54 protein-coding genes and 1 pseudogene (1 of these 55 only partly in view) are annotated in these 56,605 nt (G+C 60.7%); 24 read left to right on the top strand and 31 right to left on the bottom strand.

The window, feature by feature from the left end:
* Positions 1-309 precede the first annotated feature (309 nt).
* From J2X66_RS30360 to J2X66_RS25620, 3 genes and pseudogenes are all read left to right on the top strand, one after another.
* Positions 310-438, top strand: a pseudogene (locus J2X66_RS30360) (ESPR domain-containing protein); the annotation flags it as partial.
* 222 nt (positions 439-660) lie between these two features.
* The gene (locus J2X66_RS25625; RefSeq protein ID WP_310270263.1) at positions 661-3,642 is read left to right on the top strand and encodes a YadA-like family protein; all 2,982 of its coding nucleotides are present in this window, start codon (positions 661-663) and stop codon (positions 3,640-3,642) included.
* Positions 3,643-3,711: 69 nt separating this feature from the next.
* Positions 3,712-4,131, top strand: a complete 420-nt coding sequence (locus tag J2X66_RS25620; RefSeq protein WP_310270260.1) for an outer membrane protein assembly factor BamE — start codon at positions 3,712-3,714, stop codon at positions 4,129-4,131.
* A 92-nt stretch (positions 4,132-4,223) separates the two neighbouring features.
* On the opposite strand, the gene J2X66_RS25615 is transcribed toward J2X66_RS25620, so the two are convergent.
* The 3 genes from J2X66_RS25615 to J2X66_RS25605 all read right to left on the bottom strand — a co-directional run bounded on the left by J2X66_RS25615 (position 4,224) and on the right by J2X66_RS25605 (position 7,856).
* Positions 4,224-5,519: an EAL domain-containing response regulator gene (locus J2X66_RS25615; protein WP_310270257.1), complete on the bottom strand. Its 1,296-nt coding sequence runs from the start codon at positions 5,517-5,519 to the stop codon at positions 4,224-4,226.
* Positions 5,520-5,895: 376 nt separating this feature from the next.
* Positions 5,896-7,077, bottom strand: a complete 1,182-nt coding sequence (locus J2X66_RS25610) for an acetyl-CoA C-acyltransferase family protein (RefSeq protein WP_310270255.1) — start codon at positions 7,075-7,077, stop codon at positions 5,896-5,898.
* The gene (locus tag J2X66_RS25605) at positions 7,077-7,856 is read right to left on the bottom strand and encodes an enoyl-CoA hydratase (RefSeq protein WP_310270252.1); all 780 of its coding nucleotides are present in this window, start codon (positions 7,854-7,856) and stop codon (positions 7,077-7,079) included. The genes J2X66_RS25610 and J2X66_RS25605 overlap by 1 nt, the downstream gene beginning before the upstream one ends.
* Positions 7,857-8,086: 230 nt before the next feature.
* On the opposite strand from J2X66_RS25605, the gene J2X66_RS25600 reads away from it, so the two are divergent.
* The 3 genes from J2X66_RS25600 to J2X66_RS25590 are packed head-to-tail and all read left to right on the top strand — an operon-like array spanning position 8,087 to position 11,526.
* Positions 8,087-9,193 (top strand): polyamine ABC transporter substrate-binding protein, encoded by a 1,107-nt coding sequence (locus J2X66_RS25600; protein WP_123432481.1) that lies wholly within the window; start codon positions 8,087-8,089, stop codon positions 9,191-9,193.
* Between the two features lie 30 nt (positions 9,194-9,223).
* A complete protein-coding gene (locus J2X66_RS25595; protein ID WP_310270248.1) occupies positions 9,224-10,642 on the top strand; it encodes an aminotransferase in 1,419 nt (472 codons plus the stop codon).
* Entirely contained in the window at positions 10,639-11,526 is an 888-nt protein-coding gene (locus J2X66_RS25590; RefSeq protein ID WP_310270246.1) for a helix-turn-helix transcriptional regulator, read from the top strand. The genes J2X66_RS25595 and J2X66_RS25590 overlap by 4 nt, the downstream gene beginning before the upstream one ends.
* Before the next feature lie 125 nt (positions 11,527-11,651).
* On the opposite strand, the gene paaZ is transcribed toward J2X66_RS25590, so the two are convergent.
* The 6 genes from paaZ to paaA are packed head-to-tail and all read right to left on the bottom strand — an operon-like array spanning position 11,652 to position 17,463.
* The gene (paaZ, locus tag J2X66_RS25585; RefSeq protein ID WP_310270244.1) at positions 11,652-13,706 is read right to left on the bottom strand and encodes a phenylacetic acid degradation bifunctional protein PaaZ; all 2,055 of its coding nucleotides are present in this window, start codon (positions 13,704-13,706) and stop codon (positions 11,652-11,654) included.
* A gap of 58 nt (positions 13,707-13,764) precedes the next feature.
* Complete coding sequence (gene paaE / locus J2X66_RS25580) at positions 13,765-14,841, bottom strand: 1,2-phenylacetyl-CoA epoxidase subunit PaaE (RefSeq protein ID WP_310270240.1); 1,077 nt, start codon at positions 14,839-14,841, stop codon at positions 13,765-13,767.
* A gap of 33 nt (positions 14,842-14,874) precedes the next feature.
* Positions 14,875-15,408 carry a 1,2-phenylacetyl-CoA epoxidase subunit PaaD gene (gene paaD / locus J2X66_RS25575; protein WP_310270237.1) on the bottom strand — a complete coding sequence of 178 codons (534 nt, stop codon included), beginning with the start codon at positions 15,406-15,408 and terminating at the stop codon, positions 14,875-14,877.
* Positions 15,395-16,156, bottom strand: coding sequence for a 1,2-phenylacetyl-CoA epoxidase subunit PaaC (gene paaC / locus J2X66_RS25570; RefSeq protein ID WP_310270234.1), 762 nt, complete (start codon positions 16,154-16,156; stop codon positions 15,395-15,397). Before paaC ends, paaD begins: the two co-directional genes overlap by 14 nt.
* 8 nt (positions 16,157-16,164) lie before the next feature.
* On the bottom strand, positions 16,165-16,446 hold the full coding sequence (gene paaB / locus J2X66_RS25565; RefSeq protein WP_310270231.1) for a 1,2-phenylacetyl-CoA epoxidase subunit PaaB: 282 nt from the start codon (positions 16,444-16,446) through the stop codon (positions 16,165-16,167).
* A gap of 27 nt (positions 16,447-16,473) precedes the next feature.
* Positions 16,474-17,463 carry a 1,2-phenylacetyl-CoA epoxidase subunit PaaA gene (gene paaA / locus J2X66_RS25560; protein ID WP_310270228.1) on the bottom strand — a complete coding sequence of 330 codons (990 nt, stop codon included), beginning with the start codon at positions 17,461-17,463 and terminating at the stop codon, positions 16,474-16,476.
* A gap of 15 nt (positions 17,464-17,478) precedes the next feature.
* Between paaA and J2X66_RS25555 the strand changes: the two genes are divergently transcribed.
* Complete coding sequence (locus J2X66_RS25555; protein WP_310270226.1) at positions 17,479-17,733, top strand: hypothetical protein; 255 nt, start codon at positions 17,479-17,481, stop codon at positions 17,731-17,733.
* A 76-nt stretch (positions 17,734-17,809) separates the two neighbouring features.
* Positions 17,810-18,580: a hypothetical protein gene (locus J2X66_RS25550; protein ID WP_310270223.1), complete on the top strand. Its 771-nt coding sequence runs from the start codon at positions 17,810-17,812 to the stop codon at positions 18,578-18,580.
* A 264-nt stretch (positions 18,581-18,844) separates the two neighbouring features.
* Here the strand turns inward: J2X66_RS25550 and paaK are convergent, their stop codons facing one another.
* From paaK to paaF, 6 genes are all read right to left on the bottom strand, one after another.
* Positions 18,845-20,170, bottom strand: coding sequence for a phenylacetate--CoA ligase PaaK (paaK, locus tag J2X66_RS25545; protein ID WP_310270220.1), 1,326 nt, complete (start codon positions 20,168-20,170; stop codon positions 18,845-18,847).
* Positions 20,171-20,269: 99 nt separating this feature from the next.
* Positions 20,270-21,481: a 3-oxoadipyl-CoA thiolase gene (gene pcaF / locus J2X66_RS25540; protein ID WP_310270216.1), complete on the bottom strand. Its 1,212-nt coding sequence runs from the start codon at positions 21,479-21,481 to the stop codon at positions 20,270-20,272.
* Positions 21,474-21,923: a hydroxyphenylacetyl-CoA thioesterase PaaI gene (paaI, locus tag J2X66_RS25535; protein ID WP_310270214.1), complete on the bottom strand. Its 450-nt coding sequence runs from the start codon at positions 21,921-21,923 to the stop codon at positions 21,474-21,476. Before paaI ends, pcaF begins: the two co-directional genes overlap by 8 nt.
* Positions 21,916-23,433: a 3-hydroxyacyl-CoA dehydrogenase PaaH gene (gene paaH, locus J2X66_RS25530; RefSeq protein WP_310270211.1), complete on the bottom strand. Its 1,518-nt coding sequence runs from the start codon at positions 23,431-23,433 to the stop codon at positions 21,916-21,918. Before paaH ends, paaI begins: the two co-directional genes overlap by 8 nt.
* 3 nt (positions 23,434-23,436) lie before the next feature.
* The gene (gene paaG, locus J2X66_RS25525; RefSeq protein WP_310270279.1) at positions 23,437-24,228 is read right to left on the bottom strand and encodes a 2-(1,2-epoxy-1,2-dihydrophenyl)acetyl-CoA isomerase PaaG; all 792 of its coding nucleotides are present in this window, start codon (positions 24,226-24,228) and stop codon (positions 23,437-23,439) included.
* A 48-nt stretch (positions 24,229-24,276) separates the two neighbouring features.
* The gene (gene paaF / locus J2X66_RS25520; RefSeq protein WP_310270208.1) at positions 24,277-25,050 is read right to left on the bottom strand and encodes a 2,3-dehydroadipyl-CoA hydratase PaaF; all 774 of its coding nucleotides are present in this window, start codon (positions 25,048-25,050) and stop codon (positions 24,277-24,279) included.
* Positions 25,051-25,409: 359 nt separating this feature from the next.
* Between paaF and paaY the strand changes: the two genes are divergently transcribed.
* The 3 genes from paaY to feaR (J2X66_RS25505) all read left to right on the top strand — a co-directional run bounded on the left by paaY (position 25,410) and on the right by feaR (J2X66_RS25505) (position 28,018).
* Positions 25,410-26,006 carry a phenylacetic acid degradation protein PaaY gene (paaY, locus tag J2X66_RS25515; RefSeq protein WP_310270206.1) on the top strand — a complete coding sequence of 199 codons (597 nt, stop codon included), beginning with the start codon at positions 25,410-25,412 and terminating at the stop codon, positions 26,004-26,006.
* 88 nt (positions 26,007-26,094) lie between these two features.
* A complete protein-coding gene (paaX, locus tag J2X66_RS25510) occupies positions 26,095-27,018 on the top strand; it encodes a phenylacetic acid degradation operon negative regulatory protein PaaX (protein ID WP_310270203.1) in 924 nt (307 codons plus the stop codon).
* A gap of 85 nt (positions 27,019-27,103) precedes the next feature.
* Entirely contained in the window at positions 27,104-28,018 is a 915-nt protein-coding gene (gene feaR / locus J2X66_RS25505) for a transcriptional regulator FeaR (RefSeq protein WP_310270200.1), read from the top strand.
* Between the two features lie 7 nt (positions 28,019-28,025).
* Here feaR (J2X66_RS25505) and J2X66_RS25500 read toward each other — a convergent pair whose 3' ends face one another.
* A complete protein-coding gene (locus tag J2X66_RS25500; protein WP_310270197.1) occupies positions 28,026-28,763 on the bottom strand; it encodes an anti-sigma factor in 738 nt (245 codons plus the stop codon).
* Positions 28,756-29,268 (bottom strand): sigma-70 family RNA polymerase sigma factor, encoded by a 513-nt coding sequence (locus tag J2X66_RS25495; RefSeq protein WP_310270194.1) that lies wholly within the window; start codon positions 29,266-29,268, stop codon positions 28,756-28,758. The genes J2X66_RS25500 and J2X66_RS25495 overlap by 8 nt, the downstream gene beginning before the upstream one ends.
* Before the next feature lie 154 nt (positions 29,269-29,422).
* Between J2X66_RS25495 and J2X66_RS25490 the strand changes: the two genes are divergently transcribed.
* Both J2X66_RS25490 and J2X66_RS25485 read left to right on the top strand, forming a co-directional pair.
* Positions 29,423-30,391: a metallophosphoesterase gene (locus J2X66_RS25490; protein ID WP_310270191.1), complete on the top strand. Its 969-nt coding sequence runs from the start codon at positions 29,423-29,425 to the stop codon at positions 30,389-30,391.
* 14 nt (positions 30,392-30,405) lie between these two features.
* On the top strand, positions 30,406-30,714 hold the full coding sequence (locus J2X66_RS25485; RefSeq protein ID WP_310270188.1) for a cupredoxin family copper-binding protein: 309 nt from the start codon (positions 30,406-30,408) through the stop codon (positions 30,712-30,714).
* 68 nt (positions 30,715-30,782) lie between these two features.
* Here the strand turns inward: J2X66_RS25485 and tynA are convergent, their stop codons facing one another.
* Positions 30,783-33,071, bottom strand: coding sequence for a primary-amine oxidase (gene tynA, locus J2X66_RS25480; RefSeq protein ID WP_310270185.1), 2,289 nt, complete (start codon positions 33,069-33,071; stop codon positions 30,783-30,785).
* Positions 33,072-33,290: 219 nt separating this feature from the next.
* On the opposite strand from tynA, the gene J2X66_RS25475 reads away from it, so the two are divergent.
* Positions 33,291-34,304: a GlxA family transcriptional regulator gene (locus J2X66_RS25475; RefSeq protein ID WP_310270182.1), complete on the top strand. Its 1,014-nt coding sequence runs from the start codon at positions 33,291-33,293 to the stop codon at positions 34,302-34,304.
* Positions 34,305-34,347: 43 nt separating this feature from the next.
* On the opposite strand, the gene J2X66_RS25470 is transcribed toward J2X66_RS25475, so the two are convergent.
* From J2X66_RS25470 to J2X66_RS25425, 10 genes are all read right to left on the bottom strand, one after another.
* Positions 34,348-36,024: an MFS transporter gene (locus J2X66_RS25470; RefSeq protein ID WP_310270179.1), complete on the bottom strand. Its 1,677-nt coding sequence runs from the start codon at positions 36,022-36,024 to the stop codon at positions 34,348-34,350.
* A 271-nt stretch (positions 36,025-36,295) separates the two neighbouring features.
* Positions 36,296-37,621, bottom strand: a complete 1,326-nt coding sequence (locus tag J2X66_RS25465; RefSeq protein WP_310270176.1) for an OprD family porin — start codon at positions 37,619-37,621, stop codon at positions 36,296-36,298.
* A gap of 139 nt (positions 37,622-37,760) precedes the next feature.
* On the bottom strand, positions 37,761-39,110 hold the full coding sequence (locus J2X66_RS25460; RefSeq protein ID WP_310270173.1) for a gluconate:H+ symporter: 1,350 nt from the start codon (positions 39,108-39,110) through the stop codon (positions 37,761-37,763).
* A 200-nt stretch (positions 39,111-39,310) separates the two neighbouring features.
* The gene (locus J2X66_RS25455; RefSeq protein WP_310270172.1) at positions 39,311-39,895 is read right to left on the bottom strand and encodes a hypothetical protein; all 585 of its coding nucleotides are present in this window, start codon (positions 39,893-39,895) and stop codon (positions 39,311-39,313) included.
* Between the two features lie 176 nt (positions 39,896-40,071).
* Entirely contained in the window at positions 40,072-40,593 is a 522-nt protein-coding gene (locus tag J2X66_RS25450; RefSeq protein WP_310270167.1) for a cytochrome C, read from the bottom strand.
* Between the two features lie 131 nt (positions 40,594-40,724).
* On the bottom strand, positions 40,725-41,246 hold the full coding sequence (locus tag J2X66_RS25445; RefSeq protein ID WP_218436500.1) for a methylamine dehydrogenase light chain: 522 nt from the start codon (positions 41,244-41,246) through the stop codon (positions 40,725-40,727).
* Positions 41,247-41,265: 19 nt separating this feature from the next.
* Entirely contained in the window at positions 41,266-41,886 is a 621-nt protein-coding gene (gene mauD, locus J2X66_RS25440) for a methylamine dehydrogenase accessory protein MauD (protein ID WP_007945358.1), read from the bottom strand.
* Positions 41,887-41,889: 3 nt separating this feature from the next.
* Positions 41,890-42,429, bottom strand: a complete 540-nt coding sequence (locus tag J2X66_RS25435; protein WP_310270160.1) for a MauE/DoxX family redox-associated membrane protein — start codon at positions 42,427-42,429, stop codon at positions 41,890-41,892.
* Between the two features lie 13 nt (positions 42,430-42,442).
* Complete coding sequence (locus J2X66_RS25430) at positions 42,443-43,591, bottom strand: amine dehydrogenase large subunit (RefSeq protein WP_310270158.1); 1,149 nt, start codon at positions 43,589-43,591, stop codon at positions 42,443-42,445.
* Between the two features lie 225 nt (positions 43,592-43,816).
* Positions 43,817-45,298 (bottom strand): PAS domain S-box protein, encoded by a 1,482-nt coding sequence (locus J2X66_RS25425; protein ID WP_310270155.1) that lies wholly within the window; start codon positions 45,296-45,298, stop codon positions 43,817-43,819.
* Positions 45,299-45,538: 240 nt separating this feature from the next.
* Here J2X66_RS25425 and J2X66_RS25420 point away from each other — a divergent pair, with 240 nt between their 5' ends.
* The 9 genes from J2X66_RS25420 to feaR (J2X66_RS25380) all read left to right on the top strand — a co-directional run bounded on the left by J2X66_RS25420 (position 45,539) and on the right by feaR (J2X66_RS25380) (position 53,454).
* Positions 45,539-46,702, top strand: a complete 1,164-nt coding sequence (locus J2X66_RS25420) for an acyl-CoA dehydrogenase family protein (protein ID WP_310270152.1) — start codon at positions 45,539-45,541, stop codon at positions 46,700-46,702.
* A gap of 26 nt (positions 46,703-46,728) precedes the next feature.
* Positions 46,729-47,100, top strand: a complete 372-nt coding sequence (locus J2X66_RS25415; RefSeq protein ID WP_007945348.1) for a hypothetical protein — start codon at positions 46,729-46,731, stop codon at positions 47,098-47,100.
* 3 nt (positions 47,101-47,103) lie between these two features.
* Positions 47,104-47,574: a nuclear transport factor 2 family protein gene (locus tag J2X66_RS25410; RefSeq protein ID WP_310270145.1), complete on the top strand. Its 471-nt coding sequence runs from the start codon at positions 47,104-47,106 to the stop codon at positions 47,572-47,574.
* Positions 47,571-48,692 (top strand): amidase, encoded by a 1,122-nt coding sequence (locus J2X66_RS25405; RefSeq protein ID WP_310270142.1) that lies wholly within the window; start codon positions 47,571-47,573, stop codon positions 48,690-48,692. Before J2X66_RS25410 ends, J2X66_RS25405 begins: the two co-directional genes overlap by 4 nt.
* Positions 48,693-48,725: 33 nt before the next feature.
* Entirely contained in the window at positions 48,726-50,009 is a 1,284-nt protein-coding gene (locus J2X66_RS25400) for an aromatic ring-hydroxylating dioxygenase subunit alpha (RefSeq protein ID WP_310270139.1), read from the top strand.
* Positions 50,006-50,506, top strand: coding sequence for an aromatic-ring-hydroxylating dioxygenase subunit beta (locus tag J2X66_RS25395; protein WP_310270135.1), 501 nt, complete (start codon positions 50,006-50,008; stop codon positions 50,504-50,506). The genes J2X66_RS25400 and J2X66_RS25395 overlap by 4 nt, the downstream gene beginning before the upstream one ends.
* Before the next feature lie 11 nt (positions 50,507-50,517).
* Positions 50,518-51,258: an SDR family NAD(P)-dependent oxidoreductase gene (locus J2X66_RS25390; RefSeq protein ID WP_310270130.1), complete on the top strand. Its 741-nt coding sequence runs from the start codon at positions 50,518-50,520 to the stop codon at positions 51,256-51,258.
* Positions 51,259-51,436: 178 nt separating this feature from the next.
* Complete coding sequence (locus J2X66_RS25385; RefSeq protein ID WP_310270125.1) at positions 51,437-52,384, top strand: PDR/VanB family oxidoreductase; 948 nt, start codon at positions 51,437-51,439, stop codon at positions 52,382-52,384.
* A gap of 152 nt (positions 52,385-52,536) precedes the next feature.
* Positions 52,537-53,454, top strand: coding sequence for a transcriptional regulator FeaR (gene feaR / locus J2X66_RS25380; RefSeq protein WP_310270122.1), 918 nt, complete (start codon positions 52,537-52,539; stop codon positions 53,452-53,454).
* 160 nt (positions 53,455-53,614) lie between these two features.
* Here the strand turns inward: feaR (J2X66_RS25380) and J2X66_RS25375 are convergent, their stop codons facing one another.
* Positions 53,615-54,244: a response regulator transcription factor gene (locus J2X66_RS25375; RefSeq protein WP_007945336.1), complete on the bottom strand. Its 630-nt coding sequence runs from the start codon at positions 54,242-54,244 to the stop codon at positions 53,615-53,617.
* 258 nt (positions 54,245-54,502) lie between these two features.
* On the opposite strand from J2X66_RS25375, the gene hpaC reads away from it, so the two are divergent.
* Positions 54,503-55,015, top strand: coding sequence for a 4-hydroxyphenylacetate 3-monooxygenase, reductase component (gene hpaC, locus J2X66_RS25370; protein WP_310270120.1), 513 nt, complete (start codon positions 54,503-54,505; stop codon positions 55,013-55,015).
* Positions 55,016-55,153: 138 nt separating this feature from the next.
* Here hpaC and J2X66_RS25365 read toward each other — a convergent pair whose 3' ends face one another.
* Both J2X66_RS25365 and J2X66_RS25360 read right to left on the bottom strand, forming a co-directional pair.
* A complete protein-coding gene (locus J2X66_RS25365) occupies positions 55,154-56,170 on the bottom strand; it encodes a phosphotransferase (RefSeq protein ID WP_310270117.1) in 1,017 nt (338 codons plus the stop codon).
* Positions 56,171-56,179: 9 nt separating this feature from the next.
* Positions 56,180-56,605 carry the end of an aspartate aminotransferase family protein gene (locus J2X66_RS25360; RefSeq protein ID WP_310270114.1) on the bottom strand. It continues 855 nt past the right edge of the window, so the window shows 426 of its 1,281 coding nt (coding positions 856-1,281); the start codon falls outside the window, past its right edge; its stop codon occupies positions 56,180-56,182.

The raw sequence follows: 56,605 nt of genomic DNA, 5'->3' as shown, positions 1-56,605 counted from the left end.
TTAGTAGTTGTGGGTCACTTCAAATCTTGTGGTTTTGGTTGTAGCAGAGAAACTCTGCACATCGTTATCCCTTTGCGCGGGTGTCTGAATGCTTCACCAAATAGAGTGGTGGAAATGTAGGGCTAAGCCCCTGCTTTTGTAGGAAATTTCCCACCGAAAGGCCGGAGCTCAAAAGCGTGTCGAAATGTGTTTGTTAGGAAGCAACGCTGGGAATTTTCCTACATTAAATACAAGTCAACCTATCTAAAGTCGCCACACGGCCTCGGGTAGTTCATCTGGGGGCACTCGACACGCTCAGCAGGTAATGCAATGAACAAAATATTCAAGTTGGTTTGGAATGCGACACTTAGCACGTGGGTTGTTGCTTCCGAACTTGCAATTTCTAAAACCAAGTCTTCCACGTTGGACAGCGGCAACAAGAAGATGAGTTCGGCAACCAAACTTGCCACGGTGGCACTGTTGTTTGGCGCTGGTTCAATCAACGTTGCTTCTGCTGCGACAGGTAATACCTGTCTGGTTAACGGGACGTGGGTGACTGCTCCCTCGGCGCCAGGGGATAAGGCGCTCGCATGCGGCGAGGGAGCAAGCGCAGCGCAGGTAAATGACCTGGCGCTTGGCACTACTGCGAAAGCAGATGGCGCAGTAGATGCTGATGGGCACGTGGGCGGTGCGATTGCCATCGGTACGAACTCGTCGGCGCAATTGTTTAACGCCATCGCGCTCGGTACTGGCGCAACGGCCTATGGGTCGCAAACCATGGCACTTGGACAAGGCGCCGTTTCGGGAGTGAGTGGCAGCACGAGTATCGTGAAGTCTTTAGCGTTAGGTTTCTCGGCTCAGGCCACAGAAGGCTACACAGTGGCCATTGGTTCAGGTACCAAAGCCACCGGCTACAGCGCTATTGGTATCGGTAATGCTCCGGTTGCTTCGGGTACGAACGGAATCGCGTTAGGTACCTGGACCATCGCGTCGGGCAACAACAGCACGGGTATCGGTAACCTGGCGGTGGCTAGCGACTCGAGTGCCACGGCGATAGGCGACAGGGCCAGAGCGTCCGGGGTTAGCGCCATCGCATTGGGTACTGCTGCTCGTGCAGAGGGCAGGGCGAGCATCGGCATCGGCGCCGAAAATGTGGTGACAGGCACTAACTCCGGTGCCATCGGTAACGGACTTATCTTCAATTTCAAAGGCGTCTCCGGCGACAACAGCTATAGCCTGGGTAACGCCAACACTATCGCGAATGACAACACATTCGTGATGGGCAATAACGTCACTACCACTCAGGACAACAGCGTGGTGCTGGGCAATAACAGCACCGACAGAGCGGCATTGGGCACGCCCACAGGCGTCATCAATGGCACGACCTACAATTACGCGGGCGGCGCGCCGTCAGGTGTGGTGAGCGTGGGTACTGTCAACGGGGAACGCCAGATCATCAACGTAGCGGCCGGACAGGTCAATTCCAGCAGCACCGACGCCATCAACGGCAGCCAGCTGAACGCGACCAATGAGGCCCTCTCTGCGGTCGACGCCGGTGCCGTCAAGTACGACGACAGCACCCACAACACCATCACCCTGGGTGGCAATACCTACGACAACAGCACCCACACCGGCGGCACCAAAATCACCAACGTAGCCGATGGCAAGGCGCCAAGTGATGCGGTGAATTATTCGCAATTGACCGAAACCAACAGCAGCATCACCAACCTCGGCAACTCTCTGACCAATCTCTATGAGACGGGCACCAAGTACTTCCACGCCAACTCCACCGGCACGGATTCGGTTGCTTCGGGTCAGGATGCAGTCGCGATCGGTATGGGCGCAGTGGCTAGCCACGACGGCAGTGTTGCACTGGGCGCAGGCTCGGTCGCGGATGGCAGCACTCTGGGTCAACAGGCTTACCTGGTGAGGGGCACCTCGACAGGCGAAGTTAACATCGGTGATCGTCGTATGACCGGGCTGTCGGCCGGTGCCGCTGATGCGGATGCGGTCAACGTCAAGCAATTGAAAGCCGTCGAAGCAGGCGCCGCGGCCTCTGTGGCCGATGCGGTCAAGTACGATGACAGCACCCACAACACCATCACCCTGGGTGGCAATACCTACGACAACAGCACCCACACCGGCGGCACCAAAATCACCAACGTGGCCAATGGTGTCGCTGACAGCGATGCGGTGAACATGTCACAGCTCAACCAGACCAACACTCAGGTGGCCACCAACACCACCGACATCAACAACCTGGCGAATGACGCGTTACAGTGGGATTCCAGCCTGGGTGCTTTCAGTGCGAGCCATGGCGGTAACACCGTCAACAAAATTACCAACGTGGGGGCGGGTGATCTCAGCGCCAACTCCAAGGATGCAGTCAACGGTTCGCAGCTTTTTGCCTTGGGCCAGCAGGTTACCGGTATCGATAATCGAGTGACGAATATCGAGGGCAATATCAGCAACATCACCAACGGTGGGGGCATCAAGTATTTCCATGCCAACTCATCGGGTGCTGACTCCGTGGCCAGTGGGGCCGAGTCGGTTGCCGTCGGACCGAATGCCGTAGCGTCGGGCGCTGGTTCGGTGGCTTCGGGTAACGGTGCAAATGCAACGGGCAGCAATTCTGTTGCCGTGGGCAATGGGGCCAAGGCATCTGCCGATGGCAGCGTTGCATTGGGCAGCGGGTCCAGCGATGGCGGTCGTGGTGCTGAAACCTATACCGGCAAGTACTCTGGCGCCGATAACGCTACATCAGGAACAGTGTCCGTTGGCAACGCGGCAACGGGCGAAACCCGCACACTCAGCAATGTCGCGGACGGTAAGGACGCCACCGATGCGGTTAACCTGCGTCAGCTGGACGGTGCTGTGGCCGAGTCGAAGAAGTACACCGATGACTCGATCAGCACGATCAACACCTCCGTTGTGAATCAGGACAAGCGGATTTCCAGTGTCGACAACCGTGTGACCCAGGCGGTGACGAATGTCACTCATCTGCAAAACGGCACCGATGGCATGTTCCAGGTCAACAACACCAGCAACCTGCCAAAACCGTCAGCGACTGGCGAGGACTCGATGGCGGGCGGTGCGGGCGCCAAGGCCTCTGGCAAGAACGGTTCGGCCGTCGGCACTAACGCCATCGCCGCGGGCAACAACTCGACGGCAACGGGTAACGGTTCCAACGCCAAGGCGGATAACTCGGTAGCGCTGGGTGCCAACTCGATTGCCGATCGTGCCAACAGCGTTTCGGTAGGCTCAGCAGGCAGCGAGCGCCAGATCACCAACGTGGCGGCCGGTACAGCGCCGACAGACGCAGTCAACCTGAGCCAGTTGAACAAGGGCGTGACTGACGCGACCAACAATGCCAATGCCTACACCAACTCGGTCTACAGCGCGTTGAACAAAGACATCAAGCAGTTGGATGACGACTTGAGCGCTGGTGTCGCCGGTGCAATGGCCATGGCTGCGCTGCCTCAGCCGTACGCCGCGGGTGCAAGCATGACCTCCGGCTCCATGGGTACCTATCGCGGTGAATCGGCGATGGCCTTGGGCGTGTCGCGGATCTCGGATAACGGCCGATGGGTCACCAAACTGCAAGCCACGACCAACACCCAGCGCGAATTCGGCGCATCGGTGGGTGTGGGTTATCAATGGTAAGCCTTTCACGTTGATCCAGAGCCCGGCGTATGCCGGGCTCTTCTCCCTTTTTATCGTGTCGAGAATGTTATGCAAAAGCTCAATAAATTAATGGTGCGTCTGCTGCTGAGCGGCGGCCTGGCCGCAACACTGGCGGCTTGTGGTACCAACCCAAGCCATGTCAATGCGAGTGGAAAGTCCAGCAACCCGGTGTTTCCGGCGCTCAAGGATGCCAGCCGTACCGAAGGCAGTTATGTGAACGTGGAGAATTTGCGCAAGGTCGTGCCAGGTCTGACCAAGCCACAAATCTACGAGCTGATTGGCTTGCCGCATTTCTCCGAAGCCATGTTCAACGTCCGTGAGTGGGACTACATCTTCAAGTTCCAACAGCCCGGCACCCATGAGCCGCGGGTCTGCCAGTACAAGGTGATGTTCGACGACAACAAAGTCGCGCAGTCGTATGTGTTCTTGCCACAGACCTGTGCCCAGGTGCTCGACACCAACTTATAGTAGTGAGCTACCCGATCGCTGAAACGCGGCTGCAAAGAAGAAGGCCCCTATGGGGCCTTCGTCATTTCAAGACCTGGAAGTGTCTACGAAACTCAGCCCAAAGACGCAGGAGTCAGCCACGACAATAAATCGGCGCCGCTCATGGGGCGGGCATAGAAATAGCCTTGTCCTCTCGAGCAGCCCAGCTCCAGCAGTTTGTCACGTTGCTCAAGCGTTTCGATCCCTTCAATAACCACTGACATGCCCAACGAGTCACCCAGTGCGAGGATGCTGCTGATCACCGTCTGGCAGCGTTGTTCCTGCAAGGTACGCACGAACTCGGTGTCCAGTTTGATTTCATTGAACGGCAGCTGACATAAACGCTGGATCGAAGAAAACCCCGCGCCAAAGTCATCAATGGACAATTGGCAGCCCATCATGCGTAAGCGTACCAATGTCTCAAGGCTGTCCGCTGTTGCTTCAAGTAACCCGCTCTCGGTCAACTCAAACGTCAGGCCAGCGCCTGGGAGGTCGAAGTGATCGAGTATCGATTTGATTCGCTGCGTGAGATGACCACCGGCCAATTGAGACGTTTGCAGGTTGAATGCAAAATTCAGGTCGATGTTCTTTTCGTTCACTTGCTTTTGCAGCGCCAAGGCCTGGCTCATCTGATCGAACAACAGTTCGTCCATCAGCCCACAATGTTCAAGTGTCGGAATGAAGAACGCCGGTGATAAAATTCCCTTGATGGGGTGTAGCCACCGGGCCAGCACCTCGACGCCATAAACCTGGCCTGTGTGCAGATTGATTTTAGGTTGGTAGTACGCCTTCACCTGCCGGTCATGCAGGGCATGGGCGACTTCCTGGCTGTCCGGCAGTTCAAGGTTCAGGTTCGGGGCGCGATGCGAGGGTTTGTGCGTGCTTGCCGAATACTTCGCGAGTAACGGCGCCAATGCTTCCGGTCGCAAGGGTTTGCCGGCGTCACCCAATAGCTGCATCCCCAGCAAAGAAACAATTTTCTGTACCGAGCACCGCAGATCAGAAGACATCGAGCTGCTGATGATGATCGCGCCCACCAAATTGGAGTGGCTCGCCTGCTGCAAGAACTCCAGGCCATCCATGCCATTCATGCGCAGATCGCACAGCGTGATATCCACGCCGCCAACCTGCTGTAATAACGCCAGCGCCTGCTCTCCGTCTTCGGCTTCGAAGATCTCGGTACACCCCAAATGTTGCAGCACCTTCACTGCAAACGCCCGCTGAAATGGATGGTCCTCAAGAACCAGTGCACGGAGCGGAAAGCTATTCATCGCCAATGATCTTCTATCCAGAAATTTCGTAAAAGAACCATTGCCCTTTGATAGCCCAATGGCCTGAAAAAGTTGAATAGTGCCGCACCAATGACCCATGGTTTGTAGGCATGAAGCCACTGAAATGTAGGAAAAATCCTAGTGATAGCCGGCTCAAAATTTTGCGCGGCATAACGGCAACCCACATCGCTTCCCGTCAAGTACGCGCAGCGCGTCTCTCTACATTGCCAGCAGGGTGAAAACTTCTTCCAGGTCCTGATGATCCCGGCTCTCGACGGGGTTTTGCTGTTTGCGGGTTTGGAGGTTTTGCAGGGGCGGTCTCCACAGGAGCTGGCCGCACGGCACGGCAACTGGCTCTGGGAGTTAATCCAGGGCGCAAGGAAGGGGCGGGATGAATGGATTGCGACCCGTTGTCGAAGGAAATCATCAAACGGCTGCGATGCCCGGCGTTGCACCGGGCATCGCGTTGACACTATTAAACCCGTTCGAAAATCGCCGCAATCCCTTGGCCACCGCCGATGCACATGGTCACCAGCGCATAACGGCCGTTGGTGCGGTGCAGTTCGTGGATGGCTTTGGTGGCGATGATCGCGCCGGTGGCGCCGACCGGGTGACCCAGGGAAATACCCGAACCGTTCGGGTTGACCTTGGCCGGGTCGAGGTCCAGTTCCTGGCTGACGGCACAGGCCTGGGCGGCGAAGGCGATGTTGGCTTCGATCACGTCCATGTCGGCGACGGTCAGGCCGGCACGCTTGAGCGCCAGGCGGGTGGCCGGCACCGGGCCGAGGCCCATCAGTTCCGGTTCGACACCGGCGTGGGCGTAGCTGACCAGACGGGCCAGCGGGCGCAGGTTGTTGTTCTGCACAGCGGCACCGGTGGCCATGACCAGCGCAGCGGCGCCGTCGTTCAGGCCGGAAGCGTTGCCGGCCGTGACCGAGCCGTCTTTCTTGAACGCTGGCTTCATGCCCGCCAGTTGTTCCAGCGAGGTGGCGCGAGGGTGTTCGTCGACGCTGAACAGCTTGGTTTCCTTGCGATCACGGATTTCCACGCCAACGATTTGCTCGCTGAAGTAGCCATTGGCGATGGCGAAGGCCGCGCGTTTCTGGTCTTCCAGGGCCAGGGCGTCTTGCATCTCACGGGTGATGCCGTTGCGCTCGGCGACGTTCTCGGCGGTGATGCCCATGTGGATGCCGTGGAACGGGTCATGCAGGATGCCCAGCATGTAGTCGATGGCCTGGATGTTGCCCATGCGCGCACCCCAACGGGCGGCCGGCATGATGTAAGGACCGCGGCTCATGGATTCGGCACCGGCACCGACGACGATCTCGGCATCGCCCAGCATCAGGGTTTGCGCGGCATTGATGATCGCTTGCAGGCCGGAACCGCACAGGCGGTTGACGTTGTAGGCCGGAGTTTCTTTCGGGATGCCGGCGTTCATCGCGGCAACGCGGGAGATGTAGGCGTCGCGGGTTTCGGTCGGGATCACGCTGCCCATCACCAGATGGCCAACTTGCGCCGGGTCTACGCCGGAGCGTTGCAGGGCGGCCTTGACCGCCGTGGTCGCGAGGTCGGCCAGCGGAACGTCTTTGAGCGAACCACCAAAGGTGCCGATGGCGGTACGTGCGGCGCTGACAACAAAAATATCCGGGGTGTTCATTACGGCTTTCCTCTTGGTGAATGCTTTTCTGTACTGCGATTGAGTAGGGCGGTCAACGCTGTTTGCGCTTCAGGTGACTTGAGGCGCTCGATGAACAACAGGTTTTCCTGACGAATAGTGGCTTGCAGTTCTGGCAGCGCCGGCTGTTTGAGCAGTTGCCGGGTCTGGCGCAGGGATTCCTGCGGCAAGGCCAGCAGGCGTCGGGCCAGGTTTTGCGCGGCGTCCAGGCATTGTTGGCCGTCGTCGAACAGCTCGTTGGCCAGGCCGCAGGCGACCGCCGCAGCACCGTCGAGGCTGTCGCCCCACAGCAGCAGACGCGCGGCGCGGGCGTGACCGATCAGGCGCGGCAACAACAGGCTGGCACCGAACTCGGGGCACAGGCCCAGGTTGACGAATGGCACGCGCAGCTTGGCGTTTCGCGTCACCAGCACCTGATCGCAATGCAGCAACAAGGTGGTGCCAATGCCGATGGCCGCGCCACACACGGCGGCGACCAATGGGGTTTTCAGGTGAATGACGACGTTCATCAGGCGAAACGCAGGACTGTCCAGATGCGTCGGCGGGTGCTCGAGAAAATCCGCCAGATCGTTGCCACTGGTAAAGCACGTGGTGCCGCCGGTGATCACGATCACGCCGACGTCTACGTCTTCATCCGCCGCCAGCAACTGGTCGGCCAACTGCGTGTACAGGCTGTTGTTCAGCGCGTTGAGCTTGTCGGGGCGGTCGAGCGTGAGCGTCAAAACGCCTTCGTTGCGTTGTTGTTTGATCAGCTCAGTCATGGAATGCCCCGCCCGTTTTGTCCGGCAGCCACTCTAAGCGCCCGACGGGCGCGGGAGCTATGACAAAACGAGTCAACGAAACTGCTGCTTTTTGCCATGTTTTCGCCGCAGCGCTGGCCGGCAAAAAGGTTCACACACCCATTCGGGGTATGGTGCCGTTGGCCCGATCGCTCAATAGTGGCATCAACCGGTCGTCCAGAACCGACTTCGCTTGATAAGGTGAATTTGCTATGCGCAAGGCCCTCATGGTGATTTCCAGTCTGTTGCTAGTTCCGCTGACACTCAATGTGCACGCCGCCACTGACGTGAACGAAAACAATACGCTCCGGTTGTATAACTGGGCGGACTACATCGGCGAAAAGACCATTGCCGACTTTGAGAAAGCCTCCGGGATCAAGGTGATCTACGACACGTTCGATGCCTACGAAACCGTCCAGGCGAAGTTGCTGACCGGGCACTCCGGTTACGATCTGGTGGTATTGAATGCCTCCCTTGCGCCGCCCTTGATCAAGGCAAAAGTGTTCCAGCCGCTGGACAAGAAGTTGCTGCCGGGCTGGACCAACCTTGACCCGAAAGTCTTGCAGGACTTGCAGGGCTTCGATGCCGGCACCGTGTACTCTGCGCCGTACACCTGGGGCAGCAACGGCATCACCTACAACGTCGACAAGATCAAGGAACGCATGCCGGACGCGCCGATTGGTTCGCTGGCGATGATCTTCGATCCCAAAATCGTCTCGCGCTTCGCCGACTGCGGCGTCACCCTGGTCGATGCACCCACTGAAGTGATTCCGCTGGCCTTGAAGTACCTGGGTCGAGACCCGCGAAGTGCGTCGCCGGAAGACTTGAAAGCTGCGCAGGACTTGTTGCTGTCCGTGCGGCCGTACATCAAGAAGTTCGACTCGGTGAACTACCTGACCAGCCTGCCCAACGGCGATGTCTGCATGGCCATGACCTGGTCCGGCGACTACGCCACCGCCATGGCCCGCGCCGAAGAAGCCAAGCTGAAGATCAAACTGGCCTACTTCATACCCAAGGAAGGTTCGCTGATCTGGTTCGACAATATGTACATCCCCGCCGACGCGCCGCACGTGGCCAACGCACACAAGTTCCTTGAGTACCTGATGCAGCCACAAGTGATGGCGGACGTCACCGACTACATCCACTACGCCAACAGCAACGCGGCGGCCACGCCGTTGCTCAATGCCGATGTGCGCAGCAATCCGGCGATCTACCCCGATGAAGAAACCCGCCAGCGCCTGTTTCCGCAAAAGACTCAGGACGCCAAGGAAATGCGCGCCATCACCCGCGTCTGGAGCACGGTGAAGAGCGGGATCTGATCGTTTAACCCTTCGGTTCGAGGTTTTTGTATGGCTACTCCAACGTTGAAAGCACTGCCGGCCGTTGATGACGCCCAGTTGATCAAGGCTGACAAAGCCCACTACATGCACGGCTACCATGTGTTCGACGAGCACGCCGAACAGGGCGCGCTGAACATCGTGGCCGGTGACGGCGCCTATATTTACGACGCTCAAGGCAACCGGTTTCTCGATGCGGTCGGCGGCATGTGGTGCACCAATATCGGCTTGGGCCGCGAGGAAATGGCCCTGGCGATTGCCGATCAGGTGCGGCAACTGGCGTATTCGAATCCGTTTTCCGACATGTCCAACAACGTTGCCATCCAGTTGTGCGAAAAACTCGCCAGCCTGGCGCCGGGCGACCTCGATCATGTGTTCCTGACCACCGGCGGCTCCACCGCCGTGGACACTGCGTACCGACTGATTCAGTACTACCAGAATTGCCGTGGCAAACCGCAGAAGAAGCACGTCATCGCCCGGTTTAACGCGTATCACGGCTCCACCACGCTGACGATGTCGATTGGCAACAAAGCCGCCGACCGCGTGCCGGAATTCGATTACGCCAACGACAAGATCCACCACGTCTCCAACCCGAATCCTTACCGCGCACCGGACGGTATGGACGAGGCGCAGTTTCTCGAGTTCCTGATCAAGGAGTTCGAGGACAAGATCCTGGCCATCGGCGCGGACAAGGTTGCGGGCTTCTTTGCCGAGCCGATCATGGGCTCGGGCGGGGTGATCATCCCGCCCAAGGGTTACCTGAAACGCATGTGGGAAGTCTGCCAGCGCTACGATATTCTGTTTGTCGCCGATGAAGTGGTGACCTCGTTCGGGCGCCTGGGCAAATTCTTCGCCTCCTATGATCTGTTCGATGTGCAGCCGGACATCATCACCACGGCCAAAGGCCTGACTTCGGCTTATTTGCCGCTGGGTGCGTGCATCTTTTCCGACCGTATCTGGAAAGTCATCGCCGAGCCCGGCAAGGGTCGCTGCTTTACCCACGGCTTCACCTACAGCGGCCACCCGGTGTGCTGCACGGCGGCGCTGAAAAACATCGAGATCATCGAGCGCGAACACCTGCTGGAGCATGTCGAGGTGGTCGGCGCGTACCTCGAAGAACGCCTGGCAACCCTCAGCGACTTGCCGCTGGTGGGCGATGTTCGCTGTCAGAAGTTCATGGCCTGCGTGGAGTTCGTGGCCGACAAACGCACCAAGGCGTTATTCGCCGATGAGATCAATATTGGCGAGATGATTCACTCCCGGGCCCAGGCCCGAGGGCTGCTGGTGCGGCCGATCATGCACCTCAACGTGATGTCGCCGCCGTTGATTCTGACCTGCGCCCAGGTCGATGAAATCGTCGAGATCCTGCGGGTGTGCATTCTTGAAGTGGCGGCCGAGCTTGAGAAAAGCGGCCAGTACGTCGGGCAATGAGTTCGATCAATCGGCGGTTACCCGGCGTCGGTTCTCCCGCTAGACTGCGGGGCATGAGCAAACCCAACGACGATACGCTGATCGCATTGCCCTTCGGGGCCTTGCACAAATGGCACGGCGACATGCGCGAGGCATTCGCCCATGTCGACGCGCCTGATGCGTTGCACTACCTGGCGTCGGCGTTCGGGCATCTGGTGTCCATCGAATCGGTGATGATCAGCCTCGAACACAAGGACCGCGCGCCGCAGTTGCTGTACCAGCGTGGTATCCCGGAGCAGTATCGGGACTCGATCATCGACCGCTATTTTTCCGGTGGCTACTTGCTCGACCCGTTTTGCCTCGCGGTGGAGCAGGGGCTGGCCGAAGGGTTTTATCACCTGGAGGAAATCGCCCCGGACAACTTCTTCGACAGCGAGTACTACAAGACTTATTACTTGAAGACCGGGTGTTCGGAGGACAGTTTTTACCTGATCGATACGGGGCATGACAGCCAGGTCTCGGTCAGCCTGTTTCAGGGATTTGGCGGGGAAAGCCTGCGGGCGGAGCAGTTGAACCTGTTGCGCGCGGTGGAGCCTTTGGTTCGGGAATTTGTCAGTGAGTTTGGCCGTCGTGGCCTGGTGCAAAGCGCAGTCACTGAAAGTGACGATCTGAAGCATCGCGTGCAGTCCGCCTTCGAAAACTTTGGTTGCGATTTGTTGACCGAGCGCGAGCGGGAAGTGGCGCACATGGTACTTCGGGGGCATTCGGTGAAATCCACGGCCAGCCAGATGAGCATCTCGCCGGAGACGGTGCGGATGCACCGCAAGAATCTGTATTTGAAGCTGGAAGTCGGGTCGCAGTCAGAGTTGTTTGCGCTGTTTATCGAGTGGTTGCGCCAGCACTGATCACAAATCTACAACCCACCCCAAACCCCCTGTAGGAGTGAGCCTGCTCGCGATAGCATCACCTCGGTCTTCCAGTTACACCGAGTTGTCTGCATCGCGAGCAGGCTCACTCCTACAGTGATCGCTTAGTCTTCGCGTTTAACGACCAGGGTCAGAATGTCGTAACTGGCCACCAGCTCACCCAACTGGTTGGTGACTTCCACATCCCAAGCCACCACCCCTTGCGGGATCCCCTGTGGGCTCTTCTTGCCCTGGTCGATCTTGCGCTTGCAGGTCAGACGCGCCTGAATCGTGTCGCCAATCCCCACCGGATTGATAAAGCGCAGCGTGTCCAGGCCGTAGTTGGCCAACACCGGCCCCGGCGCCGGCGACACGAACAACCCGGCCGCCGCCGACAGCACGAAGTAACCGTGGGCAATACGTTTGCCGAACTGCGATTCCTTGGCGGCGATGTCGTCGAAGTGCATGTAGAAGTGGTCGCCGGACAGGCAACCGAAGTTCACCAGATCGGCCTCGGTCACGGTACGACGGTGTGTCAGCAACGATTCGCCAATCTGCAGATCCTGGAAGAACCGGCGGAACGGATGCACTTGGGTTTCGATGACCTTGGCGCCGCGCACGTATTCACCGGTCACCGCTGCCAACATCGTCGGCGAACCTTGTACCGCCGCGCGTTGCAGGTAATGTTTCACCGCGCGCAGACCGCCAAGTTCTTCACCACCACCGGCACGCCCCGGGCCACCGTGCTTGAGTTGCGGCAGGGGCGATCCGTGGCCGGTGGATTCGGCGGCGGACTCGCGATCCAGCACCAGCAAACGACCGTGCCAGGCGGCGGCCACCGGAATGGCTTTGGCGGCGATCTGTGGATCCTTGGTGATCAAACTCGCCACCAGGCTGCCTTTGCCGCGAGCGGCCAGCGCCAGGGCTTCGTCCAGATCGTCGTAGGCCATCAGGGTGCTGACCGGGCCGAACGCTTCGATATCGTGTGCGCCACCCTCGGCGTGCGGGTCGCGGGCTTGCAGCAGGGTCGGGGCAAAGAACGCGCCCTGGCTGACGTTTGCGCCGCGCGGTTCGAAACCATCGCGGGCACCGAACAGCAGGTCGCTGCTCTGCAACAGACTTTCCAGACGCTCGGCGACGTCTTTTTGCTGGTCGTGGGAGGCCAGTGCGCCCATGCGCACGCCTTCCACCGACGGGTCGCCGACCACGACTTTTTTCAGTCGATCACGCAGGCGCATCGCGACCGCGTCGATGTGTTTGGCCGGCACGATGGCGCGGCGGATGGCGGTGCATTTCTGCCCGGCCTTGGTGGTCATCTCGCGAGCGACTTCCTTGATGAACAGCTCGAACTCTTCGTCGTCCGGGGCGACGTCCGGGGCGAGAATCGCGCAGTTCAGTGAGTCGGCTTCGGCGTTGAACGGCACCGAGTTACGGATCAGGTTCGGATTGACCCGCAGCTTGGCGGCGGTGTCGGCGGAACCGGTGAAGGTCACCACGTCCTGGCCTTGCAGACGGTCGAGCAGGTCGCCGGTGCCGCCGATGATCAGCTGCAAGCTGCCCGCAGGCAGCAAACCGGATTCGTCCATCAGGCGCACCACAGCTTCAGTCAGGTAGCTGGTGGCGCTGGCCGGTTTGACGATGCACGGCATGCCGGCGAGAAAGCTCGGTGCGAACTTTTCCAACATGCCCCAGATCGGGAAGTTGAAGGCGTTGATGTGGACCGCCAGGCCGCCACGTGGCACCAGAATATGGGTGCCGGCGAAGGTGCCGAGTTTGCTCAGTTGCATCGCCGGGCCTTCGTGGACGATGTTGCCCGACGGCAATTCGCGCGAGCCGAGGCTGGCGTAGGTGAAGAGGGTGCTGTTGCCGCCTTCGATGTCGATCCAGCTGTCGGCACGGGTCGCGCCGCTGTGGTGGGAGATCGCGTAGAGCTGTTCCTTGCGTTCGCTCAGGTACAAGGCCAGGGCCTTGAGGCGTTGGGCGCGTTGCTGGAAGTCCAGCGCCATCAAGCCACTGATGCCTTGGCGGCGACCATGTTCGACGGCTTCGGCGAAGTCCGGACGCTCTTCGTGGGTGCGCGCAATTTCATGGCCGTCGATGGCGCTGCGCAGGATTTGTGCGCCGTGTTGGCCGATCCAGCGACCGGCGATGAAGCTTTGCAGGGTAGGGGCGTGAGGCATCACGATTCCTCCGGATTATGAAATGGTTGGTCGCGCGCGGTGCTGCATGCGCTAGTGTTCAGAGCTGATCGAAGTCCAGCACCACTTTGTCGCTGATCGGGAACGCCTGGCACGACAGCACATAGCCGGCGGCGACTTCGTAGTCTTCCAGGGCGTGGTTGCTGTCCATTTCCACTTCGCCTTCGATGACCTTGCACTTGCAGGTCGAGCACACGCCGGCCTTGCACGAGTAGGGCAATTCGGCGCCCTGGGCGTTGCCGGCGTCGAGGATGCTCTGACTGTTGCGCGGCAGGTCGAACGCCAGGGCGCGGCCGTCGCTGATCACGGTGATCTGGCTGACCGCCGCATCCACTTGACGGGCCGCCTCGCGGGCTTCGCGTTTTTGCTGGCTGCCAGCGGCGGCGAACAGTTCGAAATGGATGCGCTCTGGCGCCATGCCCTTTGCCTTGAGGCTGTCGCGCACGGTCTCGGTCATTTCCTGCGGGCCGCAGATGAACGCCGCATCGAGGGCCTTGACGTCGAGCCAGCGGCTGAACAGTTGCTCGCACTTCTCGGCGTTGATCCGGCCGTTGTACAGGTCGACGTCCTGCTGTTCGCGGCTGAACACGAAGATCAGGTTCAGGCGCTGCAAATAACGGTTTTTCAGGTCTTCCAGCTGTTCGCGGAACAATGCGCCGGAGCTGGAACGGTTGCCGTACAGCAGAGTGACGCGGCTGTTCGGTTCGGTTTCCAGAGTGGTCTTGATGATCGAAAAAATCGGCGTGATACCGCTGCCGGCCGCGACCGCCAGGTAGCTGCCGTGGCGCGCCGGATCGAGTTCAACGCAGAAATGCCCGGCGGGCGGCATGACTTCCAGGCTATGGCCAGCCTTGAGTTGCTCGTTGGCGAATGCGGAAAAACGTCCACCCGCCACACGCTTGACCGCGATGCGCAGTTCACCGTCGTTGACCCCGGTGCAGATCGAGTACGAGCGGCGGACTTCTTCGCCATCCAACTGAGTGCGCATCACCAGGTGCTGGCCCTGGGTGAAGTGAAAACTGTCTTGCAGGTGCTGCGGAATCTCGAAGGCGATGGACACCGCATCACGGGTCTCGGTGCGCACATCCTTGATGGTCAGGCTGTGAAATTTGCTCATTATTGTTCTCCAGCTGGGACGGCCGATTGCCGCTCAGATGCACTTGAAATAGTCGAACGGCTCGCGGCAATCGACGCAGCGATACAACGCCTTGCAGGCAGTGGAACCGAACTCGCTGAGCACTTCGGTGTGCGTGCTGCCGCACTGCGGGCAGACGATCACCGGGCTTTCACCAAGCAGGCTGCGCTTGCTGGTGCTGCCTTCGGGCGGGGCGATGCCATAGGCGCGCAAGCGTTCACGGCCGCTGTCGCTGATCCAGTCGGTGGTCCACGCCGGCGTCAATTTGCGCTCCAGTTGCGGCGCCTTGAACCCCGCCAGTTCCAGGGCCTCGCGGATATCGCTTTCGATCACTTCGGTGGCGGGGCAGCCGGAATAGGTCGGCGTGACCACCACGTGCAAGTGCCCGGCCTGCCAGTCGAGATCGCGCACGATGCCGAGGTCGACCACGCTGACCACCGGCACTTCCGGGTCCATGACCTGCGCCAGGGTCGCCCACGCGGCGGCCAGGTCGGTCGGTTGTGCCGGCCGGGCGCCGAGGTCGCTGGCGATCAACTCACCAGGTCGCATCGGGGTACGCTCGTGGCAGGAACTGCATTTCGGCCAGCAGAATGCCGAGGTGTTCGGTGTGCAGGCCCTTGCGTGCATTCAGGTAGAAGTAGTTGGCCGCGTCCGGCACGGGCAGGGTGGCGCTGGCGAAAATCTCGCAGACCTTGGCTTGCCAGGCTGCGGCGACTTGCGCGGTGTCCGGGGTAATGCCGGCATCGCACAGGCGTTGCTCACTGTCATCCGCACTGGTCAGTTCGACGGTGAAGCGCCAAACCTCAGGGATCGCGGCCAGCATGCGGCGATGGCTTTCTTCCGTGCCGTCACCCAGGCGCTCGACCCACTCGCCGGAGCGGCGCAGGTGATAGGTGACTTCCTTGACGGCTTTGGCGGCGATCCCGGCGACCCGTTCGTCGCTGGACTGGCTCAGGCCGCTGAGCACGGGCAAGTGCCAGGCGTCATAGAGGAACTGCTTGAGGATGGTCACCGCGTAATCGCCGTTCGGTTGTTCCACCAGTAACAGGTTGCGGTAGGCGCGCTCGTCACGGCGGAACGCCAGGTCATCGGCGCTGCGGCCATCGTTGAGCAGTTCGGCGGCGTATTCCAGCCAGTTGCGCGCCTGGCCCACCAGGTCGAGGCCGACGTTCATCAGCGCCAGTTCTTCTTCCAGCGCCGGGGCCTTGCCGCACCATTGGCACAGGCGCTGGCCCTGGATCAGGGCGCTGTCGCCGAGGCGCAGCAGGTATTCGATCAGATCAGTCTGGTTGTTCATGGTCGACCTCACATGTGCCCGACTTCGGCCGGCAGCTCGTAGAAGCTGGCGTGGCGGTAGACCTTGTCGTCCGACGGATCGAACAGTGGGTCTTTTTCATCCGGCGACGAGGCGGTAATCAGCGCCGACGGCACGACCCACAGGCTCACGCCTTCACTGCGTCGGGTGTACAACTCGCGCGCATTCTCGATGGCCATCGGGGTGTCGGCGGCATGCACGCTGCCGACGTGCTTGTGGTTGAGGCCGTGCTTGCTGCGCACGAAGACTTCAAAAAGGGTCCATTCAGACATTTCAATGACTCCACATCAGGTGGCCGATCAGGCGGCGTTCTTGTTCTGTTTTTTGCGAGCGTGGGCGACGGCGGCTTCGCGAACCCAGGCGCCGTCTTCAATCGCCTTGCGGCGGGTGGCGACGCGTTCCTGGTTGCACGGGCCGTTGCCCCTGAGCACTTCGTAGAATTCGCTCCACTGGATCTCGCCGAAGTCGTAGTGGCCGGTTTCGGCGTTCCACTTCAGGTCCGGGTCAGGGCAGGTGCAGCCCAGCAGTTCGAGTTGCGGGATGGTCTGGTCGATGAAGCGCTGGCGTAGTTCGTCGTTGCTCTGGCGCTTGATTTTCCAGGCCATGGATTGCGCGCTGTTCGGCGAGTGTTCGTCGCTCGGTCCGAACATCATCAGCGACGGCCACCACAGGCGATTGATCGCGTCCTGGACCATGTCTTTTTGCGCCTGATTACCGTGGCGCATCATGGTCAGCAGGATTTCGTAGCCTTGGCGCTGGTGGAAACTTTCTTCCTTGCAGATGCGCACCATGGCCCGGGAGTAGGGGCCGTACGAAGTGCGTTGCAATACCACCTGGTTGACGATGGCGGCGCCGTCGACCAGCCAGCCCACTGCGCCCATGTCGGCCCAGTTCAGCGTCGGGTAATTGAAGATGCTTGAGTACTTGGCTTTGCCACTGTGCAGTTTGGCGATTTCTTCATCGCGGTCGGCACCGAGGGTTTCCATGGCGCTGTAGAGGTACAGGCCATGGCCGGCTTCGTCCTGGATCTTGGCCATTAATTGCAGTTTGCGTTTGAGCGACGGGGCGCGGGTGACCCAGTTGCCTTCGGGCAGCATGCCGACGATTTCGGAGTGGGCGTGTTGGGAGATCTGCCGGATCAGGGTCTGGCGATAGGCATCTGGCATCCAGTTTTTGGCTTCGATTTTGATTTCTGAATCGATTTTTTCCTGGAAGGCGCGTTCCTGGTCGGACATCTCCGAGAGGTCTTTGATGCGCTTTACGCCTGTTTCTACGAGCTGTGCGTACATGTTGGGTCTCCCGCCGTGAATCTGTTTGATGGCATGGAGAACTTTATAAGCGATACAGAATTTAATATCAAACAGAAAATGGTGTGTCGTATGTGTTTTTGTATCGCTTTGGCATGGGTGGTTGCTTTTGGTCGGGGGCATATCCGTTTTTTGGGTGATGGCCTCTATTTGGAGCTTGCTCGCGATGCTTTTGCTCGTTCCTGCGCTCTGCGTGGAGATGCATCCTTTGACGCTCCGTGTCACCCGCGGCGCGATTTCTGGACAGCCTGATGGCTACTTAGTAGCATCCGCCGCATACGGATTTTCTCCTGCACGTCGACTGGCGTGGGTCTATCAAGGAATCGAAATGCACACGTTCACCCATGGCGATAAATCGGTTGTTTTCACTGTCCTGAGCGGTGAAGTGGTGGGCAGCGAAAAACTCAGCGAAACCCGTGTGACGTCCACTGGCGGCGTTCATGTGAACGGCAAGGACAGTGAAGTGACGCCGGTGCGCGTCAGTTCGGTTTCGATCATTAATCATGAGTTCTGGGTCAAAACCCCGGATGGCGTCGAGCACGATGTGAAGTTGCGCGGCGTGGATATTCCGTTGCGCACCGGCCAGGACATCTCATTGATCAGTGCCTTGAAAAAGGACGGTTCGCCGCTACACATCCTTCTGCAGAACCACACGGCGGCCAAGCGTTGGGTACTGCGTGACGCCAACGCGCTGCATACCGAGTTGGAGCTGGCGCCTTTCAACTGGAAGACCGTGATGATTGTGTCCGGGTTGTGCGTCGCCGGCCTTGCTACAGTCGGGTTGGGCATCCTGGCGGGGGCAGGCTATTTTTGCTACGCGTGGTACCAGGGCTCCCAGCGCAAGAAACTGCTGATCAGCGATTTGAATGCCTACATCGACAAACTGGACGCTGAGGTCGGTAGTCGCGGTCGTGCGCCAAGTCCTGCCCAAGTGGTGCAACCTGCCCAGGTAGAGCTGTTTGTCGAGGCTGACATTGTGATTGAGGAAGAAAGCCCTGTTCAGGAAGAGAAAACGGTCCAGGCCAGCGTTGATGCTCCGGCACAAAGCCAGCCGCTGAACAGCGAAAGCGTACGTCGGGCGTTATCGCGCAATCTTTGAAGAGGGGACGCGGAGCGTCCCCGGCGGCATTCCCACGCAGAGCGTGGGAACGATCAATCGGCGTACGGCTTTTGCTCCCCACCACTCAACAGGCCGAGCGTTAGCTCGCCTGCAGCTTTTTGATCTTGAGGCACCGCCCCCTAACGCCCTGAGCCTCTGCGTCAACCTGTGGCTACCTCCATCGGCGCCTCTATCAACGTTGATCCGCGCGCGTTCCAGCCAAAAAAAAGCCCCGCCAAAGCGGGGCCATAAAGGGTGCAGCAGTCATGCTTTAGGGCGCTTGTCCATCACGTGACAAGCCTTGCCCTCAGAACGCTTGATCGAATGCATCGGCTGCAAAACAACCCGCGAACTGATCCCGATATACGTCTTGATATGCCGGCTCAACTCACCACAAACAGCCCTCTGCTGTTCATCGCTCAAATGCTGATGCTCCGCCTTGAGCTCCACATGCACATCAACGCTGTCCAGATTCCCATTGCGATACAGATGAATCTCATAAGACTCTGAAAGCTGTTTGATCTTCAGCACCTGCTCCTCGATCTGCGTCGGAAACACGTTGACCCCGCGAATAATCAACATGTCATCACTGCGCCCAGTTATCTTGTCGATTCGTCGCATCGGTCGCGCCGTCCCCGGCAGCAGACGCGTCAAATCGCGGGTGCGATAGCGAATCATCGGCAACGCTTCCTTGCTCAACGACGTAAACACCAGCTCACCCATCTGCCCGTCGGGCAACACTTCGCCGGTGACCGGATCAATGATTTCCGGGTAGAAGTGGTCTTCCCAAATCGTCGGCCCATCCTTGGTTTCAGCGCATTCCATGGCGACACCCGGCCCCATGATTTCCGACAGGCCATAGATATCCAGCGCCGTAATGCCCAAACGGTTCTCAATGGCACTGCGCAATTCGCCGGTCCACGGCTCGGCGCCGAAGATGCCCAGACGCAGGGCCAGTTTGTGCGGGTCGATGCCCTGGCGCTCGATTTCATCGGCAATGTTGAGCATGTAGGACGGCGTGACCATGATGATGTCCGGCTGGAAATCCTTGATCAGTTGCACCTGTTTCTCGGTCTGCCCACCGGACATCGGAATCACCGTGCAGCCCAGGCGCTCGGCGCCGTAGTGCGCGCCGAGGCCGCCGGTGAACAAGCCGTAGCCATAGGAAATATGTACCTTGTCGCCGCGACGACCACCCGCCGCACGGATCGAACGGGCGACCACGTTGGCCCAGGTGTCGATGTCGTTCTGGGTGTAGCCGACGACGGTCGGTTTGCCGGTCGTGCCGCTGGAGGCGTGCAGGCGCACCACCTCGTTCATCGGTACGGCAAACATGCCGTAGGGATAGTTATCGCGCAGGTCGGTCTTGGTGGTGAACGGAAACTTCGCCAGGTCTTCCAGGGATTTGATGTCGTCCGGGTGCACGCCCAGCGCGTCGAAGCGCTGACGGTACAGCGGCACATTGGTGTAGGCGTGGTTCAGGCTCCAGCGCAGGCGATCCAGCTGGTGTTGACGCAGTTCGTCGATGCTGGCGGTTTCCAGCGGGTCCAGCACAGGATCAAGCACGGCTTTGGCAATTGGCATGTTCATAACTTCACTCGAATTATTTTTGTGTTCCGGCCCCGTCGTGGCAGGGCTTTGAGTGCATGCCCCAAGGATACCTCTGGGCTCCCCGGGAATCGCGATTCTTTAGTCGGACAACCGCTCGAGGATCAGCGCGATGCCCTGGCCGACGCCGATGCACATGGTGCATAAGGCGTAGCGGCCCTGACGTTCTTCCAGTTCATGCAGGGCGGTGGTCACCAGTCGCGCACCACTCATGCCCAGCGGATGACCAAGGGCAATCGCCCCGCCGTTCGGGTTCACACGCGGGTCGGTATCGCCGAGGCCCAATTCGCGCAACACCGCCAGACCTTGTGCGGCGAAGGCTTCGTTGAGTTCGATCACGTCCATGTCGGCCAGGCTCAGGTTGGCCAGTTCCAGCACTTTGTGCGTGGCGGGCACCGGGCCGATGCCCATGATGCGCGGCTCGACACCGGCGGTGGCCATGGCGACCACCCGGCCACGCGCCTTCAGGCCGTGGCGTTTGGCGACTTCCGGGCTGGCCAGCAGCAGCGCACAGGCGCCGTCGTTGACCCCGGAGGCGTTGCCGGCGGTGATGCTGCCGCCTTCGCGGAATGGCGTGCCGAGTTTCTGCAATTGCTCCAGCGTGGTATCGCCGCGCGGGTGCTCATCGTGCTCGACGATTTTGGCCGGGCCTTTGCGCTGGGGAATTTCGACTGCGACGATTTCCTTGGCCAGACGCCCCCTGGCCTGGGCCGCACCGGCACGCTGCTGACTGCGCAGGGCAAAGGCGTCCTGGTCGGCGCGGGAGATATTGAACTGTTCAGCGACGTTTTCTGCCGTCTCCGGCATCGAGTCGATGCCGTAGGTTTTCTTCATCAACGGATTGACGAAACGCCAGCCGATGGTCGTGTCATACACCTGCGCATCACGGGAAAACGCCTGCTCGGCCTTGCCCATCACCAGCGGCGCCCGGGACATCGATTCGACGCCGCCGACCAGCATCAGCCCGGCCTCGCCACACCGAATCGCTCGCGCCGCGGTGCCGATTGCGTCCATCCCGGAACCGCACAAGCGATTGAGCGTGGTGCCCGGCACGCTGATCGGCAACCCGGCCAGCAGCGCCGACATGCGTGCAACATTGCGGTTGTCTTCGCCAGCCTGGTTGGCGCAGCCGTAGATCACATCATCCACGGTGTTCCAGTCGACCTGCGGGTGACGGCGCAGCAGTTCACGCAGCGGCACCGCACCGAGGTCGTCGGCGCGCACGCTGCTCAAGGCACCGGCGTAGCGACCGATCGGGGTCCGTACCGCGTCGATGATCAAGGCGTCATTCATTCGGGTTCTCCTGCGGCAATACCGCGCCGCGCACTTTGTAGGATTTGCCATGGAACAGCGCTATCAGCTGGCCCAGTTGGTTTTCGATACGCACGTCGTAATTGCCAGTACGCCCGGAGCGGCTTTGCTCGGTGCAATCGGCATTCAAGGTGTCGCCCTGGCGGGCCGGGGCGATGTAGTCGATGCTGCAACCGATGGCGACCGTGGCTTCGTTGTAGCTGTTGCAGGCCAGGGCAAACGCCGAGTCGGCGAGGGCAAACAGGTAGCCGCCGTGGCAGGTGCCGTGGCCTTGGATCATGTCGGCGCGCACGTTCATGCCGATGCGGGCGCAACCGGGGCCGGCCGACAGCAGGCGCATGCCCATCGCCTGGCTGGCGTTGTCGCGGCTGAACAGGGCTTTGGCGCAGTCGCTGGCCAGGTCCAACGCTTCGTGGTTAGTCATGAAAATGCCTCCCTTCGGCAACGCGGCGGCGCAACAGCAGCGACGGCCGATAACGTTCTTCGCCGTAGCTGGCTTGCAGGTTTTCCAGCACGTTGAGGATGTGCACGAGGCCGATGGCATCTGCCCAAGCCAGCGGGCCTTGCGGGTAATTGACCCCGGCGCGCATCGCCAGATCGATGTCGGCGGCCGATGCCACGCCTTGCAGTACGGCGTCGGCGGCTTCGTTGGCGAGCATGGCGACGGTACGCAACACGGCGAGGGCCGGGCTGTCGCTGAGCAGGCTGACGCCGAATCCGGCCCGTTGCAGCAACGCGACGCCCTGTTCGAGCGCGGACGGCTCAATCCCGGCTGCGTAGCTGATCGCGAGGCGGCTGGCCTTGCTGTAATCGAACGCGAGGTCGAGCAGGATCAGGTTGCGCAGCCCGTCTTCCCTGGCGCGCTGGCAGGCCATGCGCCCGTCGCTCGGCGCCAGGACCGCATCACCCACTCGCAGCAAGCCTTGGCCGTCGCGCTGAATGACCTCGACACCGTGTTCGCGCAGGCGCGGGATCAGCGCGTTGGCGATACCGAAATCACCTTCGACAACACAGGTTTCGACGGTCTGTTCACTGCTGATCATGGTCGGTTGCGGCCGTGCGGCACCTTCGGCGTAGCTGTAAAAGCCGTGGCCACTTTTGCGCCCCAGACGTCCGGCGTCCACCCGTTCCTTCTGAATCAAGGACGGCAGGAAACGCGTGTCGCCGTAATAGGCGTCGAACACCGAACAGGTCACGGCATAGTTGACGTCATGGCCGATCAGATCGGTCAGCTCGAACGCCCCCATCGCAAAACCACCGGCATCACGCATCAGCGCATCCAGGGTCGGGCAGTCGGCCGCGCCCTCCTGCAGCAGACGCAGGCTCTCGGCGTAAAACGGCCGGGCCACGCGGTTGACGATGAAGCCCGGCGTCGAGCGGGTGTGCACCGGTTTTTTGCCCCAGGCCTTGGCGGTGTCGTACAGGCAAGCGGCTATGGCCGGATCGCTGGCCAGGCCCGAGACGATTTCCACCAGCGCCATGACCGGTGCCGGGTTGAAGAAGTGCAGGCCGAGCACGCGTTGCGGGTGATTCAGTTGCGCGGCGATGCTGGTGATCGACAGCGACGAGGTGTTGCTGGCCAGAATGCAGCGCTCGCCGCAGACCTCTTCCAGTTGGCGGAAGAGGGCGCGTTTGACTTCAAGGTTCTCGACGATGGCTTCGATCACCAGCTCGCAATCCGCCAGCGCTTCAATGGCTTCAACAGCCAGCAAACGGGCAAGGGTGGCCGAGCGTGATTCGGCTGAGAGTTTGCCGTTGTCGACGCGTTTGCCCAGCTGTCGGGCAATGCCCTCGATGGCTTGCGTCGCCGCGCCGGGGCGATTGTCCAGCAGCAGCACGGTGTGGCCGGCCTGTGCCGCGACTTGTGCGATCCCGGCGCCCATGGCGCCGGCGCCGATCACCGCGATACGTGCATTGCTGTTCAGTGCCGTCATGAGTCAGCGCCCCTTGAAGCTTGGGCTGCGTTTTTCCATGAAGGCGCTGACGCCTTCGCGGTAATCCTCGCTGCGCCCGGCCAGGCGTTGCAGGTCTTTTTCCAGCTCCAGCTGTTCGTCAAAGGTGTTACTCAGGCTGGCGTTCAGGCTGCGCTTGATCAGTGCCAGGCCGTAGGTCGGTTGCGTGGCCAGATGTTGGGCGAGTTTCAACGCCTCATCGCGCAGTTCGGCGTCTTCCACGCAGCGGTAGATCAAACCCCATTGCTCGGCTTGTTCGGCGCTCAAACGGTTGCCGAGCAAGGCCAATGCCCTGGCGCGAGCCATGCCGACCAGGCGTGGCAAGGTCCAGGTGCCGCCGGAATCAGGGATCAGGCCAATCTTGCAGAACGCTTGAATGAAGCTTGCCGAACGCGCCGCTAACACCAGGTCGCAGGCCAGCGGGATGTTGGCGCCCGCGCCGGCGGCCACGCCGTTGACCGCGCAGATCACCGGCAGCGGCAGGTCGCGCAATTGGCGGATCAGCGGGTTGTAGAACTTCTCGATGGACTCGCCCAGATCCGGTACGTCGCTTCCCGGCGCGACATTGCGGTCGCTGAGGTCCTGCCCGGCGCAGAAGCCGCGACCTTCACCGGTCAGCAGCAACACACGCACTTCCGGGTTTTGCCGGACCTGTTTCAGCGCCTCCTTCACTTCACCGTGCATCTGCGCGTTGAAGCTATTGAGCTGATCCGGACGATTGAGGCTGAGCAGGGCGACGCCGGCCTCGATGGAAAACAGGATGTGTTCGAAGTTCATGGTCATGGCGCTCTCTGGGAGGTCGTTCGCTTTGAAAGGGAGGATTGATTACTGGCCGGTGAAGGTCGGCGCGCGCTTTTCCTGGAAGGCCTGGATGCCTTCATCACGGTCGCGGGTACCGGCCAGCACGGTGAAGGCATGGCGTTCGAAACGCAGGCCGCTGGCCAGGTCGGTGTCCATGGCCTTGAGTAGGGCTTCCTTGGCCAGGCGCACCGCCAGCGGCGCTTTGCCGGCGATGCTGCGGGCGATCTGCACGGCGCGATCAACGGTGAATTCCGGTTGCGTCACTTCACTGAGCAACCCGGCACGCTGGGCCTGGCGGGCGTCGATCGGTTCCCCTGTCAGGACCATTTGCATGGCCATGGATTTGCCGACGGCGCGCAGCAAACGTTGGGTGCCACCGGCGCCGGGCATGATCCCGAGGTTGATTTCCGGCTGGCCGAAACGGGCGTTTTCACCGGCAATGATGATGTCGGCGTGCATCGCCAGTTCGCAGCCACCGCCGAGGGCGAAGCCGTTGACGGCGGCGATCAGCGGTTTGTTGAAGCGGGTGATGGTTTGCCACGAGGCCTGGCGCGGGTCGTCGAGGATGCCGACCAGATTGCGCTCGGCCATTTCCTTGATATCGGCACCGGCCGCGAAGGCTTTGCGGCTGCCGGTCAGGACCACGGCGCGGGTGTCGGGATCGGCCTGCGCGGCGTTCAGTTCGTCGGCCAGTTCACCGAGCAATTCGGTGCTCAGGGCATTCAACGCTTGCGGGCGCTGCAGGGTAATCAGGCGAACGCCCGGCTCGATGAACTCGACAGCAAGGGTTAGAGGCATGGCGGATGCCCTCATGGTGCATGCTCGGCTGTAATGCCGGCTCATTATTGGATCGGCGCGGTGGGCCGGTTTTGCCTGAGTATACCTGCAACGTGATACGCAAAAGCAATAGTAAAGCGTATTTAATGTGTCTTATTGATGGGGTGTTGATCGGGTCAGGGTGCTGTCTATACGAGCCAGGTGATTGAATATTTGCCGGTTTTATTGGGTTTTGTGGCGAGTTTTCAGGCGTCGAGCGACCGCCCGTCAGGGGCGGGACTAAGTGATACGAATTTTTGTCTTTGTGGTGGTAAAAGCGATGTGATACAAAATGGTCCTGTATCGGCATCGCTTTACCAATGCGTTTAAAGGACCGTCCCATGACTTGCTACAGACTCGATGGCTTGACCCCGGTAATTGATCCCTCGGCTTACGTTCATCCGTCGGCGGTGCTGATCGGCGACGTGATCGTCGGCCCCCATTGCTATGTCGGGCCGCTGGCGAGCCTGCGCGGGGACTTTGGCCGCATCGTGCTGGAGGAGGGCGCCAATCTGCAGGACACCTGCGTGATGCATGGTTTCCCGGACAGCGACACGGTGGTCGAGCGCAATGGGCACATCGGCCATGGCGCCGTGTTGCACGGTTGCCGGATCGGCGCCGATGCGCTGGTGGGCATGAACGCCGTGGTGATGGACAACGCCCGCATCGGCCCGCGCTCGTTCGTCTCGGCAGCGGCCTTCGTCAAGGCCGGTTTCGACTGCCCCGAGCAGTCACTGGTGATGGGCGCACCGGCCAGCATCAAGCGCGGCCTGAGCGATGAAGAAGTGTCGTGGAAACAGGCGGGCACCCGCGAGTATCAGCATCTGGCCAAGCGTTGCCTCGAACAGATGCAGGTCTGCGAACCGTTGACCGAAGTGGAGGCGAATCGCCCGCGCATCAGCGACAGCGGCTTGCGCCCAAAAGGCAGCGCCCAATGAACGATGAGCCTCCTGTAGCTGCTACACGGGTACGTGTGAGTCTTATGAAACCGGTATATTCCTTTTCTTTTTTCAGCCCGGTACGCCCATGTCGTCCCTGACACCCTTGAACCAACTGATAACCCGCTTCCAGGAGCAGACGCCGATCCGCGCCAGCTCCTTGATCATTACGCTGTACGGCGATGCCATCGAACCCCACGGCGGGACAGTCTGGCTGGGCAGCCTGATTCAATTGCTCGAGCCCATCGGCATCAACGAGCGGCTGATCCGCACCTCGATTTTCCGCCTGACCAAAGAAGGCTGGCTGACCGCCGAAAAAGTCGGGCGTCGCAGTTATTACAGCCTGACCGGCACTGGTCGCCGGCGTTTCGACAAGGCATTCAAGCGCGTCTACAGCTCCACCGTGCCGGCGTGGGACGGTTCCTGGTGCCTGGTGATGCTCACGCAGTTGACTCAGGACAAGCGCAAACAAGTGCGCGAAGAACTGGAGTGGCAAGGTTTTGGTGCGATTTCGCCCGCGGTGCTGGCGTGTCCACGCAGTGACCGCACCGACCTTAATGCGACCTTGCTCGACCTCGGCGTCCAGGAAGAAACCATCGTCTTCGAAACCACGGCGCAGGACGTCCTGGCCTCCAAGGCCCTGCGATTGCAGGTAAAGGAAAGCTGGAACATCGAAGAACTGGCGACCCATTACAGCGAATTCATCCAGCTGTTCCGACCGCTCTGGCAAGCGCTTCGCGAGCAGGAGAACCTGCAACCGGGCGACTGCTTCCTGGCACGCGTCCTGCTTATTCATGAATACCGAAAACTGCTGTTGCGCGACCCGCAGCTGCCGGACGAATTACTGCCCGGTGATTGGGAGGGGCGGGCAGCGCGCCAGTTGTGCCGCAACATTTACCGGCTGATCTACGCCAAAGCCGAGGAATGGTTGAACAGTGCACTGGAAACCGCCGATGGTCCGCTGCCGGACGTGGGTGAGAGTTTCTATCGACGCTTTGGCGGGTTGAAGTAACCCGTCATTGCGGTGGGAGCGGGGTGGTTAGGGAGAACCGGAGGATTGGCGTAGATAATAAAAATAAGCCTGCGTGAGGCCTGACATGATTTCTGCAAATGCACAGCGCCGTGATGGATTCGACCAGTGGATCCATCAGATCAACCAGATCTGTGGCGCCTTCAATGCGCAAACCCTGGGCGATGAGTTTTCCGGGCAGATCCGCGAACACCAGAGCGGTGCGCTCAAACTCAGTTTTGTCGATGCTTGCCAGGCGCGGCTCTACCGCACGCCGGCGCAAATCGCGGCGGGCGAGGGCGGCAAATACTTTGCGGTATTCCAGCTCGATGGCACCGCGGGCATGGCCCAGGGCGACAGCAAGGTGTTGCTGTCGGCCGGCGATATCACCCTGATCGACGCCTCGCGCCCCAGCGACTTCACCTACAGCGAAAACTCCCGGCAGTTGTCGCTGATTCTGCCTTCGTCGCTGATCGAGCAATCCTTGCGCTTCAACCCGGTCAAGTGCGGTCACCGCATCGCCGCGGCGTCGCCAATGGCGATGCTCTCGCACCGGTTGATTCTCGATGCCGCGCAGCAAAACGCCCTGAGCCTCGCGGAAAGCGAGGCGACGCTGGAAGCGATTGTCAGCCTGTTGCGCCCGGCCATCAGCCAAACCGAAGACAGCAACGATCTGCATGAGCGCATCTTTCGCAAGACGCTGGAATGCATCGACGAACACATTCGCTCAGAAGACCTGTGCCCGGAATGGCTGGCACGGGAAGTCGGCATGTCGGTGCGGGGGCTGTACCGGATCTTTGCAAAGAAGGGGTTGGTGGTAGCGAAGTACATCAAGAATCGTCGGCTGGATTTGTGCGCCGAATCCCTGCGCCAATCGCGCACCGAACAGAAATTGTCGGTGCTGGGTTACTCCTGGGGATTTTCCGATTCAAGCTACTTCTCCACGGCCTTCAAATCGCGGTTTGGCATAGCGCCGGGCGAGTACCGCAAGCAACACGCCTGAGATCCGACTATGGCTTGAGCAACTGGCTGAACGCCTCCAGCTCGCTTTTCTCCAGATCGGAAACCAGCACAAAGCGCATGTGATTCGCTTGCCAGGACACCACGTTAAAGCCACGAATGGCCTGACTCTTTTGCGGCGTGTCCGCCTCCGGCGTGGGCAGGATAAACACGTTGATAATGTGCTTGGCCCGCCCATAACTCAGGGCCGCCGTGGTCTGGTGCTGCAAGTAATCCAGCCGCCCGCCCAACAGCACAAACCCTTGTGCCGAGTAATCGACGACCGGCGGCGAGAAGTCGAGTTTGCCGGTGAACCAGGGCTTCACGGTATGACGGTCGGACGACACCACATCATTCAAATGCTCGCCCATCAACGAGCGGACATGGCTGGAGACGGCCTCGTCCATCAGCGGTTGCTCGCTGGCCGGCGTTGCCACATAAAGCACCACCGCCAAGCCCAACGCCGCCGCTGAAAACGCCGGGGCGATCCATGTTCGCCAGCGCTCTAGAATGCCAGGCGGTGGGGCAACAGGGACGAACAGACTGGCTGACAACGACGCCGGGGCCGTGTAATAGGGCGCCTGGCGTTTCACGCTGAGCATCAGCAACTTCGCCTGATCGTGCAACCGCGCGCACTCGGCGCACTCGGCCAAATGCCCGGCCACCGTTGCGGTCGTCGGCGGGTCAAGTTCCTTGTCCAGATAGCCATGCATCAACGTCTGGCAAACCGTGCAGTCGAGTTCATTCATGATCGTGCAACTTCAGTAGTTCGAGCTTGAGCATGGCGCGCGCCCGGGCCAGTCTCGACATGACGGTGCCGATGGGAATATCGACCACCAGGGCGATGTCCTTGTAGGGCAGGTCTTCGAGTTCTTTCAGAACAATCACCTCACGAAACGCCGGCGGCAGAGCGCACAGGGCTTGCTGGATGAGCGCCACGTTTTCCGTGTGAATGGCCAGCAGCTCCGGAGTCTGGCTATGACTCAGCGCGGCGTTTTCTTCGGGCAGTTCATCGCCGATCGCCACCCAATGGTGCACGGCCGAGGCCTTGAGCCAGGTGTAGCTTTCGTTGCGCACGATGGTCAGGAACCAGGCCTTGGCGTTGCCATCGGCGAACCGGTGCAAGAAACGAAAGGCGCGCAGGGCACTTTCCTGGACGACATCACGCGCGGCGCTGTCGTTGCCGGTGAGCCAGCGCGCGAGGTTATAGGCCGCGTCCAGGTGGGGCGCAAACAGTTCCTCAAATCGCTTCATAGTGGTTCCCGCACTGTCCCACCCCTATAACTGTGTTGCGTGGCCTTTTATTCCCAGGAAAAAATTATTTTTTCGACCCGGAATAAAGTCCCGTCCCGTCGGGTTGTACCTCGTGTCAGCACCATCACTGTAGTTCGCCAGCGAGGGAAAACCGATGGACATTCAATCAAGACACCCGATTCGCACCGACGGCCCGCTCAACCCTGACCGCCGAACACTGCTCAAATGCTCGGCCTGGGCCGGGGCGGGGGTCATCTGGGCCCTGAGCGGCGGCATCCCCCGAGCCTTTGCCCTGGATGCGGCGGGCAACGTTTCCGACCCCAAGGCACTGGCCAGCACCTTCCACTTCGTGCAGATCAGCGACTCGCACATCGGCTTCAACAAGGAGGCCAACCCGGAACCGGTGAAGACCTTGCAGGTGGCCATCGACAAGGTCATCGCGCTGCCAAAACCACCGGCTCTGATCCTGCACACCGGCGACATCACCCACCTGTCCAAACCCGAGGAATTTGACACGGCCGCGCAACTGCTCAAGGGCCTGCCGTCCACGGTGCACTATGTTCCGGGGGAGCACGACACCCTCGACGAGGGCGGCGGCACGCTCTATCTGGAACGTTACGGCAAAGGCACCAAAGGCAATGGCTGGTACAGCTTCGATGACCACGGCGTGCATTTTATTGCGCTGGTGAATGTCTTCAATTTCCAGGCGGGCCGTGAAGCAACCCTGGGCGCCGACCAACTGGCCTGGCTGGCCGACGACTTGCGCGCCGTGACCAGCAGCACACCCATCGTGGTGTTTACCCATATTCCGTTGTGGACGGTTTATCAGCCATGGGGCTGGGGCACCGAGGATGGCGATCAGGCGATTGCCATGCTGCGCAAGTACGGTTCGGTGACGGTGTTGAACGGGCATATCCACCAGGTCATCCAGAAGGTCGAAGGCAATATCACCTTCCACACCGCCCGAGGCACCGCTTATCCACAACCGGCACCGGGTGCGGCGCCCACGCCTGGGCCGATGACGGTGGCGGCTGATCAGCTGCGCAATTATCTGGGGATCACCGATGTGCGAGCAACGCAGGGCGATCATCCATTGGCGCTGATTGATTCGACATTGGTATAGGGGAGGGCGATCAGATGAAAAAGCGATTGTTGGCCGTGGCGTGCCTGATGCTGTCAATGCCGGTGTGGGCTCAGGAGGTGAAAATCGATATCAAGGCGTTCATGTTCGGACCCAAGGATTTGAACGTGGCCGTGGGCACCAAAGTGACGTGGGTGAACGACGACCAGATTCCGCACACGGTGGCGGAAACCCACAAGGTTTTTCGTTCAGGGGCGCTGGACACCAATGACAGCTTTTCCTGGGTGTTCAACACGCCGGGGGAGTTTGAGTATTTTTGTGCGCTGCATCCGCAGATGATCGGGAAGATTGTGGTCAGTCAGTGAACAACCCCGGCCCCCCCTTGTAGGAGTGAGCCTGCTCGCGATGGCTCACTCCTACAGGGGGGGTGTGGTTACTTGGGGACGCTAAGGTTCAACGTCGGCGTCTCATCAAAGAAATTCCACGGTTTCAACAGCACATGCACCCATTCGGTCGGCATGATCGGCCATTCCTCGGCCCGTGCGATGTGCGTGGTGCCGGTGGTCAGCCAGACCACGTCGTCGGTGTTCTCGATCGACTGGTTATCCGCAGTGAACTGCCCCAGCCCCGAGTCTTTGTCCGAACGGTTCGGGTATTTGCCTTCCGGGTACTTCTCTTGCGGGTCGTAGCGTGTCACCCACAGTTGCTTGTCCATGAAACTGAGGCGGTGATAGAGCCATTCGTCCTTGCCGAAGTTCGCGCCCTTGGCCACCGGATGGGTGCCGCCGGCATACGGAACCAACTGATAGGAAACCGGGTTGCCGACTTTGTTTTCCTTGCTGAAGTTGGTCATCAGGCGAACGGTCGACGGGTCGAATTTCTGCGCGGCCTGCTGCTCGGTGCTGACTACGTTGTGCTCGGTCTGCATGGTGCTGGTGCGCGGGCCGCCACGGTCGTTTGGCAACACCACCGGGTTTACCTCGACCAGCGAGTTGCTTTCGCCGTCCACGTCCATGTCCAGGCGGAAGTTGTAGATGTGCTGGTGCGTGGTACCGACGATGTTGTGGTCCAGCAAGGTACCGTAGCGCGTGTCTTCCTTGGCGGTGGTGTCGTGCATGGTTTTGGACTCGACGCCTTTGACCGCTTCGATACCCGTAGCGCCGGCATCGATGCCGATGGTGCCGTTTTGCTGGAAGACCCAATCGAAGATGTAGTCGTAGTTGCCGACGGTGCTGATCCAGCGCACCACCAGCTCACGGCGCTCGGTGCTGAGGTTGGGCTGGCCCATTTCCTGGTGTTTGTATTCCGGGCCGGCGTAGCGCTCGAACACCGCCATGGCGTGAGGAATCGCCGTCGGCGCGCCGGTGTAGTCGGCGATCGTGGCGTCGAGCAGCACGGCGTTTTCCGGGGCGTCTTTGCCGCGGGCAATCGGCGAGGTCAAGGTGCCCATACCGTAATCGCCGGAATCCAGGTAGGCCTTGAAGTACCAGCCGACATCGGGGTCGCCATAAGGCACGATCATCCCGCCCAGCGACCCTTCGTACATGATTTTGCGTTTCTTGCCCTTGTCGTCGTAGGTCACGGTGGACAGGATCGGGCCGACGCGGGAATCGAGGCGAACGTGGAAATCCCAGTTCTGCCAGTGAATGCTGTTGCCGGTGATGGTGTAGTTTTTCCCTTCGGGCTCGATGATTTCCAGCGGTTTGACCTCGGCACCCTTGCGACCGCGGCCGTCATACGGCGTCGGTTTCATCGGCACCGGGATCAGGGCTTCGTCTTCGATCTTGATCAGCTTCTTTTGCTCGAGGTCGACAATCGCCACGAGGCCTTCGATCGGGTGGGCCCAGTAGTTGCCGTCACCGGTATTGAGGTAGCTGACGATTTTCAGCAGCCGCTTGTCCTGCGCGAGGCCGTCCTTGCCGTCGAAATAACCGACGGTCAGCGGCGTGGCCACGACTTTTTTCACGTCGGTGATGCCGCGCTTGGCCAGGGCCTGTGCGTACTCGGGGCTGGTTTCCACGGCCGATTGCACGGTGGCGAAATCGTCCAGCAGGACCATGCCGTGGGCGCCTTCGATCGGTTTCCAGGACTTCAGCGCCTTGGCGTCGAGGTCGACCAGAGCTTCGATCACATGCTTGCCATCGAGCACCACGATGTTGGCCTGGCGCGGCTGAGTAACGTTCTGGCCGGTGAAGACGAAGTTCCAGACCTGATCCTTCGGCGGCTCATTGACCGAGACTTCGGTGAAACGGAAACCGGGTTGGTAGTGCTCGGACTGCTTGACGATGTCCACCGCAGCCTTGATTTCGTCAGCGGTCAACGGATTGAGCGGGTTGGGGCGGGTTTCGACGACAAAGGTCTTGTCCAGGCCGGACTGGAACACCTGATTGATGAAGTCCTTCGGCATGTAGGCGGTGTTGTGTTTGAACACCACCGGGACGGCCAGCTTCATCGGCTTGCCGTTGAGCATGGCGACTTTGCTGTCCGGTTTGACCTTGAGGTAAACCCCGTCCTTGGCAATCACGAACAGGTTGGCGTAGTTGTCCCATTTGACCGTGGCCCCGAATTCCTCAAGGGTTGACTGCAAAGGCACCATTTCGGCGGCCCCACCATGGGCCTGTGCAGTGGACATCCAGCCCGGCAAACCGACAGTGCCCAGGGTGATGGCCAGCGCGAGTCGGGCAAGCGGTTTTCTTTTTAGCGAGGCAATGGACGTGAACATTTATGAGTTCCTTGGGAATCCGGTGACAGCACAGCACACTTTGCTACAGCCAATGGAGGGCTTCTTGTGAAATCCTGCCAGATTCTTTTGGCTGCGTGCCTAAATGGTTTGTTGTCCAAGGTTAATTCACAATCAACAACCTCGCGTCTGGCTTCCAGCGGGCCTGATCTGTCGCATAATGGTTTCACCGGTTTTGACTTTAATTGAGTGGGTCGGACATTGATCGAGCGACGGCAATTCAGCGGCGGTATGAAAGGTAAAAACCTGCGCTATCTCAACGAACCTGCGGACAAGCCTGTGCCGATGACGCGCACAGGCTTTTTGCTGCTCGAACATTTTTCGCTGCCTGCGTTCACCCAGGCACTGGATACGATCGTCACCGCGAATCTGTTGCGTCCCGGCCTGTTTGCCTCGCGAACGTTTGGCTTGCATGACGGCGAGGTGGTCAGCGACCTGGGCCTGGTGATCCGGCCTGACGCGCGTTTCGATGCAGCGGCGATTCAGCAACTGGACCTGCTGGTGGTGTGTGGCGGCTACCGCACGGAGCTGAAGGCCGCCGATGACTTCGTCCACCTGCTCAGGGCGGCGGCAGAGCGCGGCATCACCCTGGCCGGGCTGTGGAATGGCGCCTGGTTCCTCGGCAGCGCTGGCCTGCTGGACGGTTATCGTTGTGCCATTCACCCCGAACATCGACCGGCACTGGCGGAGGTGTCCAAAGCGGCGCAGGTCACCAGCGAACCCTATGTGATTGACCGCGACCGACTGACGGCGTCGAGTCCTTCGGGGGCTTTCCACATGGCGCTGGACTGGATCAAAGGGCTGCACGACAAAGCCCTGGTCGAGGGCATCGAAGACATTCTGGCGTTTGAAGAGTCGCGCTACCGGCGGATCAAACCGGCGGAAAACATCTGCGTCAGCGCACCGTTGCGCGAGGTGGTCAAGCTGATGGACGCCAACCTCGAAGAGCCGCTGGAACTGGAACAGCTGGCGGTTTACGCCGGACGTTCACGTCGGCAACTGGAGCGCCTGTTCAAGGAACAACTGGGCACCACGCCGCAACGCTATTACATGGAGCTGCGCATCACCGAGGCGCGTCGGCTGCTGCAGCACACCGAGCTGTCCCAGGTGGACGTGCTGGTGGCGTGCGGGTTTGTCTCGCCGAGCCATTTCAGCAAGTGCTACAGCTCCTACTTCGGCTACCGGCCGTCCAAGGAAAAGCGGCTGGTCAAATGAACCCGGCACGCCCTCTCCCGGCAGGAGAGGGCGGTTGCGCATTTCAGGTGTGATGAAGCTCGCGGTCCTTGGTTTCCGGCAGGAAGAACGTGCCCAGAATCGCCGTCATCACCGCGATCACGATCGGATACCACAACCCGTAATAGATGTCCCCGGTGGCCGCGACCATGGCGAACGCTACAGTCGGCAGAAACCCGCCGAACCAGCCGTTGCCGATGTGGTACGGCAACGACATCGAGGTGTAGCGGATGCGCGCCGGGAACAGTTCCACCAGCCACGCGGCAATAGGCCCGTAGACCATGGTCACGTAGATCACGAGGAGGGTCAGCAGCAGCAACACCATCGGGTAGTTGGTCTTCGCCGGGTCGGCCTTTTCGGGGTAACCGGCCTCCTTCAGGGCCGTGGCGAGGGTGGCGGTGAAGGCGTCGTTGCGGGTCTTGAAGTCGGCGGCCGGCAGGCTGGTGCCCTCGAAGCTCTGGACCACTTTGTCGCCGATGCGCACCTGGGCGACGGTGCCCGGTTCAGCCTTCTCGTTTTTGTAGGGGATGGCCCGCTTCGCCAGCAGGCTCTTGGCGAGGTCGCAGGAACTGGTGAATCGGGCCTTGCCCACCGGGTCGAACTGGAACGAGCACTGGCCCGGATCGGCAATCACCGTGACCGGGTTCTTTTCCTGCGCAACGAACACGTCGGGGTTACCGTATTGGGTCAACGCGTGGAAAATCGGAAAGTAGGTCAGCGCCGCGAGGATGCAGCCGGCCATGATGATGCCCTTGCGGCCGATGCGGTCGGACAGGCTGCCGAAAATCACGAAGAACGGCGTACCGATCAGCAGCGAACCGGCGATCAACAGGTTGGCGGTTTGCGGGTCGATCTTCAGGGTTTGCAGCAGGAAAAACAGTGCATAAAACTGCCCGGTGTACCAGACCACCGCCTGGCCGGCAGTCCCGCCGAGCAACGCCATGATCACGATTTTCAGGTTGCCCCAACGGGCGAAGGATTCGGTCAGCGGCGCCTTCGACGCCTTGCCTTCTTCCTTCATTTTCTTGAACACCGGCGACTCGCTGAGTTGCAGGCGGATGTACACCGAGACAATCAGCAGCAGGATCGACAGCAGGAACGGAATCCGCCAGCCCCAGGCTTCGAACGCTTCAGTGCCGAGCAGGGTACGGCAGGCGAGAATCACCAGCAGTGACAGAAACAGGCCGAGGGTTGCGGTGGTCTGGATCCACGAGGTGAAGTAACCGCGCTTGCCGGGCGGTGCATGTTCGGCCACGTACGTCGCCGCGCCGCCGTATTCCCCGCCCAGTGCCAGGCCTTGCAACAGGCGCAGGGTGATCAGGATGACCGGCGCCGCCACGCCGATGGTGGCGTAGCCGGGCAGGAAGCCGACGATGGCGGTGGAGATGCCCATGATGACAATGGTGATGAGGAAGGTGTGCTTGCGCCCGATCATGTCGCCCAACCGGCCAAACACGATGGCGCCGAAAGGCCTGACGGCGAAGCCCGCGGCGAAGGCCAGCAGGGCGAAGATGAACGCCGTGGTCTCATTGACGCCGGCGAAGAAATGCTTGGCGATGATCGCGGCGAGAGAGCCGTAAAGGTAGAAGTCATACCATTCGAATACGGTGCCCAGGGACGACGCGAAAATGACTTTGCGCTCCTCCTTGGTGATGCCGTGTCCGGGCGTACTGCCTGTGGTTGTGCTGTCGATTACGGCCATGGCGTTCTCCGTCTTGCTCTTGTTATAGGCCGGAGTACCTCTCATCAATTGCCGCACCCAGGCCCTGGGGCTGATGTCGTCGGATTGCAAGTTGCACGAAGCAGGGCGCCGGCATTTCCGCCGGATTACTTGAAGCATAATCAGCTTCGTGCAGATATCCACTCGCCAGCCCACCGCCCGCCAATCAACGACCGAAACGCGAACCCCTGTAGCAGCTGCCGAAGGCTGCGTCCGGCTGCTAGAGGGGCGTGGATTTCTAAAAGGGCGGTGGTTACAACAGCGAGATCGTGTAGTTGACGATAAAGCGGTTTTGATCGACGTTGCGCCCGGCATCGGTGTTGGACTTGGCGTTGCGCACGGTGAAACCGAGCCCCTTGAGCGTGCCCGATTGCAGCACGTAGTCCAGGGTCATGTCGCGCTCCCACTCGGACTGGTCGCTGGCGTTGCGGGCCTTGATGTCTGTGCCCTTGAGGTACACCACCGACGCCTTCAAACCCGGCACGCCCAAGGGGGCGAAGTCATAGGTGTACTGACCGAAATTGGTCCGTTCACCGGCGCGGGCAAAGTTCTGGATCATCTTGTCCGTGGGCAGGTAAACGCTGCCGCCACCGGCGCCCTTGTCCACCAGACTGCCCTGGTTGGGCTGGACGAAGTTGCTGCCATCGCTCACCTGTTGATGCCCCAGCGACACCGAGTGGCCGCCGTTCACGTAGGTGATCATCGCCGCCCAGGTGTTGTTGTCGATCTCGCCGTTGTTGTCCTCGGTGTAACCCGACATGCCGTAGCCTCGGGCCCGCCCGGCGGCGCTGCTGTTGGCGCCGGTCGACGTAGTGTTGAAGTAGCGCAGGTCAGTGGTGAGGGAGCTTTTGCCGTCAATCGGCAGAACGTGGACCAGCCCGAGGAAGTTCTGGTTGTAGAACTCTTCCAGCTGCGCGAAGTAGTACTGAGCCTTCAAATCCTTGGTGATGTTGTAGTCACCGCCAGCGTAGTAGAACTTGTTACTGTCCTGCGTGGCGCCGGGGACCGACAGTCCGGTCCGGTCTGTCGAAGCCCGGCCGACCGCGTGTTCGAGCACTCCACTGGTCAGCGTCAGGTTTTCAATGTCGTTCGAAGTGATCTGGGCGCCGGTGAACGACTGCGGCAACAGGCGCGCATCGTTGGCGATGAGGATCGGCAATTTAGGCAGCAAGGTGCCATAGCGAAATTCTGTCTTGGAGATGCGCATCTTCGCCGTCGGGCCGAAGCTGCTCCAGGCGTCCGCAGCGCCGTCGCCATCGGTGGGGATCATGCCGCTGCCGACGTGGCGGCCAGCGCCACTGTCCAGCGTGATACCGAGCAGCGCCTGCGCATCCAGGCCGAACCCTACCGGTCCTTGGGTAAACCCCGACTCATAACGCAGCACAAAACCCTGGGCGGTCTCCTCGGTTTTCGAAGGCGCCGCGGTGCCATCGCGGTTGTCGCTGTTGAAATACAAGGTGCGCATCGACAGGGTGGCTTTGCTGTCTTCCAGAAAGCCGTGCGCGGCGGTGTCTGCGGCCTGCGCGCACATTGAACTGGCGGCCAGCAAAAGGGCGGTGGGGACGGCTCGGTTGTACATACGGTGCTCCTGATGATTTCTTATGATTTTTGGAGAGTCGCCGCCACCCCGAAACCGGCGCGCAGAAGGGCGCGCCCGATGAGCGACCTGAGCATCAGGCCGTCGGGGTGACGTATTTTTTAAGTCGATTGGCGCGCGGTTAAATCAGGTAGGAAAGGCCCACGGTCAGGCCGAAAGCGACCACGGAAATAATGGTCTCCAGCACCGTCCAGGTCTTGAAGGTCTGGGCCACGGTCATGTTGAAGTATTCCTTGATCAACCAGAAGCCACCGTCGTTGACGTGGGAAAAAATCACCGAGCCGGCGCCGGTCGCCAGCACCAGCAGTTCCGGGTGCGGATAACCCAGACCGATGGCCACTGGCGCGACAATCCCCGAGGCGGTGGTCATCGCCACCGTCGCGGAACCGGTGGCAATGCGCATCAACGCGGCGAACAGCCAGCCCATGATCAGCGGCGACAACTGAAATTCGTGGGCCAGGCTGACGATCTGGTCGGTGACGCCTGCGTCCACCAGAATCCGGTTCAGGCCGCCGCCGGCACCGACCAGCAAGGTGATGCTCGCCGTGGGCGCCAGGCATTCGTTGGTGAACTTGAGGATCGATTCACGGCTGAAGCCCTGGGCGATGCCGAGGGTCCAGAAGCTCAGCAAGGTCGCCAGCAACAGGGCGATCACCGAGTTGCCGATGAACAGCAGAAACTGGTTGAAGCCACTGCCCGGCGTGGAAATCAGGTTGGCCCAGCCGCCGATCAGCATCAACACCACCGGCAACAGAATGGTCGCCATGGTGATGCCGAACCCCGGCAGACTGTCGCGCGGTTCGCGGTCGAGGAACTGGCGCTCCAGCGGATTCTCGGCCGGCAACTGAATACGCGGCACGATGAATTTCGCATACAGCGGACCGGCAATGATCGCCGTCGGAATGCCGATCAAAATCGCATACATCAAGGTCTGCCCGACCGACGCCCCATACACCTGCACCGCCAGCATCGCCGCCGGGTGCGGCGGCACCAGGGCATGCACCACGGAGAGCCCCGCGACCATCGGCAAGCCGACCATCAAAATCGACACGCCGACACGCCGCGCCACGGTGAAGGCAATCGGCACCAGCAACACAAAACCGACTTCGAAAAACAGCGGCAACCCGACCAGGAACGCAATGCAGACCATCGCCCAGTGCGCGTTCCTCTCGCCGAAACGGTCGATCAGCGTCCGCGCCACCTGCTCGGCACCGCCGGACTCGGCCATCATCTTGCCGAGCATGGTGCCCAACGCCACCACCAGCGCGATATGCCCCAGGGTTTTGCCAACGCCCGCCTCGTAGGCGCCGACCACGCCAGACGCCGGCATCCCGGCCAGCAAGGCCAAACCGATGGACACCAGGGTGATGACGATGAAGGGATTGAGTCGGTAACGGGCGATCAGCACGATCAGCGCAATGATGGCGATGGCGGCATACACCAGCAGCCAATAGCCGAAGGACAGGGTCATGCGGTACTCCTCGAAAGGGTCACGTCGAATGGATTGTGAAACTCTTAAAACATTTCGAGAGGTGATATTCAAACGAGGCGAAAGTAATTTTCGTGGAGGGATAAGGCTTGTCGCGCAGAGGTACGGGTTGTCGTTGTTTTTGAAATTGGGAGAGGCGGATTTTCATCCTGTGGGGCGCGGATTCAGCGGGGGAGTCGAGGTCAGATAACGGCGCAGCAGCAATAAGCGAGGGCCAGCAAAACGGCGACGCCAAACGCGCCTAACGCCTTCGCCATGGCATGGTGCGCCGGCGGCACAGGCCCGAGCGGCGGTTGCCAGAAGGGATCCGATAACGCTGCACGTTGATCGTAGTGGTGGCGAATGACCTGGTAGGTGTACCGCAAGCCCATCAGCAAAAACAGGACGCCCAGGCCGAGCACCGCCCAGCTCACCAGAGGCGGTTTGGCATCGGGCTCCATTTCCTGCCGGCACGCCGCGCTGTTGACTTCCAGGACACTGATTTGCCCGGTCTCCATCAGGGGCTGCCGGGCACCCACGTGAATTGCTGACTGTTGTTCCAGGTCAACAGCCTGATATTTCCACAGGGTGGTCGAGCCTTCCCGACAATAGGTGAACGCGACGGGGTCAGGCGCCGCCACGATGCACGCGTCGTTGATGTTGAGCTTCTTCAGTGTCTGATCGGCTGACCGGGTGAAATCCAGGTCGAAGACAGGAATGATCCCGGTGGCAAAAGCGCCCACCGAAAACAGCACGCTGCCCGCGACGCAGATTGTCGATGCTCTCAAGGTATTGTTTCCTTGTTATTCATCCGCGTATGAAAATACGTGCGGAGCGTGGCTCCCCTCGATGTGATGAGTCTAGAAGGCTGTTGGCTGTCCGAAATCTGTTAGCAATTAAAGCCTGTAAAATGGCCGAAATGACACTGGTTTCCAGTCAGGCGTCATTGCGATGCCTGTTTGAATCAGTAGCTCATCCCATCTTCAATCGCGATGCCTTGTGTCCGCATGGCCTTGATCAACTCGGCCCGGGTCCCCGGCAAATTGAGCATAGCCTTGTGACGCAGCTCGGCCACTTCGTCAGCACTGTATGGCTGGTAATCCGCAGGCGTACTTTTGCCCGCCAGGCCGTCCTCGCGCATCAGCCAGTTGAGCAGGTCAGCCAGTTGCGCGTTGTTCAGCGCCGATTGCGACATGCCCGGCACACGCACCAGAAACTCACGCCCGCCCGGGACCTTGAGGAAGTTGCCGACAAACCCGGTGAGCCGAGGCGTGTCATTGGCGGCCGAGCCCATGCCGTTGCCCAAATGGCAGCCGGCACATTGCAACTGATAGTTCACGCCCACGCTGTAACCGGCCTGGGCGATGGGTTTTTGCAGTTCTTCATTGCCCGGTGCATGCCGCTGCGCCGGGTTCGGAATGGCCCGGGCATAGGCGAGCGGAGCAGCCATGACGCACACCAGACCGAGGAATAGCAACCTACGCATGACCAGCACCTCTACGGTAATAACACACGTTCATGTAGCAGTCGGACGCAGGCTTCGCCAACTGCTACAGGGATCGCGCTTGGGGCACAAAAAAAACCGCCGATTGCGTGAGCAACCGGCGGCAATGCGCGTTAAACGGCGACGCCACGGATGATCGAAACGGTGCAGTGATAGATGTGCGATTTGGCGGCCAGGCACCAGTTCACATCATTGTTGTTGAACGGGCGGTAGGCCGGTTCTTCACTGTCGTTACGGGTGCAGGCGCACTGGGCGCAGCTTTGCTTACCGCAGCAATCGTTATAGGAAATGATGTAGTCCTTGCCGTCGGCCGGGTTGCGGCAGGTACCGATCCAGGTCACTTGCGAAGCTTCGGTGCCTGGTGGGCAAGACGTCACCGACCCGCCGCAGCAGCTGCACAGAAAGCCGTCGATGGAGCAGTAACGCCAGTAGTCACAGCTGTTCGGATCACCCGGGTCACCGGCTTTCGGGTTGTCGGCAGCCAGCGCTTTGCTGGTGCGGTCCAGCGGCAACAGAAGTGGCAGCGCAGCGCCTGCGACCATCAGGGAACCCATGCGCGACAGCAGTTTGCGGCGTGAGGTGGTGTCGGCTACTCGACGGGTCGAGCGCTCGAACAACAAGTCCAGCAGTTTCATAAAAATCTCCCTGCCTTAATCAGTGGCTATGGCCGTGGCTGTGGTCATGTGCGTGCGGCTGGCTGTTGAGGTATTCCTGCAACGTGGCCTTTTTCAGATGCTCGACTTCGAACAGGCTGTCCAGGTGCTCGCGGGAATTGACCAGTCCTTTGGCGCGCAGGGTGCCGGTTTTGTCGATCAGCGCCGCATATGGCAGCTTGCCGATCTGATAGGTCATGCCGACTTCCGGGCCGACGACGTATGTGGCGTCTTCCAGTTTGTGTTCGCGGATCAGCTTTTGTTGGGCGTCCATGTCGCCGTCACTGATGAACACCACGTCGAGGCGATCGGCCTGTTCCTTGGCGATGGACTTGATCGCCGGCAACAGCGACTTGCATATCGGGCAGGTTGGCGAGAGGAAGAACAGCAGCTGATTCTTTTCGCCGGCGTAGCCGAAGTTCACCGGGCGACCGTTACGGTCGGAGGCGGTGACTTGCGGCGCGGCTTCGTTGACCGCCACGCCTTTGTCCATCATCAGCGCGCCGGCCGGGGCCAGGCGGCCGTGCAAGACACCAATCTGACGCACCAGGCCCATGACGGCAAACGCCACGGCCGCGAGCAAAATCCAGAGCAAAACGTTGGAAACAATTAAGCCTTCCATTGATCACCTACCAATCAGTTTGAGCAGAAGAGGGGAGTTCGCCAGCAAGCCATCGGCTGCGGCGTACAGAAGCAGCGCCACAGCGCTGGCGGCAACGGTGACGAAGCCATCGAAAAAACCCAGGTCGCGGGCCAGCGGCGACACACTGGCCAGCAGCGCCACAGTCACCAGCACGCTGTTACGCAGCAACAGGATCGGGCGCAGTGGTTGCGCCTGGTCCGGGCCGGCACAGCCGCAATCAATGTCGCGGCGACCGCGCCACAGGTTGATGCCGATGGCGGTGGCGTACAGCGCAATCAAACCGGCCGCTGCCAACGCTGCCCAGTACCGGCTGACCGGCACCAGCAGCGCAAATGCGATCACCAGCTCTACCGCTGGAATCACACGGGCGACCGGGCGCACCAGCGCCTGGGGCAACAGTTGGTAGTCCGCCAACTGTTTGGCAAAACGTGCCGGCGCGCGCACCTTGTGCGTCGCGGCACTGGCCAGCAACACCGCAAGGGTGAGGGCGCTGGCAATGATGAAGATCGGATCGAAATGCATGGCCGAACCTCGTCTAGTAGCTCATGACCTGAGTCGCGGTTTTTGCGACTTTCGGCATGCTGCCGGTGAGCTTGTTGGTCTTCAGATCGAAAATCTGCAAACCGCCTTCGACGTCGGCACCCAGCAACAGTGGCTTGTCGTCGCCCGTCGCTTGCATGCTCCACACCGGCACCGGCGCTTCCAGGGTCGCGACTTTCTTGTGGGTCTTGAGGTCATACGCCCAGATCAGCGGGCTCGGGTCTTCCCACTTCATCGGCTCGTGCGCGTCGTGCATCAACACGTACAAACGGTCGAGCTTCGGTGCCACCGCCATCAGTTGCCAGCCGCCCGGTGCCCAGCCGGCTTTCTTTTCTTCGTCGGTGGTCAGCGACCACGTCGGCAGGATCTTCGGCGCGTCGGCGGAGAAATCCACCGGGCGAACCGTGCCGGTCGTGGTGGTGAAGTAGTAGGTGTCGCCGACGTTCACCGCGCGCTCGTTGAGCTTCTCCGCGTTCGGGTCGAAGAACGGCGTGCGGCTGCGCGCGGTTTCCAGGCCCTGATCGTTCAGCGTGATGACCTGCAAGCTGCCATCGCCGCACAGCGAGGCGAAGCGGCGGTTGCCGACCGGGTAGTTGAGCACGCAACCCGGAATCGCCAGTTCGGCGGTGACGGATTTGGTTTGCGTGTCGACCACGGTCACCGAGGTCGACGGGGTGAAGTTGTAGACGTAGACGAAGCGGTCATCGCTGCTGGTACCGATGCCGAAACGCTGGGTCAACGATTCTGCACGCTTGGTCGGAATCAACAGTTCCCAGGCCGGCGCCAGGGTCGAACTGTCCCACGCGGTCAGCACATCGGTGCGGGTGCCGCGAGTACCGCGCGAGTAGAAAATGTCGGCGCTGTAGAGGGTTTTCTTGTCGCGGCTGAGCGTAGAAGGCGCGGCAAAACCGGTCGGCACCATGCCGAGCACGCGCTTCTTGTCGGGGTCGACCACGGTGACGCGGCCCGCCACGAAACTTTCGAATTCGACGTCGACGATAAATGCACGATGGACTTCCGGCGGAAACGCCAGGACGGTCTGGCCGATGGTGTCAGCCGGCAGGTCCGCACGGGCGCTGTTCAAGCCGAGTACAAGCAGGCTCAGACCTAGCGCTGACTGTACGTTGATCCTGTTGGTTCGCATTAGGGGAACTCCCTGAATTGTTATTCACGCAGATCGCGGGTGCTTGGGCAGATTTTTACAATTCGATTCTGCCTCGCCGGGAAAAGCCGAGAATTGCTGTGGCTGCCAAGTGTTTGTGTGTCTGTGCCAGTCGTAGAAAACACGCCACAGCGATTCAAATGACACGGGCGAACGCACCCCTGCAGCAGCCTTCGGCAGCGGCTACCACAGGTGTGCGGGTGACTTTTAGATGGGGGTGGCGAGGGGAAGGGAGAAGGCGAACACCGCGCCACAAGGTTCCAGGTTTTGCGCCCAGATATCCCCGCGATGGCGGCCGATGATGTTTTTGCACAGCGCCAGGCCAATGCCGTTGCCGCTGACTTTTGAAGAGAAAAAACCGTCAAACAGCTTGTCCTGCTCCAGTGCCTGAATCCCGCGTCCGCGATCCTCAACCCGCACCTGCGCAACCTGATCACCCTGGCTTGCCTGAATCCGCAACACGCGCCGGTCCAGCGGCAAATCGCTCATTTCTTCGATGGCATTAAAGGCCAGGTTCAGGATGACCTGCCCGATCAATACCTTCTCGCAACTGATCAGCAACGGTTCAGGACCGGTCACGATCTCGACCGTGATCCGGCTCGGATCAGCCCGCAGGCTGATGAAGTATTGGGTCTCGCGCAGCAGCTCATTGAGGTCGATCAGCTCTTCGGATTGCTCCAGCTTGACCACGTATTCGCGCACGCTCTTGATGATCACCGACGCGTGCTCGATTTGCCGCACTGCGTTCTGCAAACCCCAGGCCACGCCTTGATCAGTGCCTTGATCCTTGCCCAGACGAATCACCGCGCCTTCAATGAAATTACGCGTGGCCGCCAGTGGCTGACTCAGCTCATGGGCAATCGCCACGGCCATTTCGCCCATGGCGTTATAGCGCGCCAGGTATTCCAGTTTCTGCTCGCTGACCCGCCGGGCTTCTTCGGCGCGCACCTGTTCGGTGACATCGCGGAACAGCAGCAAATGCCCGACCAGATCGTCCTCAATCTCGATGTAGCGGCACGTCGCATGGTGCCAGCGCCATTCCCCGTCACGCCGTTGCAAGTGGTAGTGAACGCTGAACGGTGCGTGTTCCGGCTGTTCGCAGGACAATTGTTGCAGCAGGCGCTGGCGTGAAGTGTCGTCGCACCAGTCGAGGAAGTTTTCGCCGATCAGCGGCTGATCCTCATTGTTGAGCAACTGCGCGGCAGATTCGCTGATAAAACGGATATCGCCCTGCGGCCCGAGCACCGCAACGCCCTCGGCCAAATCCTGCATAAACGCCTTGAGGCGGCTTTCGAAGCGCTTGAGGTCGCGCTTGACCTTGTCCTCCTTGGAGATGTCGCGGAACTGCACCATCAACACATCACGACCGTCCAGGTGCACCAGCGTCGCCACTGCTTCCGAGAGAATCTCCACGCCTTGCTTGGAGCGATAACACCACTCGATGGCGCGCTGGCCAGTGCGTGCCGCGCCCTCCAGCCAACGCAAACCGACCGAACGCCGGTACTGCGGCGCATCGCTGGTCATGTCCGGGGCCTTGAGCGGCGTCAGTTCTTCCAGGGTAAAGCCCAGCACCGTCAGGGCGGCGGCGTTGGCCCACAGGATCTCCTTGCTGTGGGCATCGTGAAGAATGATGCACAGCGGCATGGCTTCAATCAGGGCGCAGAAGTCGTTCGGTTTTGGCAGATACATCGCGCAGCCCTTGGCGGCAGAGGGGTCGATTACAGAGGAAGTCGAAGTATGGCGTTTTATACCGGCTTGCGCCCGGCGATGCGCTCAGAGGTTACCGGGGGCGGGCTAGGGGTTTTCTTTAGCCAAGGGGTTACACGCCCCAATAGTGGCGAGCGGATGCGGTTTTTACACTGAACCCATCAACGGTCGCCCCGCCCCAGGCAGGCTCCGTCTAATAACAAGTCAACGGAGATCAAGCCCATGCTGCGTTCAGCTACTGCGCAGAAAGACCTTCTGCCAGACGTCGACGACACCAGCGTCCACCGCCAGGCATTTCAGCAGGTGCTGGATGAAGTGCGCCAGCGTCGCGATGAATTCGACGCCGGCTCCCACGTGCCACGGGACATGATCGAGCGCTTCAAGCAGATCGGTATCTACCGCGCCGCCACACCGAAATGCTTCGGCGGTGATGCACTGGCACCGGCGCTGTTCCTGCAGATGATCGAACGCATCTCCGAAGCCGACGGGTCCGCCGGCTGGGTTGCCAGCTTCGGCAGCGCCGGGGTTTATCTCGCCGCATTGCCACCGCAAACCCTGGCTGAAATTTATGCCGACAGCCCGGACCTGGTGTTCGCCGGAGGCTTGTTCCCGTTGCAACCCGCCGAAGCGGTCGATGGCGGCTGGCAGGTCAGCGGCACCTGGAAATTTGCCAGTGGCTGCAAAGGCGCGGACCTGCTCGGTGTCGGCATCGGCGCTGCCGGTGGCAAACCGCGAACTGCCGTGTTCCGTGCCGATCAGGTCGACATCGTTGAAAACTGGGACGTGGTCGGCCTCAAAGGTACGGGCAGCCATGACCTGCGCGTCACCGACAAACACATCGATGAGCGCTGGACGTTTATCAGGGGCGGGGTTGCGACCATTGATGAACCGCTGTTTCGCTACCCGTCGATTGCCTACGCCGCGCAAGTGCTGGCCGTGGTCAACCTCGGCCTGGCCCGCGCCGCCCTCGATGAAGTCAGCCGCATGGCGGCCGGCAGCGGCATCACCGGCGCGCCGAAAATGGCTGACCGCGCTTACGTGCGCATCGAGATCGCCAAGGCCGAAGCGCAACTGGCTGCCGCTCGTGGCTTCTTCTACAACGCCACCGAGCAAGTGTGGAACTCGATCCTCGCCGGCCACCCGGTCACGCCGGAGCAAACCAGCCTGTTGCGCCTGTCTGCGATTCACGTGTCCCAGGCCGGTGCGGCTGTGGTGCAAAGCGCTTACAGCCTCGCCGGCACCACCGCGATTTACCTGCGCCACCCGCTGCAGCGCTATTTGCGCGACTCGATGGTGGTCACTCAGCACGCATTCCTCAGCGAAGGCCTGTACGACGGAGCCGGTTCGGTGTTCCTCGGCGTACCGCCATTCCCTGGCTACATCTGAACCCACTCTTCCAAGGATCAAGTTCCATGACCCAGACCACTCAAGAACCACTGCGCGTCGTCTTCTGCATCGGCATCACCCAAAACTTTTTCGACCTGCCCACCGGTGAAGGCCTGAGCGTGTGGAAAGGCTTCAGCCAGATGATGGGCTCGCTCGGCGCCATGCCCGGCATCACCGTGCTCGGCGCGATGGACGATGACCGCTTGATGGTCGGCCCGTCCACCACCTCGCCATGGACCGTGTACATCATGGCCGACGTCGACTGCCACCAATCGGTGATCGACGCCTGCAACCTGTTCCGCACCACGCCAGTGAACGAATACAGCCTGTGGCGCTACGCCAAGGTTGAAGCGCGCATCGGTCGTCCGCTGACCATTCCTGATGCAGCCAAGGTTTAAGCCATGAACGAGGTCTTGCTGCAGCGACTTGCAACGCTGGAAGGGGAGAGCCAGGTGCGCCGCTTGATGGCGCGCTACATGGACCTGTGCGATGTGCCGAGGGCGCCGACTCATGTCCGCGATTTGGCGGCACTGTTCTGCGTCGATGCGATCTGGGAAGGCGTCGGCAGCCAGACCGCGCAGACCTTCGGCCAGCACCAGGGGCGCGAGGCAATCGCGGCATTCGTTGGCGGTTACTTGCCGCCCTCGGAGCACTTTCGCCTGAACCTGCATTTCCTCACCAGCGAGTCGATTGTGGTCGACGGCAGCACGGCTCGGGGGCAGTGGATCATGCAGCAGATTTCCACCTACGCCGATGGCCGCAGCGAGTTGTTCGGCACGCGCCTGAACATCGATTTCCGCTGTCGCGACGGCGTCTGGCTGATCGCGCATTTCCGTACGCAACGCTTGTTCAACACGGGGTTGGGCGCATGAGCACGTTTATCAGCGAATTTATACTCGGTGGCAGCGGCAAACGGGTCGCGATCAAAGACTCCATCGACATTGCCGGGCATGCGACCCGTTCCGGCAGCCGCGCCTTTGCCGAGGTGGCACCGGCCACCCGCAACGCCGACGTCGTCGACGCGATCCTCGACGCCGGCTGGCAAATCGTCGGCAAAACCAACATGCACGAACTGGCCTTTGGCGTCACCGGCATTAACGACTGGACCGGCACCCCGATCAACCCGCAAGCGCCGGATCGGGTGCCGGGTGGTTCCTCCAGCGGTTCGGCCGCCGCGGTCGCGGCCGGTCTGGCGGACATCGCCATCGGCACCGACACCGGCGGCTCGGTGCGCGTGCCGGCGGCGTGCTGCGGCATTGCCGGGTTGAAACCGACTTACGGTCGCGTCAGCCGGCTCGGTGCGCATCCGGCGGAGTCGAGCCTTGATTGCGTCGGGCCGTTCGCCGTCGACATGGCGGACCTGATCGCCGCGATGCAAGTGATCTGCCCCGGTTTTCAGGTTCAAGGTATGCCGTCGGGTAATGCCTCAGTGGGCTTCCTCGAAGTCGACTGCGATCCGCACCTGCAAGCGAGCCTCGGCGCTGCCGCTGACCGTGCCGGTTGGCGTCGCAGCAACCTGCGCCTGAGCGAATTCGAAGCCGCGTTCACCGCCGGTTTGACCGTGATCAATTTTGAAAACTGGGCCGCGTTCGGCCACCTCACCGGCAAAGGTTTGATCGGTGCGGACGTCGAGCAACGCCTGTTGGCCGCCAGCCGAACCAGCGGTGCCGACCTGGCGCAAGCGGAGAAAGTCCGTGCGCGTTTCAGTCAGCAAGTGGACGCCGCACTGGAGCAATTCGCCGTGCTGTTGTTGCCGACGATGCCGAGCCTGCCGCCAACGCTGGTCGAAGCGCGCAGCGCGAGTAAAGCCGTGGCCGGCATGACCCCGCTGGTTCGGCCGTTCAACCTCAGCGGCCATCCGGCGCTGACGGTGCCGGTGGAACTGGATTGCGGCGGGCTGAAAGTCGGCCTGCAGATTATCGGCCGAAAAGGTCAGGACGAAGTGGTCTGCGCCTTTGGTGCGCAACTTCAACACAGCAGGCACCCCTGAAAACAAGTCATAAAAAGCCATGAGGAGAACCGCATGAGCACTCATGAATACCGGCTGATCGCATCATCTAAAAGCCCCGACGAACTGGTCCGTCACGACCGCGTCGATGTCTCGCTGTACAACGATCCGGCACTGTTCGAAGCCGAGCTGGAAAAGATTTTCTACCGCACCTGGGTGTGGGTGGCTCACGAAAGCGAAGTGCGCAACAGCGGCGACTTCAAGACCGCGACCATTGGCCGTCGCCCGGTGATCGTGGTTCGCGACAAGAAGAACACCATCAATGTGCTGGAAAACCGCTGCCGCCACCGTGGCGCCACGGTGTGCGAAAAACACAAAGGCAACGCCACCGGTTTCACCTGCCCGTACCACAGCTGGTCGTATGGCCTGGACGGAAAACTGCGTGCGCTGCCGTACCCGGACGGTTACGAAGGCATTCTGGAAAAGTCCGAATTGCCGCTGACCAGCCTGCGCGTGGAAAGCTACGCCGGCATGGTCTTCGCCAGCTACAACGACGAGATCGAACCGCTGGAAGACTTCCTCGGTGGTGCCAAACACTGGATGGACCTGTTCATGAAGCAGGGCGCCGGCTACCCGATCAAGACCCAGGGCGAACACAAGTTCAGCTTCAAGGGCAACTGGAAGATCCAGTTGGAAAACACCACCGACGGTTACCACTTCCCGATCGTGCACAAGTCGTTCATGTCGTCAGTGGATGAAGAAACCTCGGAAATGCTCTCGTTCATGACCGACGAACAAGCGGTCACTCACTCGCTGGGCAATGGCCACAGCGTGATGGTGATGGTGCCGGAGCACGTCGATCTGGATCACGATGACGGCACTGAACAACTGCAGGAGCGCTTCGCCCACGTCACCGAAGAACTGTCGAAAACCCTGCCGGCAGATCAGGTGCGCCGCATCGTGCGTTCGCTGCACGGAGCCGGGTTCAACCTGAACCTGTTCCCGAACGTGGCGATGTCGATGTCGTTCTTCCGCGTGCTGCGTCCGGTCTCGGTCACCGAAACCGAGATCCGCCACGTCGCCCTTGGCATGGACGGCGGCCCGGAAATCGCCAACCGCGAGCGCCTGCGCATTCACGAACACTTCCAGGGCCCGTTCGGTTTCGGCAGCCCCGACGACGCCGAGGCCTGGGACCGTGTGCAGCGCGGCTCGTACGCCGGCGTCGACGCGCCAATCCTGGTCAACCGCGGTCTCAATCGCGAAATCACCGCCGAGAACGGCGACAAGGTGAGCCACGCCACCGACGAGGGCGGCATGCGCGGTGCCTATGACATGTGGAAAAGGATGATGAGCCAATGAGCAATCACGACACCTTGAGCGGTTTTTCCGGCCCGTTGGCCCAGACCATCGAATTCATCTGGCGCGAAGCCGAGTTGCTCGATCACAAGCACTACGCCGAATGGGCGACCTTGTGGAGCGACAGCGGCAAGTACATCGTGCCGATCGACCCGGACACCGAAGACTTTGAAGCGACGCTCAACTACGCCTATGACGATGCGCGCATGCGTGACTTGCGCATCGAGCGCCTGACCGCCGGCTACTCGCCGTCGGCGGTGGACGCGGCGAAAACCATCCGCACGATTTCGCGTTTTCGTCTGGTGGAGGCCGCCGGCGACCTCGTCGAAGTGAATTCCGCGCAGTTGCTGTACGCCTACAAACGTGGGGTGCACACGCCGTTCGTGGCTGACCTCAATCACCGCATTCGCTTCGTCGATGGCGTGGCGAAACTGGAACGCAAGGTCGTGCGCCTGATCAACTCCACCGACAGCCTCAACGCGCTCGGTTTCCTGCTGTGAGGGCCGCCACCATGAACCGAGTTGCTCTGGTGACTGGCGCTTCGCGCGGTCTCGGCGAATGCATCGCTCGTCGCTTGCATGCGGCGGGCTATCGCGTCGCGCTGGCCGATGTGTGCCTCGACGGCGTGCAACGGCTGGCGGCGGAACTCGATGGCAGCGGCGCGACAGCCGTGGCCATCGAACTGGATGTGCGCAACAAGGCCGACTTTGTCCGCGCCCGTGATCTGCTCGCCGCGCGTTGGGGCGGCACGGACATTCTGGTGAACAACGCCGGTCAGTCGAAAGTCGCAGCGTTGATGGAGATCACACCCGAGGAGTTCGACGAGTCGATGGCGATCAACCTGCGCGGCACGTTTGTCGCCTGCCAGGTGTTCGGCGCGCACTTCGCCGAGCGTGGTTTTGGGCGCATCGTCAACATCGCTTCGCTTGCCGGGCAGAACGGCGGCACCGCCACGGGCGCGCATTACGCGGCGGCCAAGGGCGGGGTGGCGACGCTGACCAAGGTCTTTGCCCGTGAATTGGCGCCGCAAGGGGTGACGGTCAACAGCATTTCGCCGGGGCCGCTGGACCTGCCGATCGTGCGCGAAACCGTGGCGCCGGAAAGGTTGGAGCAGATTCTGAAGATGATTCCGTCGGGCACCCTCGGCTCCCCCGAGTACATCGCCGACAGCGTCCTGCTATTGATTGCCGACCACGCCGCCTCCGTGACCGGCGCGTGCTGGGACATCAATGGCGGGTTGTTCATGCGCTGACACGCAATCAACTGTGGCGAGGGAGCTTGCTCCCGCTGGGCTGCGAAGCGGCCCAAAGATAATGGCCGCACCGAAGATTCTGCGGCTGCTGCGCAACCGAGCGGGAGCAAGCTCCCTCGCCACAAAAGCTGTGCCAGAACCAAGAATTAGTCGAATCAACCGTATTTCAGGTGATGCAATGATGAAGGTGAGGATCGAAAGGATCGTCGACGAAGCGCTGGATATCCGTTCCTTTCGCCTCGTGCGCAGTGACGGTCAGCCGCTCGACAGTTATGAACCGGGGGCGCATGTCGACCTGACCGGGCCGACCGGCGTGACACGCCAGTATTCGCTGTGCAGTCCGCCGCAGGACCGCCGCGCGTATCTGGTCGCGGTGAAGAAAGAAGCGCAGTCGCGCGGTGGTTCCGCAGCCCTGCACGAGGTGGAAGAGGGCATGGAGCTGGAAATGGGGGCGCCACGCAACCTGTTCCGCCTAGACCCAACCGCCACCGAGCACGTGCTGTTTGCCGCCGGGATCGGCGTCACGCCGCTGTTGAGCATGGCCTATCGACTGGCAGAAAGCGGCCAACCGTATCGCTTGCACTATTTCGCCCGTTCGCCGGAGTACGCCGCGTTTTCCGCGCTGCTGGCCAGCACGTTTGCCGATCATGTGCAGTTTCATTACGGCGTCGAACCGGCCGACATGGACACCGCATTGAGCCAAAGCCTGGCTCAGGCCGGCAACACGGCCCACGTCTACACTTGCGGCCCGGCGCCGTTCATGAACAAAGTGGTGGAAGTCGCCACCCGCAGCCGCAGCGAAGACGCGATTCACCTGGAACATTTCCAGGCCGATCCCGCCGCCAATGCCGGCCCGAGTGGCGGTTTTGAAGTGGAACTGGCCAGCTGCGGCGTGGTGCTGCAGATTCCGGCCAATACCAGCCTGGTCGACGTGCTCCAGGCCTACGGCTGCGACATCGACACCGAGTGCCGCGAAGGCATCTGCGGCACGTGCATCGTCGAGGTGCTGGACGGCGTCCCGGAACACCGCGACAACTGTTTGTCGAGTAAGGAGAAGGCGGGTAACAAGCGCATTTGCGCCTGCGTTTCGCGAGCGCTTTCCGCTCGTCTGGTATTGGACCTGTAAGGGGCTAAACCCCTGGAAACATTGCGTGGGAGTCGATTAAATCGGCGGCCCACGACCGTCTAGGGAGGCGACGGTCAGTACCCGGAACTAATCGAACCGCTCGACGAAGCGGTCGAAAAATAACAATAAAACTGACGTGAGGCCCTGCGGTCATGAGTACTACTTCGGCGGTGCGCAACGATGCATTCGAAAGTTGGTTAAGCCAGGTCAATCAGGCCTGTGGGCGCTTCGACGCCCGCGCACTGGACGCGAATTTCTACGGTGAACTGGCGGAGTACCGCAGCGGCGCGATCAACCTCAGCGTGGTCGACATGGCCCACGTGCATTTGTATCGCACCAGCAAAGACGTCAGCACCAGCAGCGACGGCCACTACTACGCGGTGTTCCAGCTGCGCGGCAGTTCGCAACTCGAGCAGGGCGACAACCGCGCTTTATTGGCCTGTGGCGACATCGCGCTGATCGACGCTTGCCGCCCCAGCGACATGACCTACAACGAGGATTCCCGGCAGTTGTCGCTGATCCTGCCGCGCCAGGTGGTGCAGCGCGGTTCGCACTTCAATGCAGTCAACTGCGCCACGCGCATTGCGGCCAACACGCCACTGGCGGCGCTGGCCAACCGCATGGTCCTGGAAACCCGGCAGCAACAAAGCCTCGACATGCAGGAAAGCGAAGCGGTGCTCGACGCGCTGGTCAGCCTGCTGCTGCCGGGGATCAGCGCCCGCGATGTCGGCGCGGATGCCCACGAGCGGCAATTTCGCAAAACCATCGCCTACATCGACGAACACATCAGCAGCGAAGCATTGTGCCCGGAGCTGATTGCCCGTGAGGTGGGGATTTCGGTGCGTGGGTTGTACCGGATGTTTTCCAAGCGCGGCCTGGTGGTGGCGCAGTACATCAAGCATCGGCGCCTGGATTTCTGTGCGCAAAACCTGCGCCGCTCCGACGTCGAGCAGAAGCTCTCGGCGCTGTGCTATGCGTGGGGGTTCTCGGATTCCAGCTACTTTTCCTCGGCATTCAAATCACGCTTTGGCGTGTCGCCCGGCGAGTACCGCAAGCGCTATAGCCACTGACCGAGCGTGCTCGCGATGGAGGAGTGTCAGTCGACTCGATGTTGAATGTGAGGGCCTCATCGCGAGCAGGCTCACTCCTACATTGGTCCTGCGTGCACAGTTCCAGTGTGGGAGCGAGCCTGCTCGCGAAGGCGGCCTGAAGACCGCCAAAGATTGAAACTCAATGCCTTGCAGGCTCATCCACCGGCAAATGCAGCACCTCGCGCACCAGCATGGCAATGCTGCTTACGCCCATCTTTTCCTTGATCTTGGTCCGGTGCACATCAACGGTTTTCACGCTGATGTTCAGCTCCCTGGCAATCACTTTGCTGGCCTTGCCATCGATCACCAGCATCAACACTTCCCGTTCCCGGCTGGTCAGCAGTGCGAGCTTGCCTTGCAGGTTCTGGCGCTGCTGCTGATCGGCCTGGGCATGAACGGCGGTCTTCAGCGCGGCCTGAATGCGGTCGATCATTTGCTGCGGGTTATACGGTTTCTCGACGAAATCCAGTGCCCCGTTTTTCATCGCCGTGACTGACATCGGAATGTCGCCATGAGCAGACACGAAAATCGTCGGCAAGGTGCTGCCTCGCTGGTTGAGGATCTCCTGCAACTGAAAGCCGCTGGTTTCCGGCATGCGCACGTCCAGCACCAGGCACGCCGGCTGCTTGGGATCGTACTGGCTCAAAAACTCTTCAGCGCCGGCAAAGCATTGCGCCTGAACGCTGACCGACTCCAGCAACCAGGCGAGCGAGGTGCGCAGGTCTTTGTCGTCATCGACGATGTAAACAATCGGTTTGCGGGTTTCCATCAGGGACTGCCACGAGAAATTCTATTTATTTTTATCGCACGCGTGCACGCTGCGGCGGACTTGCGCCTATGTTGGCGCCTCAAGGCAGGATACCCACTGCGAAGGGCGCTGACGATAAAGAAACCACCTAGTCGACTAGCGGAAAGCCCACCTCGCCATGGGGATCGTCAGAATGGTTACGGGCCGCGCCGGGCCTTAGTCTTGTTCCATCACCAAGGGCCGCGCAACGACGGTCCTCCTGAAGGAAGGGGCATCGACATGGCCGACCTGAGCCAGCAGCAAATCGACTTTCGCAACGCCATGGCGCAGCTGCCTGCTGCGGTGAACATTATCACCACCAACGGCCCCGGCGGACGCTGCGGCATCACCGCCAGCGCGGTGTGCTCGGTCACCGATTCGCCACCGACCGTGCTGGTCTGCGTCAACCGCAACAGCGCCACCCACGACGTGTTCCGCACCAACGGCCATCTGTGCGTCAACGTGCTGTGCGGCGAACAGGAAGAACTGGCACGTCACTTCGCCGGCATGACCCAGGTGACGATGGCCGAACGTTTTGCCTGGGACCTGTGGGATGAAGGCGACACTGGCGTGCCGTTGCTGCGTGATGCGCTGGTGCAGCTGGAGGGGCGAATCACCGAGTGCAAGGAAGTCGGGTCGCATTCGGTGATGTTTGTTGAGTTGTCGAATGTCGGCGTGCGCGGAGAGAGGGATAGCCTGGTGTATTTCAACCGGTTGTTTCATCGGCTGGAGCATGCGGCGGCGGTTTGCTGAGTCACCGCGTAGGCGGACTGGCAGTCACCGCACTGTTGCAGATACTCCTTAGCCAAAAAGCACACCCGATCAATCCACATCGGCGCCATTTCGATCGCTGTTGATCGTTCCCACGCAGAGCGTGGGAACGATCGGGAGTTACTGTTGCAGATACTCCTTAGCCAAAAAGCACGCCCGCTCAATCAACATCGGCGCCATTTCAATCGCGGTCGGTGTACCTTTGCGGGTATGAATCCAGCCCAAGTACGTAGTGCCACGCAGCATCAAAAACAGCGCCAACGTCTCTCGGTCCGCTTCAGTCAGCGGTTTAACCGCGTCATACCCCGCCAGCAACGCCGCTTTGATCTGCTCATACCGCGGATCATCCAGGCAGAAATACAACGCCGTCGCCAGCTCAAACATGTGCCAGCCAAACCCCGCATCATCAAAGTCGATCAACCTCAACTGCGGGCCTTCAATCAGCAGATTCTCCGGCACAAGGTCCGCGTGAATCATGCCGAAGTTATCCAGGTGCCGACCGTAACGACGCAAGTCGTTACGTGCGCGGCGTCGGGCTTCCTGGAACAGCAAGCGCTGCTCGTCGCTGAGCTGCTCCAACTCCCAGAACCGCCCCCAAAAAGGATTGGCGCCGATCAGTCCGTCCTCATCCCACGCATGCCGCACAAACTCGTCCGGCTGCTGCCAACTCGCCGCATGCGAGTGAATGCGTGCGGCAATCGCCCCTGCTTCAGCAAACAGAAAATCAATTTCCGTATCGGCCTGCACCCCGGCTTCAGAGGTGCCCGCCGTCGCGCCGGGCAGCCAGGCGAGCATGTCGACATGGCGCGGTTCACCGATGTCGGCATGCAGCACTTCCACCAGATGCCGCTCATCACGCGCGCGGATAATCTGCGGCACGGTGATGCCGGCAGTGGCCAGCGCTTCCATCCATTGCAACTCGGAACGCAGCGCCGCCTCGCAGTGATAGCCGTTGCGATGGATGCGCAGGGCGACGCGCTGGCCGTCCTCGCGCCGCGCCGAGAACACCGCGTTTTCGCGGAATTTCACCAGTTCGATCTCGCCAAACTCGCCGTCCCACTGTTGCAGGGCATGGCGGGCGAGGTCGTGCAGTTTGGCGACTTGCTGGTCGTGGCTCAGGGTGTGGAATTGGGTCATGACAAAGCCTCAAAGAGCGCTCAGGGCGCGGTCCAGCGTGTCAACGAAGAGGTCGGCGTGGTCGCGGTTGAACACCAGCGGCGGCCGCAGTTTGAGAATGTTGTCGCCGGCGCCGATCTTGCTGATCAGCACGCCGTTTTCCCGCATATCGTTCACCACCTTGCGCGCTTCTGCCCCGGCAGGCTCCTTGCTGGCGTGGTCGCGCACCAGTTCCATGGCGAAGAACAACCCTTTGCCGCGTACATCACCGATAATCGAATGCTTGCCGGCCAGCCCTTGCAGGCGCTGCTGCACATAGGCGCCGACGAATTGCGCGTTGCGCAGCAGTTGTTGTTCTTCAATCACATCCAGCACCGCCATGCCGACCGCAGCCGCCACCGGTGAGCCGCCGAAGGTGTTGAAGTACATGGCGCTGCGCCCGAACGATTCGACCAA

Source organism: Pseudomonas sp. 3296 (genome assembly GCF_031456615.1).
Classification (GTDB): domain Bacteria; phylum Pseudomonadota; class Gammaproteobacteria; order Pseudomonadales; family Pseudomonadaceae; genus Aquipseudomonas; species Aquipseudomonas mucoides.
This window is presented reverse-complemented; position numbering and strand designations above follow the sequence as displayed.

Bases quoted from the DNA above. Each gene is read 5' to 3' on its own strand.
- J2X66_RS25620 (WP_310270260.1), top strand. From the start codon at position 3,712: ATGCAAAAGCTCAATAAATTAATGGTGCGTCTGCTGCTGAGCGGCGGC.
- J2X66_RS25375 (WP_007945336.1), bottom strand. From the start codon at position 54,244: ATGGAAACCCGCAAACCGATTGTTTACATCGTCGATGACGACAAAGAC.
- J2X66_RS25485 (WP_310270188.1), top strand. From the start codon at position 30,406: ATGAAAAAGCGATTGTTGGCCGTGGCGTGCCTGATGCTGTCAATGCCG.
- paaK (WP_310270220.1), bottom strand. From the start codon at position 20,170: ATGAACATGCCAATTGCCAAAGCCGTGCTTGATCCTGTGCTGGACCCG.
- J2X66_RS25470 (WP_310270179.1), bottom strand. From the start codon at position 36,024: ATGGCCGTAATCGACAGCACAACCACAGGCAGTACGCCCGGACACGGC.
- J2X66_RS25465 (WP_310270176.1), bottom strand. From the start codon at position 37,621: ATGTACAACCGAGCCGTCCCCACCGCCCTTTTGCTGGCCGCCAGTTCA.
- paaY (WP_310270206.1), top strand. From the start codon at position 25,410: ATGACTTGCTACAGACTCGATGGCTTGACCCCGGTAATTGATCCCTCG.
- J2X66_RS25615 (WP_310270257.1), bottom strand. From the start codon at position 5,519: ATGGGTCATTGGTGCGGCACTATTCAACTTTTTCAGGCCATTGGGCTA.
- J2X66_RS25405 (WP_310270142.1), top strand. From the start codon at position 47,571: ATGAGCACGTTTATCAGCGAATTTATACTCGGTGGCAGCGGCAAACGG.
- J2X66_RS25425 (WP_310270155.1), bottom strand. From the start codon at position 45,298: ATGTATCTGCCAAAACCGAACGACTTCTGCGCCCTGATTGAAGCCATG.
- J2X66_RS25390 (WP_310270130.1), top strand. From the start codon at position 50,518: ATGAACCGAGTTGCTCTGGTGACTGGCGCTTCGCGCGGTCTCGGCGAA.
- paaG (WP_310270279.1), bottom strand. From the start codon at position 24,228: ATGAACTTCGAACACATCCTGTTTTCCATCGAGGCCGGCGTCGCCCTG.
- J2X66_RS25500 (WP_310270197.1), bottom strand. From the start codon at position 28,763: ATGAATGAACTCGACTGCACGGTTTGCCAGACGTTGATGCATGGCTAT.
- J2X66_RS25400 (WP_310270139.1), top strand. From the start codon at position 48,726: ATGAGCACTCATGAATACCGGCTGATCGCATCATCTAAAAGCCCCGAC.
- hpaC (WP_310270120.1), top strand. From the start codon at position 54,503: ATGGCCGACCTGAGCCAGCAGCAAATCGACTTTCGCAACGCCATGGCG.
- feaR (WP_310270200.1), top strand. From the start codon at position 27,104: ATGATTTCTGCAAATGCACAGCGCCGTGATGGATTCGACCAGTGGATC.
- J2X66_RS25410 (WP_310270145.1), top strand. From the start codon at position 47,104: ATGAACGAGGTCTTGCTGCAGCGACTTGCAACGCTGGAAGGGGAGAGC.
- paaH (WP_310270211.1), bottom strand. From the start codon at position 23,433: ATGACGGCACTGAACAGCAATGCACGTATCGCGGTGATCGGCGCCGGC.
- J2X66_RS25495 (WP_310270194.1), bottom strand. From the start codon at position 29,268: ATGAAGCGATTTGAGGAACTGTTTGCGCCCCACCTGGACGCGGCCTAT.
- J2X66_RS25435 (WP_310270160.1), bottom strand. From the start codon at position 42,429: ATGCATTTCGATCCGATCTTCATCATTGCCAGCGCCCTCACCCTTGCG.
- mauD (WP_007945358.1), bottom strand. From the start codon at position 41,886: ATGGAAGGCTTAATTGTTTCCAACGTTTTGCTCTGGATTTTGCTCGCG.
- J2X66_RS25430 (WP_310270158.1), bottom strand. From the start codon at position 43,591: ATGCGAACCAACAGGATCAACGTACAGTCAGCGCTAGGTCTGAGCCTG.
- paaZ (WP_310270244.1), bottom strand. From the start codon at position 13,706: ATGCCTCACGCCCCTACCCTGCAAAGCTTCATCGCCGGTCGCTGGATC.
- J2X66_RS25420 (WP_310270152.1), top strand. From the start codon at position 45,539: ATGCTGCGTTCAGCTACTGCGCAGAAAGACCTTCTGCCAGACGTCGAC.
- J2X66_RS25460 (WP_310270173.1), bottom strand. From the start codon at position 39,110: ATGACCCTGTCCTTCGGCTATTGGCTGCTGGTGTATGCCGCCATCGCC.
- paaD (WP_310270237.1), bottom strand. From the start codon at position 15,408: ATGCGACCTGGTGAGTTGATCGCCAGCGACCTCGGCGCCCGGCCGGCA.
- J2X66_RS25445 (WP_218436500.1), bottom strand. From the start codon at position 41,246: ATGAAACTGCTGGACTTGTTGTTCGAGCGCTCGACCCGTCGAGTAGCC.
- pcaF (WP_310270216.1), bottom strand. From the start codon at position 21,481: ATGAATGACGCCTTGATCATCGACGCGGTACGGACCCCGATCGGTCGC.
- J2X66_RS25590 (WP_310270246.1), top strand. From the start codon at position 10,639: ATGAGTTCGATCAATCGGCGGTTACCCGGCGTCGGTTCTCCCGCTAGA.
- J2X66_RS25385 (WP_310270125.1), top strand. From the start codon at position 51,437: ATGATGAAGGTGAGGATCGAAAGGATCGTCGACGAAGCGCTGGATATC.
- J2X66_RS25550 (WP_310270223.1), top strand. From the start codon at position 17,810: ATGCACACGTTCACCCATGGCGATAAATCGGTTGTTTTCACTGTCCTG.
- paaE (WP_310270240.1), bottom strand. From the start codon at position 14,841: ATGAGCAAATTTCACAGCCTGACCATCAAGGATGTGCGCACCGAGACC.
- J2X66_RS25490 (WP_310270191.1), top strand. From the start codon at position 29,423: ATGGACATTCAATCAAGACACCCGATTCGCACCGACGGCCCGCTCAAC.
- J2X66_RS25365 (WP_310270117.1), bottom strand. From the start codon at position 56,170: ATGACCCAATTCCACACCCTGAGCCACGACCAGCAAGTCGCCAAACTG.
- tynA (WP_310270185.1), bottom strand. From the start codon at position 33,071: ATGTTCACGTCCATTGCCTCGCTAAAAAGAAAACCGCTTGCCCGACTC.
- paaI (WP_310270214.1), bottom strand. From the start codon at position 21,923: ATGACTAACCACGAAGCGTTGGACCTGGCCAGCGACTGCGCCAAAGCC.
- J2X66_RS25605 (WP_310270252.1), bottom strand. From the start codon at position 7,856: ATGACTGAGCTGATCAAACAACAACGCAACGAAGGCGTTTTGACGCTC.
- paaC (WP_310270234.1), bottom strand. From the start codon at position 16,156: ATGAACAACCAGACTGATCTGATCGAATACCTGCTGCGCCTCGGCGAC.
- J2X66_RS25415 (WP_007945348.1), top strand. From the start codon at position 46,729: ATGACCCAGACCACTCAAGAACCACTGCGCGTCGTCTTCTGCATCGGC.
- paaF (WP_310270208.1), bottom strand. From the start codon at position 25,050: ATGCCTCTAACCCTTGCTGTCGAGTTCATCGAGCCGGGCGTTCGCCTG.
- J2X66_RS25450 (WP_310270167.1), bottom strand. From the start codon at position 40,593: ATGCGTAGGTTGCTATTCCTCGGTCTGGTGTGCGTCATGGCTGCTCCG.
- feaR (WP_310270122.1), top strand. From the start codon at position 52,537: ATGAGTACTACTTCGGCGGTGCGCAACGATGCATTCGAAAGTTGGTTA.
- J2X66_RS25600 (WP_123432481.1), top strand. From the start codon at position 8,087: ATGCGCAAGGCCCTCATGGTGATTTCCAGTCTGTTGCTAGTTCCGCTG.
- paaB (WP_310270231.1), bottom strand. From the start codon at position 16,446: ATGTCTGAATGGACCCTTTTTGAAGTCTTCGTGCGCAGCAAGCACGGC.
- J2X66_RS25395 (WP_310270135.1), top strand. From the start codon at position 50,006: ATGAGCAATCACGACACCTTGAGCGGTTTTTCCGGCCCGTTGGCCCAG.
- J2X66_RS25610 (WP_310270255.1), bottom strand. From the start codon at position 7,077: ATGAACACCCCGGATATTTTTGTTGTCAGCGCCGCACGTACCGCCATC.
- paaA (WP_310270228.1), bottom strand. From the start codon at position 17,463: ATGTACGCACAGCTCGTAGAAACAGGCGTAAAGCGCATCAAAGACCTC.
- paaX (WP_310270203.1), top strand. From the start codon at position 26,095: ATGTCGTCCCTGACACCCTTGAACCAACTGATAACCCGCTTCCAGGAG.
- J2X66_RS25595 (WP_310270248.1), top strand. From the start codon at position 9,224: ATGGCTACTCCAACGTTGAAAGCACTGCCGGCCGTTGATGACGCCCAG.